Source organism: Bifidobacterium bifidum ATCC 29521 = JCM 1255 = DSM 20456 (assembly GCF_001025135.1).
GTDB lineage: Bacteria > Actinomycetota > Actinomycetes > Actinomycetales > Bifidobacteriaceae > Bifidobacterium > Bifidobacterium bifidum.
On the sequence record NZ_AP012323.1, the window covers coordinates 576,715 to 634,385 of the forward strand.

General features: G+C 63.8%; 39 protein-coding genes and 2 pseudogenes (2 of these 41 only partly in view). 25 read left to right on the top strand and 16 right to left on the bottom strand.

Going from position 1 to position 57,671, the window contains the following annotated elements:
* A protein-coding gene (locus tag BBBF_RS02280; protein WP_033509952.1) for an acyl-CoA dehydratase activase-related protein crosses the window boundary here: on the top strand, positions 1-3,794 show its 3' portion. Its footprint begins 1,231 nt before the window's first position; only the last 3,794 of its 5,025 coding nucleotides appear in the window; its start codon lies off the left edge, out of view; the stop codon is at positions 3,792-3,794.
* 22 nt (positions 3,795-3,816) lie between these two features.
* Here the strand turns inward: BBBF_RS02280 and lnbY are convergent, their stop codons facing one another.
* Positions 3,817-4,704, bottom strand: coding sequence for a lacto-N-biosidase chaperone LnbY (gene lnbY, locus BBBF_RS02285; protein WP_229032483.1), 888 nt, complete (start codon positions 4,702-4,704; stop codon positions 3,817-3,819).
* A gap of 99 nt (positions 4,705-4,803) precedes the next feature.
* Entirely contained in the window at positions 4,804-6,075 is a 1,272-nt protein-coding gene (locus tag BBBF_RS02290) for a glutamate-cysteine ligase family protein (protein WP_021647702.1), read from the bottom strand.
* A gap of 378 nt (positions 6,076-6,453) precedes the next feature.
* On the opposite strand from BBBF_RS02290, the gene BBBF_RS02295 reads away from it, so the two are divergent.
* The 4 genes and pseudogenes from BBBF_RS02295 (at position 6,454) to BBBF_RS02310 (ending at position 16,586) form a co-directional block, all read left to right on the top strand.
* A complete protein-coding gene (locus BBBF_RS02295; protein ID WP_231855234.1) occupies positions 6,454-11,877 on the top strand; it encodes a Rib/alpha-like domain-containing protein in 5,424 nt (1,807 codons plus the stop codon).
* A gap of 284 nt (positions 11,878-12,161) precedes the next feature.
* Positions 12,162-12,695, top strand: coding sequence for a MarR family winged helix-turn-helix transcriptional regulator (locus BBBF_RS02300; RefSeq protein WP_033509485.1), 534 nt, complete (start codon positions 12,162-12,164; stop codon positions 12,693-12,695).
* Complete coding sequence (locus tag BBBF_RS02305; protein WP_021648418.1) at positions 12,692-14,575, top strand: ABC transporter ATP-binding protein; 1,884 nt, start codon at positions 12,692-12,694, stop codon at positions 14,573-14,575. Before BBBF_RS02300 ends, BBBF_RS02305 begins: the two co-directional genes overlap by 4 nt.
* Positions 14,572-16,586, top strand: a pseudogene (locus BBBF_RS02310) (ABC transporter ATP-binding protein). The gene BBBF_RS02305 and the pseudogene BBBF_RS02310 overlap by 4 nt, the downstream one beginning before the upstream one ends.
* Before the next feature lie 236 nt (positions 16,587-16,822).
* Here BBBF_RS02310 and BBBF_RS02315 read toward each other — a convergent pair.
* Together BBBF_RS02315 and murI are read right to left on the bottom strand one after the other, a co-directional pair.
* Entirely contained in the window at positions 16,823-17,809 is a 987-nt protein-coding gene (locus BBBF_RS02315; protein ID WP_021648421.1) for a patatin-like phospholipase family protein, read from the bottom strand.
* A gap of 78 nt (positions 17,810-17,887) precedes the next feature.
* On the bottom strand, positions 17,888-18,697 hold the full coding sequence (gene murI, locus BBBF_RS02320; protein WP_003812126.1) for a glutamate racemase: 810 nt from the start codon (positions 18,695-18,697) through the stop codon (positions 17,888-17,890).
* Between the two features lie 226 nt (positions 18,698-18,923).
* On the opposite strand from murI, the gene dapF reads away from it, so the two are divergent.
* Complete coding sequence (gene dapF, locus BBBF_RS02325) at positions 18,924-19,823, top strand: diaminopimelate epimerase (protein ID WP_021648422.1); 900 nt, start codon at positions 18,924-18,926, stop codon at positions 19,821-19,823.
* A 100-nt stretch (positions 19,824-19,923) separates the two neighbouring features.
* Here dapF and BBBF_RS02330 read toward each other — a convergent pair whose 3' ends face one another.
* On the bottom strand, positions 19,924-20,583 hold the full coding sequence (locus tag BBBF_RS02330; protein WP_003821413.1) for a vitamin K epoxide reductase family protein: 660 nt from the start codon (positions 20,581-20,583) through the stop codon (positions 19,924-19,926).
* Positions 20,584-20,718: 135 nt separating this feature from the next.
* Here BBBF_RS02330 and BBBF_RS02335 point away from each other — a divergent pair, with 135 nt between their 5' ends.
* The gene (locus BBBF_RS02335; RefSeq protein ID WP_003821411.1) at positions 20,719-21,600 is read left to right on the top strand and encodes a PHP domain-containing protein; all 882 of its coding nucleotides are present in this window, start codon (positions 20,719-20,721) and stop codon (positions 21,598-21,600) included.
* Between the two features lie 158 nt (positions 21,601-21,758).
* On the opposite strand, the gene BBBF_RS02340 is transcribed toward BBBF_RS02335, so the two are convergent.
* Complete coding sequence (locus BBBF_RS02340; RefSeq protein ID WP_003821409.1) at positions 21,759-21,983, bottom strand: DUF3107 domain-containing protein; 225 nt, start codon at positions 21,981-21,983, stop codon at positions 21,759-21,761.
* Positions 21,984-22,139: 156 nt separating this feature from the next.
* Complete coding sequence (locus tag BBBF_RS02345) at positions 22,140-23,618, bottom strand: phosphotransferase (protein WP_021648423.1); 1,479 nt, start codon at positions 23,616-23,618, stop codon at positions 22,140-22,142.
* A 143-nt stretch (positions 23,619-23,761) separates the two neighbouring features.
* On the opposite strand from BBBF_RS02345, the gene BBBF_RS02350 reads away from it, so the two are divergent.
* Positions 23,762-25,261, top strand: coding sequence for an ATP-dependent helicase (locus tag BBBF_RS02350; protein WP_080665115.1), 1,500 nt, complete (start codon positions 23,762-23,764; stop codon positions 25,259-25,261).
* Positions 25,262-25,318: 57 nt separating this feature from the next.
* Here BBBF_RS02350 and BBBF_RS02355 read toward each other — a convergent pair whose 3' ends face one another.
* Positions 25,319-26,863, bottom strand: a complete 1,545-nt coding sequence (locus BBBF_RS02355; RefSeq protein WP_021648426.1) for a zinc-dependent metalloprotease — start codon at positions 26,861-26,863, stop codon at positions 25,319-25,321.
* A 61-nt stretch (positions 26,864-26,924) separates the two neighbouring features.
* Here BBBF_RS02355 and BBBF_RS02360 point away from each other — a divergent pair, with 61 nt between their 5' ends.
* Positions 26,925-27,773 carry a YlbL family protein gene (locus BBBF_RS02360; protein WP_080665116.1) on the top strand — a complete coding sequence of 283 codons (849 nt, stop codon included), beginning with the start codon at positions 26,925-26,927 and terminating at the stop codon, positions 27,771-27,773.
* Between the two features lie 204 nt (positions 27,774-27,977).
* Entirely contained in the window at positions 27,978-28,394 is a 417-nt protein-coding gene (locus BBBF_RS02365; protein ID WP_003812151.1) for a DUF3052 domain-containing protein, read from the top strand.
* 183 nt (positions 28,395-28,577) lie between these two features.
* Here BBBF_RS02365 and BBBF_RS02370 read toward each other — a convergent pair whose 3' ends face one another.
* The 3 genes from BBBF_RS02370 to thiD form a co-directional block, all read right to left on the bottom strand.
* On the bottom strand, positions 28,578-29,621 hold the full coding sequence (locus BBBF_RS02370; protein ID WP_021648428.1) for a LacI family DNA-binding transcriptional regulator: 1,044 nt from the start codon (positions 29,619-29,621) through the stop codon (positions 28,578-28,580).
* Between the two features lie 144 nt (positions 29,622-29,765).
* A complete protein-coding gene (locus BBBF_RS02375) occupies positions 29,766-30,140 on the bottom strand; it encodes a thiamine-binding protein (protein ID WP_003812153.1) in 375 nt (124 codons plus the stop codon).
* 103 nt (positions 30,141-30,243) lie between these two features.
* Complete coding sequence (gene thiD / locus BBBF_RS02380) at positions 30,244-31,140, bottom strand: bifunctional hydroxymethylpyrimidine kinase/phosphomethylpyrimidine kinase (RefSeq protein ID WP_021648430.1); 897 nt, start codon at positions 31,138-31,140, stop codon at positions 30,244-30,246.
* 107 nt (positions 31,141-31,247) lie between these two features.
* Here thiD and BBBF_RS02385 point away from each other — a divergent pair, with 107 nt between their 5' ends.
* The gene (locus BBBF_RS02385; protein ID WP_003817324.1) at positions 31,248-32,456 is read left to right on the top strand and encodes an ATP-binding protein; all 1,209 of its coding nucleotides are present in this window, start codon (positions 31,248-31,250) and stop codon (positions 32,454-32,456) included.
* A 589-nt stretch (positions 32,457-33,045) separates the two neighbouring features.
* On the opposite strand, the gene BBBF_RS02390 is transcribed toward BBBF_RS02385, so the two are convergent.
* The 3 genes from BBBF_RS02390 to thiM all read right to left on the bottom strand — a co-directional run bounded on the left by BBBF_RS02390 (position 33,046) and on the right by thiM (position 37,392).
* Entirely contained in the window at positions 33,046-33,519 is a 474-nt protein-coding gene (locus BBBF_RS02390) for a hypothetical protein (protein WP_003812159.1), read from the bottom strand.
* A gap of 122 nt (positions 33,520-33,641) precedes the next feature.
* Positions 33,642-36,398 (bottom strand): phosphomethylpyrimidine synthase ThiC, encoded by a 2,757-nt coding sequence (gene thiC / locus BBBF_RS02395; RefSeq protein ID WP_003812161.1) that lies wholly within the window; start codon positions 36,396-36,398, stop codon positions 33,642-33,644.
* Between the two features lie 94 nt (positions 36,399-36,492).
* Positions 36,493-37,392, bottom strand: coding sequence for a hydroxyethylthiazole kinase (thiM, locus tag BBBF_RS02400; protein ID WP_021648432.1), 900 nt, complete (start codon positions 37,390-37,392; stop codon positions 36,493-36,495).
* Positions 37,393-37,852: 460 nt separating this feature from the next.
* On the opposite strand from thiM, the gene BBBF_RS02405 reads away from it, so the two are divergent.
* From BBBF_RS02405 to BBBF_RS02445, 9 genes are all read left to right on the top strand, one after another.
* A complete protein-coding gene (locus BBBF_RS02405) occupies positions 37,853-43,588 on the top strand; it encodes a discoidin domain-containing protein (RefSeq protein ID WP_231855235.1) in 5,736 nt (1,911 codons plus the stop codon).
* 175 nt (positions 43,589-43,763) lie between these two features.
* Positions 43,764-45,284 carry a glycine--tRNA ligase gene (locus BBBF_RS02410; RefSeq protein WP_013363202.1) on the top strand — a complete coding sequence of 507 codons (1,521 nt, stop codon included), beginning with the start codon at positions 43,764-43,766 and terminating at the stop codon, positions 45,282-45,284.
* Positions 45,285-45,512: 228 nt separating this feature from the next.
* On the top strand, positions 45,513-46,655 hold the full coding sequence (gene dusB, locus BBBF_RS02415) for a tRNA dihydrouridine synthase DusB (protein WP_029414608.1): 1,143 nt from the start codon (positions 45,513-45,515) through the stop codon (positions 46,653-46,655).
* Between the two features lie 151 nt (positions 46,656-46,806).
* On the top strand, positions 46,807-48,084 hold the full coding sequence (gene ftsZ / locus BBBF_RS02420) for a cell division protein FtsZ (RefSeq protein WP_003817337.1): 1,278 nt from the start codon (positions 46,807-46,809) through the stop codon (positions 48,082-48,084).
* 21 nt (positions 48,085-48,105) lie between these two features.
* Positions 48,106-48,576, top strand: coding sequence for a cell division protein SepF (locus BBBF_RS02425; RefSeq protein WP_003812187.1), 471 nt, complete (start codon positions 48,106-48,108; stop codon positions 48,574-48,576).
* A gap of 127 nt (positions 48,577-48,703) precedes the next feature.
* Positions 48,704-48,985: a YggT family protein gene (locus tag BBBF_RS02430; RefSeq protein WP_003812190.1), complete on the top strand. Its 282-nt coding sequence runs from the start codon at positions 48,704-48,706 to the stop codon at positions 48,983-48,985.
* Between the two features lie 109 nt (positions 48,986-49,094).
* A complete protein-coding gene (locus BBBF_RS02435) occupies positions 49,095-50,396 on the top strand; it encodes a DivIVA domain-containing protein (RefSeq protein ID WP_003812192.1) in 1,302 nt (433 codons plus the stop codon).
* Positions 50,397-50,399: 3 nt separating this feature from the next.
* Complete coding sequence (locus BBBF_RS02440; RefSeq protein WP_003812197.1) at positions 50,400-51,077, top strand: signal peptidase II; 678 nt, start codon at positions 50,400-50,402, stop codon at positions 51,075-51,077.
* A complete protein-coding gene (locus BBBF_RS02445) occupies positions 51,074-52,015 on the top strand; it encodes an RluA family pseudouridine synthase (RefSeq protein WP_003812200.1) in 942 nt (313 codons plus the stop codon). Before BBBF_RS02440 ends, BBBF_RS02445 begins: the two co-directional genes overlap by 4 nt.
* Before the next feature lie 117 nt (positions 52,016-52,132).
* On the opposite strand, the gene BBBF_RS02450 is transcribed toward BBBF_RS02445, so the two are convergent.
* Complete coding sequence (locus BBBF_RS02450) at positions 52,133-52,456, bottom strand: hypothetical protein (RefSeq protein WP_013363204.1); 324 nt, start codon at positions 52,454-52,456, stop codon at positions 52,133-52,135.
* A gap of 280 nt (positions 52,457-52,736) precedes the next feature.
* Between BBBF_RS02450 and BBBF_RS02455 the strand changes: the two genes are divergently transcribed.
* Complete coding sequence (locus BBBF_RS02455; RefSeq protein ID WP_003812206.1) at positions 52,737-53,081, top strand: DUF6176 family protein; 345 nt, start codon at positions 52,737-52,739, stop codon at positions 53,079-53,081.
* A 369-nt stretch (positions 53,082-53,450) separates the two neighbouring features.
* Here BBBF_RS02455 and dapD read toward each other — a convergent pair whose 3' ends face one another.
* Positions 53,451-54,470: a 2,3,4,5-tetrahydropyridine-2,6-dicarboxylate N-succinyltransferase gene (dapD, locus tag BBBF_RS02460; RefSeq protein ID WP_003812208.1), complete on the bottom strand. Its 1,020-nt coding sequence runs from the start codon at positions 54,468-54,470 to the stop codon at positions 53,451-53,453.
* A 138-nt stretch (positions 54,471-54,608) separates the two neighbouring features.
* Between dapD and BBBF_RS10505 the strand changes: the two genes are divergently transcribed.
* From BBBF_RS10505 to ftsX, 4 genes and pseudogenes are all read left to right on the top strand, one after another.
* Positions 54,609-54,740 carry a hypothetical protein gene (locus BBBF_RS10505; protein WP_003812210.1) on the top strand — a complete coding sequence of 44 codons (132 nt, stop codon included), beginning with the start codon at positions 54,609-54,611 and terminating at the stop codon, positions 54,738-54,740.
* A gap of 112 nt (positions 54,741-54,852) precedes the next feature.
* Entirely contained in the window at positions 54,853-55,980 is a 1,128-nt protein-coding gene (prfB, locus tag BBBF_RS02465; RefSeq protein WP_003812212.1) for a peptide chain release factor 2, read from the top strand.
* Between the two features lie 44 nt (positions 55,981-56,024).
* Positions 56,025-57,011 (top strand): annotated as a pseudogene (gene ftsE / locus BBBF_RS02470) (cell division ATP-binding protein FtsE); the annotation flags it as partial.
* Between the two features lie 434 nt (positions 57,012-57,445).
* Positions 57,446-57,671 carry the start of a permease-like cell division protein FtsX gene (gene ftsX / locus BBBF_RS02475; RefSeq protein ID WP_003812215.1) on the top strand. Its footprint extends 698 nt past the window's final position, so 226 of the gene's 924 nt are visible here — the first part of the coding sequence; the start codon lies at positions 57,446-57,448; its stop codon lies off the right edge, out of view.

Below are 57,671 nucleotides of genomic sequence, written 5' to 3' on the forward strand. Positions count from 1 at the left end.
GCTACGGCGAGGGACTGATCACCACCGGCTTGCACCTGGACGAGGGCGTGGTCGAGACCATGGCGCACTACCGCGGCGCCGAAATGGTCAGCCCCGGTGTCACCGCTGTCATCGACATCGGTGGCCAGGACATGAAATACCTGGCCATCACCGACGGCGTCATCGACTCGATCGCCGTCAACGAGGCGTGCTCGTCCGGTTGCGGCTCGTTCCTGCAGACCTTCGCGCAGTCGATGGGTCTGACCATCCAGGAGTTCACCCAGGCGGCCCTCAACTCCGACCATCCGGTTGACCTCGGCTCGCGCTGCACGGTGTTCATGAACTCGTCCGTCAAGCAGGCACAGAAGGAAGGCGCGTCGATGGAGAACATCGCCGCCGGCCTGTGCTATTCGGTCGTGCGCAACGCGCTGTACAAGGTCATCAAGCTGCGTGACTCCGGTGAGCTCGGCGACACCGTCGTCGTGCAGGGCGGCACGTTCCTCAATGACGCCGTGCTGCGCGCCTTCGAGCTGCTCACCGAGCGCGAGGTGACCCGCCCGAACATCGCCGGCTTGATGGGTGCATTCGGCGCCGCCCTGACCGCGCGCATGCATTACGAGGACGTGGCCGACGACGCGCACGACCACGATGCCGAAGTCTCCGCGGGCCAGTCCGCCGATATGGCCGGCAGCGACGATGTCAGCGCGGAGCAAGACCACGAGGTCGTCATCGACGGCGTGCACCACACGGCGTCCAACATCCTGTCCGGCGACGACCTCGACAACATGTCGATGACCTCCGAGCGCGACGTGTGCAAGCTGTGCCAGAACCACTGCAAGCTCACCATCACCACGTTCGCCGACGGCTCGCGCTACGTTACCGGCAACCGCTGCGAGCGCGGCGGCGACGCGAAGAAGAAGCGCTCCGACAGGCCGAACCTGTACGACTACAAGTACAAGCGCTGCTTCGCCTACCGCAGGCTCACCGACAAGAAGGCCACCCGCGGCGAGATCGGCATCCCTCGCGTGCTCAACATGTACGAGAACTACCCGTTCTGGTTCACGCTGCTCACCTCGCTCGGCTTCAAGGTGATGATCTCCGGCCGCAGCTCGCACGAGCTGTTCGAGACCGGCATCGAATCGATCGCCTCCGAGAACATCTGCTACCCGGCCAAGCTGGTGCACGGCCACATCAAGTGGCTGCTGGGCAAGGGCGTCAAGAACATCTTCTACCCGCGCGTGAGCTACGAGGACAACCTCGTGCCCAATACGGACAACCACTACAACTGCCCGGTCGTGGCCAACTACCCGGTGGTGATCGGCGCGAACATGCCCGAACTGCGCGAGGACGGCATCCGCTACATGCACCCGTACTTCAACCTCGCCAACCACGAGCTCATGGTCGACCGCATCGTCGAGGAGTTCGCGTGGGCGAACGTGAGCCGCGAGGAGGCCGAGACCGCGGTCAAGGCCGCGTACGCCGAGGACAAGATCTTCAAGAACGACGTGCAGGAGGAAGGTTTCAAGGCGCTCGCCTACATGAAGGAGCACAACTGCCGGGGCATCGTGCTCGCCGGGCGCCCGTACCACATCGACCCCGAGGTCAACCACGGCATCCCTGAGACGATCTGCGCGCTCGGCATGGTCGTGCTCTCGGAGGATTCGATCTGCGAACTGCAGCCGGGGGAGAACCTGCATCTGAGCGACTACCTGTCGGAAGGCGAGGAGGACCCGCGCAAGAAGAACGCGAACGGCTTCCGCCACGTCGGCGACCGCAAGGTGACCGTCTCCCGCATGCCGCTGCGCGTCACCAACCAGTGGGCCTACCATTCGCGGCTCTACGCGGCGGCGCATTTCGTGGCGTCCTACCCGGGTCTCGAACTCGTGCAGCTCAACTCCTTCGGCTGCGGCTTGGACGCCATCACCACCGATCAGGTGGCCGAGATCCTCGCCGACAAGGCCGACGTGTACACGCTGCTCAAGATCGATGAGGTGAGCAACCTCGGAGCGGCGAAGATCCGCCTGCGTTCGCTCAAGGCCGCCGTCGAGGAGCGCGAGGCCAACAAGCGGCGTCTGGCCGCACAGGCCCAGTCCCAATCCCGCCAGCAGGTGCTGCCGAACAAGCAGGACCAACCGGTCGGCCCCAGTGCGGCCGAGCTTGCGGCGCAGCGTCAGGCCAAGGAGGAGCTCGCGGCCGCCGAGGTGCAGCTCAAGGCCGCCCAGGACCAGCTCGCCGCCGCGCAGGCCGCCGTCGAGGCCGCGGAGAAGCAGAAGAACGCCGCCGAGCAGCCGGCCCCGCATTCTACGGGCTTCCGCAAGACCGGATCCGAGGCGCCCACGCCCGGCCGTCAGGTCATGCTCGACACGGTGATGAAGAGCAACCCGCAGCTCACCAAGGCCGTCAAGGACGCCTCCCGCCGCGCGGCGCAGGCCGAGTCGCGGCTCGCCGCCACCTCGCCGAACGGCAAGTCCGCGAGGAAGACCGCCAAGAAATCCGGCCACAACACCGCGACCATGTCGAAGTACGCCAACAAGGTGCCGTTCGGCAAGTCAATGAAGAAGGACTACACGATCGTCGGCCCCCAGATGAGCCCGATCCACATGTCGCTGGTCGAGTCGGTCATCCGCTCCGGCGGATACAAGTTCGACATCCTCAAGACCGCGAGCCGCGAGGACGTCGAACTCGGCCTCAAGTACGTCAACAATGACGCCTGCTACCCGGCGATCATGGTCATCGGCCAGCTCGTCGACGCCATCGTCAAGGGTAAGTACGATCCCGACCATGTGGCGCTCGCCATCACGCAGACCGGCGGCATGTGCCGCGCGACGAACTACTTCGGCCTGATCCGCAAGGCGCTGATCGACGCCGGCTACCCGCAGGTGCCGGTCATCGCGCTGTCCACGCAGGGCTTCGAGGACAACCCGGGCTTCAAGGCCACGCCCACGCTGCTGCACCGCGCCATCAAGGCGCTGGTCGTCGGCGACCTGCTGCTCAAATGCCTGATGCGCGTGCGCCCGTACGAGGTCGAGAAGGGCAGCGCCGACAAGCTGTACCAGATGTGGGACACCATCGTGCGCGAGACCATCGAGCACCACGGCTTCTCCGATACCGCGAAGAAGAAGATCGGCAAGCATTACCTGCCGTACCAGACGCTGCTCAAGGAGATCGTCAAATCGTTCGACGCACTGCCGCTGCGCGACATCCCGCGCAAGGTGCGCGTCGGCGTCGTCGGCGAGATCCTCGTCAAGTACCATCCCGACGCGAACAACCACGTGGTCGACGTCATCGAATCGCAGGATTGCGAGGCCGTGGTCCCCGGCATCATGGAGTTCATGACCACGCGTCCGTACATCACCGACTGGAACGAGAAGAACCTCGGCATGGGCGGCAACAAGAAGCTGTACTCGCTCATGCGCTGGGGTCTCGACCGTTACCTCAACCCGGTGCGCGCGGCCATCGATCTGGCGCATGGCAAGTTCAGCCAGGACCTGCCGATGCCCGAGCTGGTCAAGAAGGCCTCCGAGGTGACCTCGGTGGGCGTGCAGGCCGGCGAGGGGTGGCTGCTGACCGCCGAGATCCTGGAGCTCATCGAGTCTGGCTGCCCGAATGTGATCTGCGCCCAGCCGTTCGCCTGCCTGCCCAACCATGTGACCGGCCGCGGCATGTTCGGCAAGATTCGCCGTCTGCACCCGGACGCGAACATCGTCTCCATCGACTATGATCCCGGCGCCTCACAGGCCAATCAGCTCAACCGCATCAAGCTGATGATCGCCGCGGCGAAGAAGAATCACCAGAAGCTGGCCGCGGCCGACTGACGGATCAGCCTCGGCCCGGCGATCAGCCGACCAGGGTCGCCGCGTAGGCGTACAGCCTCTTCCATGGCAGGGTCGACACGTCTATCTTGTCGGCCTTGCTCTGAACCCTCTCGCGGTAGCGTTCCGTGCGCAGCGCCGTCTTCACATTGGCTTTCACATCGGCGAGCGGCGCCTTGCCCTCGACCCCGTCCACGGTCCAGTCGTGCGCGTCGTAATACTCCTGCACCTCGGTCTCGCTCGGGTTCATGCCCGGTTTCGTGGCGTCGTCGACGTAGTCGTTCTTCAGCGCGGTCATCTCGTAGTCGATGTATGAGGCGATGTCGTATTCGCTGCGTCCGTAGATGACCTGCCCCGCTTCACGTTTCTGCCGGTTGTTCGCGTTGAGGGTTTCCATGCGCTTGACGATGCCGGTGTACGAGTCGTCGTCGACCAGCCCGTACGAGACTGCGATCAGGTACGCCGCGTGACGGAAGCGCAGCGTGTCGATAGTCTGTTTCGTCAGCCATTCGACCGGCTTCTCTCCGCCGTATGAGGCGGTCCAGTCGGCGTCCCGGGCGTTGAGGTTGACGTCGTGCTTCTGCTTGAAATAGCTGACGGCGGCGGTGCGCTGCGACGACCACGCCTGGGTGAATTCGGCCTGCGTGATGGTGGTGTCGCCGAAGGAGAATTTCGGGAAGGCCTGCGTCGCGTTGGCTTGCGCATCGTCCGTCTTTGACGAGTCGGGGCTCGCCGTGAGCGAACGGACGAGAAAGACGGTGCCGACGATGGCCGCAATCAGCAGGACGGCCGCGACGACGATGATCGCGCGGGTTCTCGTATTGGTTTTCGTCCCCATCTTCGCGGCGTCACGGCCGCTCCCGTCCGTTGCCTTGCTGGGAGAGCCTGATCCGCATTTTCGTGACTGCTTCATGCCGTCATGATACGCGACGGACATGATTGCGGGGTGTCGCCCGCATTGCGCAGGAACGCCCCCACAATCATGTCCGTCGGTCGTCGCCTTGGATTCCGGTTATTCCTGGAATACGTCCGGATGCTTCGGATCGCCGGGCTCGTCGGCCAACAGGCCCTCCAATCCCAGGAACTCCTTCCAGAATTCGAGCGGCTGGCCATACGGCGCCGATTGCGCGCCGCGCGCCTGCAGGTTCGCCTTCGCCTCGAACACGTCCTCTTCGCGGATATCCTCGAAGTAGCTTTCCAACCGCTCCCTGTTCTCCGGCACGTAGAACAGGGATGCGATGATCTCCGTCAGCCGCTCGGCGCGCTCGATCGGCAGCGAATCCCAATGCCGCAGCTCGATGAAGTTCTTCATACGCACGTCGTTGAAATGCGTGGAGATGATGTGGTTGATCTCGTACGGGTTGAGCTCGCGGTCGGGATACACCTCTCCGGCGTTCTCATAGAACGCCGGGTGATGCAGCTCCTTGCCGCTCAGGCTCTTGGCCTCCGGCGTATGCGTCAGATCGGCGAACATCAGCGGCGTGGACAGCACGTCGATGGCGTACTCCTCCCAGCCGAACCGCTTGTCGAACAGTCCGGGAATCACGTTCGTGCGCTGGGGGTCGAGATAGTCCCACATGCGCTGGCGCAGCAGGGGCCACGGGTTCGGCGCGCCCTCGAAATACGGCGTATTGCGGAAGTACCAGGCGAGGATCGGCCCGATGATGGTGCCCAGACGCAGCTTGTCGATGGAATCCTGCTCGTCGACGTAGTCGATGCTCACCTGCGTGGAGGCCGAGCACCGCATCATGCACGGGCCGAACTGGCCTACCCGCCCCAGGTAGCGGGTCATGGCGTCGTAACGGTCCTTCGGGTTGACCTTGACGTCGGCGAAGCCCGACTTGGGCTGGTAGCCGTAATTGACCAGACGGAAGCCCAGCTCGTCCAGCACGGGATCGATGTCACGCCGGAAGGAACGATACAGCGTCAGCAGTTCCTGCGGCGTCTTGAGGATGCCCAGCGAGCACTCCACCTGACCGCCGGGCTCCAGCGACACGGCGATGCCTTCGCGCCCGAGTCCGACCAGATGGCCGTTCTCCCAGTACTCCTTTTCCTTGTCATAGTACGGCGCAATGCGCTTGAGCAGCGTTTCGACGCCGTTCTCCTCGTAGTAGCTGACGGCGGTGTCGTCGCCGTTGTGCACCGGAAGATGTTCGATCTCCACGCCGAAACCGCCCGTGCCGCGTTTGGAACGGCCTTCCTCGAAGAATCGCAGCAGACTGTCGATGTGCTTGGGATTCGGCTTGGCGAGCAGATGCGCGTAACTGATTCTCGGTGTCGTCATGGGGCATATCGTACCTGTAGATTCCATCGGCCACGGCGGTGCCGTTATACAAAGAATCGATAGCTGGTTTGCGTCCGAATGCTGGACATTGCGACTGATTTCCCGGGTTCCGTTCAGGGGGTACAAGGGTGACGTTATGACAGTTAACGAAATGCCGAATACGCCATACCCCATTGCCGTAGCCTATGGGTACCGCTATACTTTTGAACTTGTAAAGTCTCTTTACATATTGGTGGTGTGGCGAGTCCGTGAATGACCCCGGAAGGGGGCATCGTCATGGATGACCGGATCGCCGACATGTCCCCCCGCAACGAGGAGGGGAACGGAGACTCTCCAATAACAGTAAGGACAACGATGAAACCTCATGTAGGATCACGGATGATCGCAGCATCGGTCGCTTTGGGGACGGCGTTCGCGTTGATCGCGCCGTCTTCGGCGCTCGCGGGCGATGCGACGCCAGCGGCGGCGTCGACCGGAACGACATATTACGTGTCATCGACGCATGGCGATGACGGCAACGCCGGCACCGATCAGAACCATCCCTGGAAGACGCTGGACAAGGTCAACGCCATCGCGACCGACCTTAAGCCGGGCGACTCCGTGCTGCTGGAGCGTGGCTCCACGTTCCAGGACCAGTATCTGCACATCAAGGACACGTCGGGAACCGCCGACGCGCCCATCACCATCGCCGATTACGGCGACGCCTCCGCCAAGCCGGTCATCGCGGCGAACGGCGTCAAGGGCAGCCGGTGGTACCAGAACTACCGTGCGTCGGTCGGCAACCACCAGAACAAGGGCACCGTCTCCTCGGCCATCCTGCTCAAGGACGTGTCGTACATCACGGTGAAGAACCTGGAGATCACCAATGACGACCCCGACGTCTACGACCCGATCGACACGTGGAAGTGGACCGACACGGCCGATTCGGATGGCACCAAGCTCGACCGCTCGGCCGACCGCATGGACCGCACCGGCGTGGCCGGCATCGCGGAGAACGGCACAACGATGAGCCATGTCACGCTTGAGGGCCTGAACATCCACGACGTGGACGGCAACATCTACAACAAGCACATGGCCAACGGCGGCATCTACTTCATGGCTCACTACGCCCGCGAGAACAAGAACGCCGCGGACAACACGTGGCTGCAGAACCACATCTCGCGCTTCGACCACATCACCATCAAGAACAACATCGTCAAGGACGTGGACCGCTGGGGCATCGCCGTGGGCTACACCGCGTACCTCAACTTCATCGACGCGGCGTGGGGCGACGGCAGCATCGACGACGACCTGATCGCCAAGTACGGCCAGACCAACGTGACCATCGAGAACAACTACGTCAAGGGTGCGGGCGGCGACGCCATCACCCTCATGTACTGCGACCGTCCGGTCATCCAGTACAACGTGGGCGACAGCGTCTCGAAGCACATGAACGACGTCGACTACCCGCATGACCGCGAGCACGGCGGCAGGTACGGCGGCTGGGTCGCGGCGGGCATCTGGCCCTGGCGCTGCAAGGACCCGATCTTCCAGTACAACGAGATGTACAACAACCTCAACTCCGAGCACGGCAACGGCGACGGCCAGGCGTGGGACGCCGATTACGGCGACGGCACGCTGTACCAGTACAACTACTCGTACGGCAACTCGTTCGCCTCGCTGATGATCTGCAACCAGTACGCCATCAACACGACGTTCCGCTACAACATCTCGCAGAACGACCGCCGCGGCGTGTTCGACCTGCCGAGCAACGGTCCGGGCAACCACATCTACAACAACACCGTCTACATCGGTAAGGACAGCGCGGTGCTGACCGGCCGATCCAACAGCCAGGCGAAGTTCGAGAACAACATCTTCATCAACGCGACCGACACCAAGAAGACCGAGACGTGGAACCGCGGCAACCAGCACGGCGGCCAGACGTACGACAACAACATGTACGTCAATTACGCGAACAAGCCCGCCTCCGATTCCAACGCCGTCGAGGTCGCCGATGTGAAGACCGTGCTGGCCAATGCCGGACACGCGCCGAGCGCGCCGAAGGCCGACGGTTCGGTCTATGGCCGTTCCGGCAGCGAGTTCGACGGATACAAGCCCGTTGACGGCTCCCCGGCCATCAATGCCGGCAAGGTCATCTCCGACATGAACGACTACGCGGTCACGAACGACTTCTTCGGCAACACCATCAAGGGAACCCCGGACCTGGGTGCCGTCGAAAGCAACGTGCTCTCCGTCTCCGGCAAGGTCAACGCGTACGAGACCGCCACGGTCGGCGGCTCCAAGGTCGTCTACGTGCCGTTCACCGCGAAGAACCCGACCACAGTCAAGCAGCTTCGCGCGGGCCTGACGGTCGGTGACGGATCAGTCGCCAACGTGTACCGCGGCGGCAACAAGCTGGCGGCCGACGCGGCGATCCAGTCCGACGACGTGCTGCGCTTCGAGGTCGAAGGCACTTCAAACACGCCGATCGAATACACCATCGCTCAGAAGAACGCCTGGAACTGGGTCGACGACTTCAAGACCGACTCTCAGGGCCCGATCTGGACGTCGCAGCGTCAGGTGTCCGGCGAATGGCAGACGATTACCGATTTCGGTTCCGATGTGTACCCGCAGACGTACTACGACAAGTACTACGGCGTCGGTGTGGACTATCAGAACAAGAGCCTTCCGGCCGACCGCAGCGCCATCCACGGCCTGATCGCCGACAATCCGGGTGATTCCGCGGCGACGGCGATGGCCTGGACCGCGCCGAAGGCCGGTTCCGTGAAGGTCACGCTGGACGAGGTGACCGGAGCGCACGTCGAGCCGTACATCCGTCAGTCGAACAGCAATGGCAAGGATGTGGTCCTGAAGCTGCTGAAGAACGACGAGGTGATCTGCTCCGCGACGATGACCGATTCCTTCGCGACGGCGACCGGGTTCAACGAATGCCTGGCGTCCGCCAAGGGCACGGTCAAGGTCGCGGTCGGCGATGTGCTGCGCTTCTCGGTGGATGCCGCGACCGGCGCCTCCAAGTCGTCGATCCACATCAGCCCGGTCATCACCTATCAGGATGTGGCACCCGTCGAGTCCCAGACGGCGCAGTACGCTGCCTCCTACGACGCGGTGAGCGCCAAGGTCGGCGCCAAGGCCACCGCTACGGTGAAGTTCACGAAGGGCGGTGCCGCCGCCACCCCGACCGGCGTCAAGTCCTACGCGCTGAAGACCGCGGTCGACGGTGTGGCCGTGGACGCCGCGACCGGCGCGGTCACCTACACGCCCGGCGCCGATGCGTACGGCACCACCAAGACCGCGACCGTGGTCGTCACCTACTCGGATGACACCACCGACGAGGCGACCGTCACCTTCAACGTCGAGAAGTCCAACGCGCAGAAGTACAACGTGCTGTACCCGGCCGTGTCCGGCGGCGCGGGCGTCGCGCTCAAGCGCACGCCCAAGTTCACGCTCAAGGCGGACAGCGCCGCGGCGTCCATCCCCGCCGGCACCAAGTTCGCGCTCGGCGCGGGCGCCCCGGCCGGCGCGTCCGTGAACGCCGCCACCGGTGAGGTCACGCTGACCAGCACCCGGGCCGGCGCCATCACCGTGCCGGTGACGGTCACCTTCTCCGACACCAACGAGTCCATCGAGGCGACGGCCACGTTCACCGTGACCGCTCCGGCGGCGCTCGGCACCTCCAAGCTGGAGACCGGCACCGCGAACGGCGCGAACGTCATCTATGTGCCGTTCACCTCGAAGACCCCGACCACCGTCGCCGATCTGCTGGCCCTGGTGACCGCCGAGCCGAATTCGGCCCTCAAGGCCGTGTACCGTGACGGCACCAAGCTGGAGGACGCCGCGGCAGTAAAGGCCGGCGACGTGCTGCGCTTCTACGCCGACGGCTCCACCTTCACCGCCGACTACACGGTCGTGCAGAAGAACGCCTGGAACTGGGTCGACGACTTCAAGACCGACTCTCAGGGCCCGATCTGGACGTCGCAGCGTCAGGTGTCCGGCAAATGGCAGACGATTACCGATTTCGGTTCCGATGTGTACCCGCAGACGTACTACGACAAGTACTACGGCGTCGGTGTGGACTATCAGAACAAGAGCCTTCCGGCCGACCGCAGCGCCATCCACGGCCTGATCGCCGACAATCCGGGTGATTCCGCGGCGACGGCGATGGCCTGGACCGCGCCGAAGGCCGGTTCCGTGAAGGTCACGCTGGACAAGGTGACCGGAGCGCACGTCGAGCCGTACATCCGTCAGTCGAACAGCAATGGCAAGGATGTGGTCCTGAAGCTGCTGAAGAACGACGAGGTGATCTGCTCCGCGACGATGACCGATTCCTTCGCGACGGCGACCGGGTTCAACGAATGCCTGGCGTCCGCCAAGGGCACGGTCAAGGTCGCGGTCGGCGATGTGCTGCGCTTCTCGGTGGATGCCGCGGCCGGCGCCTCCAAGTCGTCGATCCACATCAGCCCGGTCATCACCTACACGGATGCCGATGAGCCTTCGCCCGAGCCTGGCCTGTCGGAGCAGTATGCTGCGGCGTATCCGGCTTCGGTTGCGGCGAAGGTGGGCGAGAAGGCCACCGCCGCGGTGTCGTTCACGAAGGGCGGCGCCGCCGCGGATGCCCCGGCGGGCACGACGTTCGCGGTCGCGGGTGACGGGTTCACGGTCGCCGCGGACGGTACGGTGTCGTTCACGCCGACGGACGCGCAGGCGGGCAAGACGGTGACGGCCACGGTGACGGTGACGTATTCGGACAAGTCGACGGATACGGCGACGGTGACGTTCAAGGTCGCCGCCAAGACCGAGCCTTCGCCCGAGCCTGGCCTGTCGGAGCAGTATGCTGCGGCGTATCCGGCTTCGGTTGCGGCGAAGGTGGGCGAGAAGGCCACCGCCGCGGTGTCGTTCACGAAGGGCGGCGCCGCCGCGGATGCCCCGGCGGGCACGACGTTCGCGGTCGCGGGTGACGGGTTCACGGTCGCCGCGGACGGTACGGTGTCGTTCACGCCGACGGACGCGCAGGCGGGCAAGACGGTGACGGCCACGGTGACGGTGACGTATTCGGACAAGTCGACGGATACGGCGACGGTGACGTTCAAGGTCGCCGCCAAGACCGAGCCTGAGCCCAAGCCTGGCCTGTCGGAGCAGTATGCTGCGGCGTATCCGGCTTCGGTTGCGGCGAAGGTGGGCGAGAAGGCCACCGCCGCGGTGTCGTTCACGAAGGGCGGCGCCGCCGCGGATGCCCCGGCGGGCACGACGTTCGCGGTCGCGGGTGACGGGTTCACGGTCGCCGCGGACGGTACGGTGTCGTTCACGCCGACGGACGCGCAGGCGGGCAAGACGGTGACGGCCACGGTGACGGTGACGTATTCGGACAAGTCGACGGATACGGCGACGGTGACGTTCAAGGTCGCCGCCAAGGATCCGGAGCCCGAACCGACCGATCCGAAGGCCGACCTGCGCAAGGAGGTCGAATCCGCGTCGAAGCTTGACGAGAAGGACTACACCGCCGACTCGTGGAAGGTGTTCGCCGCGGCGCTCGATAACGCCAAGGCCGTGCTGGAGGACAAGGACGCCACCGAGGCGCAGATCTCCGGCGCGCTCACGACGCTGAAGTCCGCCACTGCCGCGCTGGCCAAGGCCGGCGACACCGGCAAGCCCGACGATGGCGACAAGCCTTCCGCGGGCAAGCCCAACGACAAGGGCAACGGTCTGTCCAAGACCGGCGCCAGCGTCGCCGTCATCGGCGTTGCCATGCTGCTGCTCGCAGCTGCCGGCTTCGTCACGGTGAACGTCGTTCGCCGCCGCCGGTAACGGCATGACGGGCACCCGCCCGTAACAAGCAATCAGGGGTCTCATGGTCAGCCATGAGACCCCTTTGCTATGCCTGTTAGCCGCTCTCTCGCTGTCGATTACCCTATATTCCCGCGAAAGTCCCATTTGCGGACGCTGGAATCGGACTATCGACGGGTGGGAGAAATTGTTCAACACGCCGATTGTTGTATATGCAACTGTTGTATATGGTATGCATTATCATGTTGTGTTGCCTGAATGATCGGAATGCGATTTTCGCATCGACAGACATGGTATGGAGGGGTATGGAGCAACGTATTCTCAGCATTGAAATACGGGCGGTGAGTAAGGCCGTCGACCGTTATTTGGGCGAAAGCATGCCGCTCTCCGCCAAGGAGACCACCGGCGGCAACGCGCATATCATCATGTTCCTGGCGCGCAATCGGGATCGGGAGATCTATCAGCACACCATCGAGCAGAAATTCTGCATCACCCGTTCCACGGCATCCCGCGTGCTGGCGCTGATGGAGAAGAAAGGGCTGATTGCCCGTGAATCCGTGGCGCACGACGCACGATGTAAGCGCATTGTGCTGACGGATAAAGCCGACGCCATCGTCGCCGATCTCAAAGCGAACGGGGAGCGTGTGGAGCGTCTTCTGGTCGACGGTTTCACGCAAACGGAGCAAGATGCGCTGCATGACTACGTGGAGCGCATGCGTGCCAACATCGAGCGCGCACAACATGAATTTGAACATCAGACATCCTCCCAGACGCCGTCAATGGCGGCTCCCGAATACTCGGAAGCGGAGGTCATCAACACGAAGGAGGAGAACAAGTGAGCAGCACCGAAGAAGCGATTGCGCAAGCGCGCAAAGCCGTGGAACCGGACAAGCCGAAACATGTCCTGCGCACGCTGGGCAAGTCGATCCGCGAGTACAAGAAGGCCAGTCTGCTGGCCCCGGTGCTCGTGGCGGTCGAAGGCATCCTGGAAATCCTGATCCCGACGATCATGGCCTCGCTGATCGACGAGGGCATCACCGGCGGCAGCATGCCGTCCACCATCAAGTTCGGAGTGATCCTGCTGATCTGTGCGATGGTCTCGCTGGGTGCCGGCTTCCTGTCCGGCAAGTTCGCGGCCATCGCGGGCGCGGGCTTCGCCAAGAACCTGCGCCAGGACCAGTTCAAGAAGGTTCAGGGCTTCAGCTTCACCAATATCGACCGGTTCTCCACCGGCTCGATCGTGACCCGACTGACCACCGACGTGACGAACCTGCAGAACGCCTACATGATGATTATCCGTCTGGGCGTGCGTGCCCCGATCATGGTGATTGTGGCCTGGATCTTCTCGTTCCGCATCTCCCCGTCCATCTCGCTGGTGTTCCTGGCCTGCATCCCGATCCTGGCGATCGGCCTGTGCGGTCTGGCCGTGCTCGTGCACCCCGTGTTCGAGCGCGTGTTCCACACTTACGACGCGCTCAACAACGTGGTCGACGAGAACCTGCAGGGCATCCGCGTGGTGAAATCCTACAACCGCGAATCCTTCGAGGTGGGCAAGTTCGGCCGCATCTCCCAGCGCATCTTCAAGGACTTCACCAAGGCCGAGCGCATCATGAGCTTCAACAGCCCGCTGATGATGGTGTGCGTCTACGCCTCGATGATCCTCATCGCATGGATGGGCGCGCAGCAGATCGTCGCCTCCGGCAACAACGCCGCCGTGGGCCTGACCACCGGCGACCTGACCGCACTGGTCACCTATGCCATGCAGATCCTCATGGCCATGATGATGCTGTCGATGATCTTCATCATGGTCATTATCTCCCAGGCCTCCGCCGAGCGTATCTGTCAGGTGCTGCAGGAGGAAAGCACCGTGACTGATCCGGCCAGTCCGGTGACTGACATGGCCGATGGGTCCATCGAATTCGACCACGTCACCTTCCGCTACTCCGACAGTTCCGAAAAGCCCGTACTCGACGACATCAACCTGAAGATCCGCTCCGGCATGACCATCGGCATCGTCGGCGGCACCGGTTCCGCCAAGTCGAGCCTCGTGCAGCTCGTGCCGCGACTGTACGACGTGAGCTCCGGCTCGCTCAAGGTCGGCGGCGTGGACGTGCGCGACTACGATCTGGAAGCCCTGCGCGACCAGGTGTCCATGGTACTGCAGAAGAACGTGCTGTTCTCCGGCACCATCGCCGAGAATCTCAGGTGGGGCAACCCGAACGCCACCGACGAGGAGGTCCGCCACGCCGCGCAGCTTGCGCAGGCTGACGGATTCGTGCAGGAATTCCCCGACAAGTACGACACCTACATCGAGCAGGGAGGCACCAACGTCTCCGGCGGCCAGCGCCAGCGCCTGTGCATCGCCCGCGCGCTGCTGAAGAAGCCGAAGATCCTCATCCTCGACGATTCGACCAGCGCCGTCGACACCAAGACCGACAAGCTGATCCGCAACGCGTTCCACAACGAGATCCCCGACACCACGAAGATCATCATCGCCCAGCGTGTCGCCTCCGTCGAGGAATCCGACATGATCCTCGTCATGGACAACGGCCGCATCATGGCGTCCGGCACGCACGACGAGCTGCTCGCCACCTGCGACGAATACCGGTCCATCTACGAGTCCCAGACCAAGAACCAGGCCCGACCCGAGGAGCTGGTCGCCGCGGAGCCGGCCGGGGCGCAATCTGAGACCGAGACCAAGGAAGGAGAGACGCGATGAGCAACGACCAGAGCTTCAAGAACCGCAAACCCGGCATGGGCAAAGCCGAACCTGGCACCATCAAGCGCATCTTCAGCTACATCTTCCAATACAAGTGGCGCGTCGTCGCCATCGTGATCTGCATCCTGATCGGCGCCGCCGCGCAGGCCGGATCCGCGCTGTTCCTCCAGTCCCTCATCGACACGTACATCCTGCCGATGGTGGGGGAGACAAATCCCGACTGGGCGCCGCTGCTGCGCGCCATCTCGCTTATGGGCTGCCTGTACCTGGCCGGTATCGTGGCGTCCTGGGCCTGGCAGTGGCTGATCGTCACCGTCGAACAGGGCACGCTCAAGAAGATCCGCGACGACATGTTCGCCCACCAGCAGAAGCTGCCGATCCGCTACTTCGACAGCCATGAGCACGGCGACATCATGAGCCACTACACCAACGACACCGATACGCTGCGTCAGGCGATCTCGCAGTCGTTCCCGCAGATGTTCTCCTCGATCATCTCCGCGCTGGTGGCGCTGCTGTCCATGCTGTGGCTCTCGATCCCGTTCACCGCGTTCGTGATCGTGTTCACCGTGCTGCTCTACTTCATCGTGCGCAAGATCGTGAGCCGTTCCGGCCGCTACTTCGTCAAGCAGCAGGTGTGGATCGGCGACGTGAACGCCTTCGTGGAGGAGTCCGTCAACGGCCAGAAGGTCATCAAGGTCTTCAACCACGAGGACGCCACGCAGAAGACCTTCGACGAGAAGAACGAGGAGCTGTTCGAGGCGTCCGCCGAAGCGAACACCTGGGGCAACGTCACCATGCCGGTGGTCGGCAACATGGGATACCTGCTCTACATCCTGCTCGCCATCATCGGCGCAGCCGTTTCGCTGGCCGGCGTCAACGATCTCGGCCTGACCGGCGTCAAGCCGCTCACCCTCGGCACCCTCGTCTCGCTGCTCACCCTCTCCCGTTCGTTCATCAACCCGATCGGCCAGGTCTCCCAGCAGCTGACCATGGTGATGATGGCGCTCGCCGGCGCCTCCCGAATCTTCAAGCTGATGGACGAGCCCGTGGAGTCCGACAACGGCACCGTCACGCTCGTCAACGTCGAGCTCGGCGAGGACGGCCGTACCATGCGGGAGGTCGACCACGAGACCGGCCACTGGGCGTGGAAGCGCGAGGAAGGCGACGACGGCACGAGGTCGCTCAAGGCCGCCGAGAAACTGCACGGATCCGCGCGCGAAGTGGCCGTCAAGGCCAAGGAGCAGGCGATTACCTCGCCGGACGGCCGCTACACGTTGCTGCGCGGCGATGTGCGCTTCACCGACGTGACTTTCGGCTACAATCCCGACAAGCCGGTGTTGCACGACATCACCTGGTTCGCCAAGCCCGGTCAGAAGATCGCGCTCGTCGGTGCCACCGGTGCCGGCAAGACCACGGTGACCAACCTCATCAACCGGTTCTACGACATCCAGCAGGGCCAGATCCTCTACGACGGTATCTCCGTGGCCGGCATCAAGAAGCCGGATCTGCGCCGCTCGCTGGGCATCGTGCTGAGGACGTGAACCTGTTCACCGGCACCGTGATGGACAACATCCGCTACGGCCGACTGAACGCCACCGATGAGGAATGCATCGAGGCCGCGCGACTGGTGAACGCGGACGGCTTCATCCGCATGCTGCCCAAGGGCTACCAGACGGTGCTCGAAGGCGACGGCTCCGGCCTGTCCCAGGGCCAGCGCCAGCTAATCTCCATCGCCCGCGCCGCCGTGGCCGATCCGCCCGCGCTGATCCTCGACGAGGCCACGTCGTCGATCGACACCCGCACCGAGGAGGTCGTGCAGGCCGGCATGGACAACCTGATGAAGGGCCGCACGGTCTTCGTCATTGCCCACCGCCTGTCCACCGTGCGCAACTCCGATGTGATCATGGTGCTTGACCACGGCAACATCATCGAACGCGGCTCGCACGACGACCTCATCGCGCAACGTGGGGAGTACTACCAGCTCTATACCGGCGCGGTGGAACTGGAGTAGCCAAGGACTGCCTTCGGCAGACCGTCATGTTTCCTCGGCACTGTCGTGCCTCGGCGTCGCCTATGGGAAGTCCACCGGGCTTCCCGCTTAACGGCTCCGCAGCTAGTGGCTGATATTCCAGTCGCTGGCATTATCCGCGAAAGTCCCATCCGAACATGTCGGAATGGGACTTTCGTCGGGTGGGGGAGGAGTGGCCTTCCCTACCCGGCACGATAATTGGGGGTGTGCGCCACGCCTCAGTTTGCCAGGTAGTTGGCGATCGCGCCGGCGGCGGCGTAGCCTTTGCGGTACATGAGCTCCAGTCCCTCGAAGGACTTGCTCAGCGTCGAAAGCCCGCACAGGTCATCGGGCGCGAGGATGAGCACGCGGCCGTCGCGCTCGTACTCCTTGGCCAAGGCAACCTCGTCGTTGTAGGTGGCGTATCGGTTCAGCAGTCGCTCAGCGGCGGCCGGATAGGAATGCCGGAGGATTCGCGCCGGCGCGATGTCGCGCTTCTGCTCGCGCAGCACGTCCTTCGGCCTTGTCAGCACCAGCACGATGCGGTCATATCCGTCGTCAATGGCCTTCTGCACGGGGACCGGATCGACGATGCCACCGTCGAAATACGGGACGCCGTCGATCACATACGGCTCGCAGGCCACGGGCACGGCCGACGAAGCCTTCATGATGTTGAAATCATCGTAATGCACGTCGGACTTGTCGAAATACTTCGCGGAACCGTCCAACGCATTGCACGCGATCACCGTGAACCCGGTGGGGTTCGCCGCGAACGCCTCATAATCCACCGGATATTCGCCGTCGTGATTGCTCAGCGTGCCGTATACGTAATCCAGATTCGCGAAATTGTGGTGCTTGACATAGCTGTCGAAGCTGGCGTATTCCTTGCGGAAGGCGTATTCGGTGTAGAACTTGTGGTTGCGGCCGTGCTGGCCGGCGAGGAACGACACCATGTTGGCGCTGCCTGCGGAGACGCCATAGCAGTGGTCGAACGTGATGCCTTCCTCCTGGCAGCGGTCCATCACGCCGGCTCCGAATATCGCGCGGAAGCCTCCGCCGACATCGATCAGCGCCGTCCTGTACGAGGGTTTCGATTGTGCGGATACATCACTGCGCTGTGTGTCGGTGCGTTGCGATTCGACCGTCTCGGCTGCACCCGCGTCCCGTGCGCCCGTATCCGCGTGGGCCGTGGCCTTGTGACCGTTGTCCGTCGCCTTCACCGTCATCGTCGTCCCCTTTCGTAGTGTCGTCCAAGTGTACGCCCGTTATGCGGACAATCACGGTGTCTGCCAGGGGCGCCCGATCTAGCTGTGCAGCAGTTCTCGTGACAGCGCGGCGATGCGTTCGCCGCTATCGGAATTCGCGATCTCGACGCCGCCGTCCATCTCCTCGGGAGCAAGCTTCCCCAACGATTCCAGAACCATGCCCAGATGCCGGACCGTTCCGCGATTGCCGTCGATAATCGCGGTCGTCGACGGCAGCAGCTCACGGAAGTAGTCGCGGTAGAACACGAAATGCGTGCAGCCGAGCACCACCGAGTCGATGGACGGAAGGTCATAGCCGTCAAAATACCGGTGCAGGGTGCGCATCACCAGGTCATGGTCGCAAAGCCTTCCGCTTTCGACGATTTCCACCAGATCGGGGCATGGCTGGGGCGAAATCATGTTGTTCGCCTTGAAACGGTCCATCAGTGCGGCGAACTTGTGCTCGCGCAGCGTCAGCGGCGTGGCCGCGACGATGACGTGCTGCGGCATGTGTCGTGCAGGTGCGGGCCCGTCTCCCGCGGCGGTGTCGCCCCGATCGCAGGCGACCTTCAGCGCAGGCTCCATGCCGATGATCGGAATGTCGTAATGGTCGCGCAACGCGTTCACCGCCGCGGATGTGGCGGTGTTGCAGGCGATGACCACCGCCTTGACCCCCTGACTCATGAACCTCTCCATGATGTCGAAGCTCAGCCGACGCACCTCCTGCGGGGTCTTCGTGCCGTATGGCGCGTTCGCGGAATCCCCGAAATACAGGACCCGCTCGTGAGGCATGTCCTGCACGATCTGTCGCACCACCGAAATACCGCCCAAGCCGGAATCGAATACGCCGATCGGTGCCGTCGAAGTCATGTCCCATCGCCTTTCCAACGTCTAGCGGCCAAGCCTTCCTGCCGGGAGGCCGTGTCATCGAACGCCCCCATACTATCGCACACTGTTATCCGGCGCATGCGTTGCGGCCGCAGCGCACGATGTCGTCGCACGGCCGCAAGCGCAGCAGTCGTGCAGCCATGCATCGGCTGTGCAGCCATGCATCGGACGGCCAGCCCATTCGCGGGCTGGGAGTACTCTGGCAGTCATGAGTATCCCGAAAAGCGTCACCAAGGCGCATGCGACCGGCAATGATTTCATCGCGTATCTGGATTCCGACGGCCGTTTCGAGCCGACCGCCGATGAGGTGCGGCAATTGTGCGACAGGCATTTCGGCATCGGCGCCGACGGCCTGCTCAGGCTCACGAAACCGCGGTACGTCGCCGATCTGAGCGAGGCGCAGGTCGCGGCGTGCGATGACGGAGACGCCGAGTGGTTCATGGACTATCGCAACGCCGACGGATCGCTCGCAGAGATGTGCGGCAACGGCACGAGGGCGATCACGCTGTTCGCCCAGCGGTGCGGCGTGGCGTCGACGCAGGTGAGGGAGCCGTTCCGCCTGGGAACTCGCGCCGGCGTCAAGACGCTGCGCCCGCTCGGCGACGTGGCGCCATACGGCAGGGATGTGTTCCGCGTGGACATGGGCTCATGGCGGCGCGGCGACCTTGACGCCTTCACGGTGACCATTCCCGGCACGCCGGGAGCCGCCCGCGGCACGTTCGTGGACATGGGCAATCCGCATGTGGTCTGCGTGATCGAAGACGCGATGTCCACGCTGCCAAGGGTCGAGGATCTGGATCTTGTGACCAAGCCGGAGGTCTCACCGGTGCTGGAATCCGACCAGAACGCGGAGTTCGTGCGCGTCGACGAGATCGACGCTGCCGCAGGGACGGGAGAGGCGACCATGCGCGTCAATGAGCGCGGTTGCGGCGAGACGCTGTCCTGCGGCACCGGTCTGTGCGCCACCGCGATCACGCTGCGCGCCAAAACCGGCGTAGATCACTGGGACATCACCGTGCGGGGAGGCACGGTGCGGGTGGACGTCACCGATGAGACCGTCGCGCTCACCGGTTCGGCCACTCTGGTCGCGGACGTGACGTTGATCTGATCGATCGAGGCTCTCAAAACTCGAAGATACAAAAAAGGAACCGCCATTTTCCAACAATGGCGGTTCCCTATCTTCGAGTTTTGAGAGCCTCGTTTTCGTATCAGGCGAAAATCGCCGGCCCATCCACGACGATAATCAGCACGATCAGCGCAATGATCCAGACCACGTCCACCATCAGATCGAAATTCAGCCGGTAGTACTTGCGCAGGCCGTTGGATTTCGCCGGCATCCGCTGCACGCTCACCGTAGCGTGCGACAGCGCCATGAACTGGATCGTCGTGGCGAACATCAGGCCCAGGCACCACGGGCACAGGGCGCGGATCACGAACATCGATTGGATGAACAGCCAGTAGGCGTACGCCAAGGCCGCGAGCCCGCCCAGCCATGTGCAAAGCGCGAACCAGCGCGGCACGACGACCTTGGACAGGCCTATCACCGCAATCGTGACGAACACGGATTCGGCGGCGATGCCGAAGAAGGCGTTCGGGAAGCTCAATCCGGCGAATTTGATGAACTCCGCCTGCCATGATTCCGCCACGGTCGAGCAGGAGACCACGGCATTCACGTCGCAGCCGAGCTTGACGCCGGGATTGCGAGCGAGCTGCAGCGTCTCCGCCGACAGCATGAGGGAGACGAACAATGCCGCCGCGGAGGCGGCCAACATGACCAGATACGTCCAGACCGCGCCATGACGCCAGCCGGTGAGCCCGGCGTCGACGCTGATGTCAGCCTGTTTGACTGCATCGCTGTTGTGAGTCATACATCATCCTTACGTTCGAGGAGACCGTGATGAGGGTGGCTGACAACGCGGCGATATCACGGTGGTTCTTGATTTTTCGCGGGGTTATGACGCGCCTTGTGCAATAACCGACAGCACACAGCTTACGATGGATACATGACTCGTTTAGCACTTGCCGCCGCGCCGCCGAAGTCGGGCTGGGACATCCACTGCCATACGGTGTATTCGGACGGGACGCAGACCCCGGCGTCCCTGGTCGAACTGAGCCGCCATATCGGCCTGCACGGGGCCTCGATCAGCGACCATGACACGACCAGCGGATGGGCGGATGCCGAGGCCGCGGCGCGCGAGGAGGGCATGCGCCTGCTGCGCGGCACGGAGATCACGGCGTGCGATGGGCCGGTGTCGGTGCACATGCTCGCGTATCAGTACAATCCCAACGACCGTCATACGTCGGACCTGTTCGCGCGCACACGTCAGGCGAGGCTGAAGCGAACCAAGGCCATGGTGGCGCGACTGGGCGAGGATTATCCGATCAGCTGGCAGTCCGTGCTGGAGCAGGTGCACGAGGGGGAGCGGACCACGATCGGACGTCCGCACATCGCCGATGCGCTGGTCGCCGCGGGCGTGTACCGCACGCGGTCCGAGGCGTTCGCCGACGCGGTGAGCGCCACATCGAAGTATTACATCCCCACGCCCTCCCCGACCACGCACGAGGTGCTCGCCGCCGTGGCCGCAGCCGGCGGCGTGGTGATCATCGCGCATCCGGGCGCGGTGAATCGCAACGTGACACTGCTGTCCGACAGCCAGATCGAGACGCTGATCGAAGAGGGGCTTGACGGGCTGGAGGTATGGCATCGGGACAATCCGCCGCAGCAGCGGGAACGGCTGTATGCCATCGCGCAGGCGCATCAGCTGCTGGTCACCGGCGGATCGGACTGGCATGGCGCCGGCAAGCCGAACCATCTGGGCGAGAACCTGACTGATGACGAGACCGTGGCCGAGATCGTGCGGCGAGGGGCGATTTCGCTGGTCTGACACCGACCATCGACCCCGGCTGTAGAGAAAACACAAAACCGGGAGCGGCCGCAGGGCGTTCAAACCCTCCGGTCGCTCCCGGTCGTCACTGTATATCCGGCCGACTCCCGCCTACGCACAAAGGCGGGAGAGGGGAGCCATCTGAGCCCGGCGTTCGGTCAGAGCGCCCCGAAGCCCACGGCGTGCTTGGTCTCGGAGCCGATGAGCGCGTATCCGAGCGCGTTCGCCGGCACGATGATGCGACGGCCCTTGTCGTCCGTCAGCTTGATCGGGGTTCCGGCCGACAGCGCCGATTCGATGGCCTCGGTGACGCTGGCCGCGTCCTCCTCGGTGCTGAAGGTGACGGGTCGCGCCACATTGGCGATGCCCAATTCGATGTCCATGTTTGCTCCTCTCGGGATGATGCGCTGTTGAAGGCGCTGGGTGGATGATGTGTCCGACGCCCGTTTGCGCCACGGGCTTTCAGTCGCATGCACGCGTGCCGATGAAAGCCATTGTGCATTGCTCCCATCGACGTGCGTGACGGTTTTCGCTGTAGGCTACTTGCCTTGCGATGACTGCAGCTCGGACTGGGCGTCGCGCATGGCGCGTTCCTCACGTTCGAGCAGCGGGATGACGATGGTCGGGGTGTCGCGCGCCGCCGACGCGCCGTCCTGTCGGTCCGGCGTTGCTTGGGACGGGGCGTCTTCGATATGGGCGGCCGGCGTCGCGTTCGGCGTGCGGTCGTCTGTATCGTCCGTGGCGCCTGTTGCGTCTGCATCGCCCGTGTCGTCGCTGTCCCCGCGGCTCAGCGTCATCGTTTCCGATGTCGTGCCCGCCGTTGCCGTGACATGTTCCGTCTCAGCGCTGTACCGAATTCCCATGGTCTGCGGATCGAACTCCCCGGCCGCCTTGATGTCCGCGGAACCGGTGCGGTCGGTCTCGTCGGTGTTGTCGTTCGGGTCGGCGATGTCGTCGGGCACACGCGCTCCGGCCTGTGTCGCGGCCGCGGCCTTGCGCCGGTCGGCGTCATTGAGCAGCGTGCCGACGGTGATGGTCGATGGCGGCTTGGACGACTGGGCACCCGACGTCGTCGCGGGCGCGGTCTTACGCGTGAATGCGCCGAGCTGGTGGGCCAGCCGCTCCACCTGCGCCTTGAACTGGATGATTTTCTGACTATCGGCCCGGTTCAACGCATCGATGAACTCGCCGACCTGCTCCATTTGCAGCCACAGGTTCGCGCGCAGCATGATCAGATCGTCCAGACGAGAACCCATCATGCGGCCATACGCCGCAAGCACCGCATTGCGGTGATCTTCGTCAAGCTTGCCGAAAATCCACGCGAGATCGCGTGCCGGATCGTTGACCTGCATGTTCTGCCAGTTCGTCACCGCGGTGATGGTCGCGCCGGAAAACAGCACGTCGCCATCCGAGAACCCGCCATGCACCGGGCAGGTGACGAACGACCACAGGCCCTCCGTCTCGATGATCCGGCCCCAGCTCGACGTGATTTCCGGCGGCACATGGCCCGCCTGCCGCAGCCGCTTGATCCAGGCGGTCAGCTGGGCGCGAATCTGCCCGGTGGAGAATACCGGATACGATTCGGCCTGCAGGAAATTCGGCCGCAGCCGGTGAATGGCGCCGATGGCCGTGCCCATCGCCGCGCAATCATCCAAAGTAAGCAGATCGAGGGGTCTTGCGACGCCATCGTTGTGCGCCGCCACCATCACGGTCGCGCCGCCGGTGAGCGTGCTTTTCTCCTTGCCGTCAACGAATGCAAGCACCGTATCCAGGGCGAATCCGAGACCGCCCGGATCCTTGGCGCGCTCCAGCGTCCTGGCGGCCTGCACGCGCCCGGTCAGGCGCTTACGGCCGTCTTCGGTGTCGCATGCGTATATGTCATACATCCTGCCTGCGGCATCCTGCAGCACGGCCTGATCGATGCCCGCGGCGTCGTCGGTGTCGTTGGCCCGTTCGCTGTCTCGCACGCCGGCCATGACGATGCTGGGCATCGCCGCCGAGGCGAGTGCCGCCAACATAAGCTTGCTTCGTTGAGTCACACTCCCACACTAATACAATGTCGCGCCTCGCGGGAGGCAATTGGCCGTATGACTCGCGGAAAAACACGGTTTGCCCACTATGCTGGCAGCGCATCGGCCGGGCATGCGCCACAATGGAGGATATGAGTGCATCGAGCGAGACGATTCTTGAGGGGCTGGACGATGCGCAGATGTCGGCCGTTACCGCGTTGGACGGCCCGGTGCGCATCATCGCGGGGGCCGGAGCGGGCAAGACCCGCACGGTGACCCGTCGCATCGCCTATGCGTGCGCGCGGGGGGATTGGAATGCCCGCAAGGTGCTCGCCGTGACGTTCTCGGTGAAGGCGGCCGCGGAGATGCGCGCGCGGCTGCAGACGCTGGGGGTCGGCGACGACGTGACCGCTGCGACGTTCCATTCTGCGGCATTGCAGCAGCTGAGGCGTGTGTGGGACGACATCTTCGAGACGCCGCTGCCGCACGTGACCTCCGACCAGCGCGAGAACGTGGAGAGGGCGATCAGACGGGTCACCAATGCCGCGGACATCGATGCGCAGCAGGTGCGTGACGTCAGGGCGGAGATCAACTGGACGAAGGTGTCGCTGGTGGCGCCCGACGACTATCCGCGCGTGTGCTCGGCGACGCACCGTCAGCCGCCGGCGGAGCTCGATCCACAGCGTTTCGCCGACGTCATCACGGCGTACGAGGGGGAGAAGACGGTCCGCGGACAGATCGATTTCGATGACATTCTGCTGCTCGTGTGCCATGTCATGGATGATTACGAAGAGTTGGCCGCCTCGATCCGCTCGTCGATTGGCTGGCTGACGGTCGACGAGTATCAGGACGTGTCGCCGTTGCAGCATCGGCTGATGACGCTGTGGCTCGGAAACAACCGCAACGTGTGCGTGGTCGGCGATCCGGCGCAGACGATCTACTCGTTCGCCGGGGCGAGCAGCTATGACCTGCTGCATTTCGCGGACGAGTTCCGCCCGCTGACCGCCGACGTCACTCTGAACACGGATTACCGCTCGACGCCGCAGGTGGTGCGGTATGCGAACCGGGTGCTGGCCGCCGCGCCAGAACGGGAACAGTATCTGGTGCTGCGTTCGGCGCGTTCGGGCGGGCCACGCGTGGGCCACACATGCTATGACACCGATGAGGAGGAGGCGCGGGGCATCGCCGCGCGGATAGCGCGTCTGGTCGCCGGCGGTGTGGATCCCGGCGATTGCGCGGTGCTGACGCGCATCAACGCGCAGCAGCCCGCGATCTGCGCCGCGCTTCGGGCCGAGGGATTGCGATACCGGGTGAGGCGTGACTCCGGATGGCAGAACTCGGCGCTCGCGGATGATGCGCAGAGCCGTCTGGCCCTGCTGGAGGCCAAGGGATTGAGTGCTGCAGCCTCATCGGTGACCGTTTCGACGATTCACGCGTCCAAGGGTCTGGAGTTCCCGTACGTGTTCATCGTCGGTTGCTCGGAGGGGCTGATTCCCTACGGCGCATCGATTGCGGGCGAGGCTTTGGAGGAGGAGCGGAGGCTGCTGTATGTCGGCGTCACCCGCGCCGAGGACGGATTGCACATGTCGTACGCGCGGGCCAAGGACGAGGGCTCCCGTCCCAATCGCCTCCCCAGCCGCTTCCTCAGCTGACCCAAGGCACATGTCGCGTGCCCCCGCTGGCGGGGGCACGCGACATGTGTGGTGACGTTACTTGGCGGAATCGTTTTCGTCGTTTTCGCCGCCGTCCTCGCCGAGCAGTTTGCTCAGTTCGGCGTCCCAGTCGATGGCGCCGCCATCGTTCTGCGCCTCGGCTCCGTTCGCGGCGTCCTTTGTGCCGTCCTTCGCGTCACCTGCGACGGAAGCTCCGTCATCCGTTCCGGCCCTCGTAACGCCTGAGGCCGTGTCCCCCGCGGCTCCGGCGTCAACGGTCTTGGCCTCCTCGGGCAGTGCGGGCAGCAGATCGGGGTGGGACCAGGCGCCGTCGCGCCCTTCGACACCACGCTCCGCGGTGATCTGCTCCCAGAGGGCCGCCGCCTCGCGCATGCGCTTGGGGCGCAGCTGCATGCCCAGCAGCGACTCGAAGGTGCGTTCCGCCGGGCCGCCCACCGCGCGCTTGCGCCTCATCATCTCACGAAGCTGCTCGATATGCGGAATGTGCGCCATGCCGGCGCGCCACGTCACGCAATCCACCCAGCCCTCGACAAGCGCCATCAGCGTCTCCAGCGAGACCAGCGCCTCACGCTGCTCGGGCGTATCGGGGATGCCCACCTTGGTCAGGTTCACCGCGCCGGAGATCGACTCCGGATCCATCGCGCCCGCATCGCGAAGCTGCTCCTCCATCGCGTCGAGATCGATGGTGATGCCACGCGCGTATTTGCCGATCAACGCCTCGAACCGCGGCATCAGCCACGGCACTCCTGCGAACAGACGGGCGTGCGCGACTTCGCGCAGCGCCAGGAACGCCGTCACCTCCGCGACGGGGATGTCGAGCGACGTCGCGTATTCCTCGATGTTCTGCATGATCAGTCCGCCCGCGGGGTTCTTGAGCAGCGCGATGCCCTGGTCGAAGCTGCCGTTGACCTCGTGCGACAGGTCTCCCGCGGCGTGCCCCAGCTGCATGGCGAATGACGTGTTGCCCAGCAGCTTGATGAGCTGCCCGGGATCCTTCATGCCATCGGGGACGGGAATCGGCACCGGTCCGGCAAACATGCCCGCGATCTCGCCGTTGAACGAGTTGCCGAGACGCTCGGAGATCACCGAGGCGAGCGCGTCGTTCATCGACTGCGCGACCGGCCCGGCGAATTTCGCCCACGATTCCAGCGTGTCCTCGACCCAGCCGGCCCGTGTGAGCATCTGCGTCTCTCCTGAGGTCGGGTCGAATGTGCAGGCCGTGTCCAGCCACAGGTTGGCCTCGCTGAGCGCCCGCCGCGCGATGTCGGCCGACTGCGCGCTCACCGTTCCCTGCGAGCCGTCGGCGTTCGCCTTCTGCAATGCGATGGACTTGGCGAGTTTCACGTTGATCGGCCCGGATTCCACGGTCTGCTTCATATCTCCGAACGTGTTCAGTCCGCCGGCGGTGAACGCCTGCATGAGCGATTGCACTTCCTCGGGCTTGGGGAGCTTGCCGATATCCTGGCTCATCAGCTGCTCGCGGATCTCGTCGGGCAGCTGCGAAAGCTGGTTCCATGCCATTTCGCCCTGCACCGGTCCGAAGCAATCGATGAACCATTGCCGCATCGCGTTCTCATCCATGGTGTTTCCCGCCTTATGTGTTAACGTCAGTTGATTCCATATTATGGGAGGTATGGCGAATATGCATGAAAACAACCAACTTCACGCGCACAGCGCACTTTCGCGCATCCGCAACTACCTCGGCTCGCACTCGCTCAGGTATTTCGCCGGCGCCATCGCCGTGATACTGGCAGTGGTGACGATGATGCTGCCGTCCGCGTATACGGTAGAGGGCCCGGGGCCGACGCAGGATGTGCTCGGCTCGTCGTCAGGCTCCGATGTGATCAGCATCTCCGGCGCTGAAACCCACAAGGATTCCGGCAAGCTGCTGCTCGTCACCGTCAACGCCGCCGGCGTGCCCGGGTATCCCGTCACCAACGCTCAGGCGTTGGTCGCATGGCTTGATCCGAAGCAGACCGTGATGCCGCAGGAGGTCGTGTTCCCGGTCGGGCAGACCAGCGAGGAGTACGCCGAGGAATCCTCCCATGAGATGGACTCATCCCAGTCGTCGGCGACCAATGCCGCGCTCTCGTATCTTAAGGGCAAGGGCATGGACGTCTCCGGCGTGAAGGTGTCGATGCATGTCGACGACATCGGCGGCCCGTCCGCAGGCATGATGTATGCGCTGGGCATCATCGACAAGCTCACCGAAGCCGATGAGACCGGCGGCAAGACCATCGCTGGCACCGGCACGATCGACGCGAAGGGCAAGATCGGGGCCATCGGCGGCATTCGGCTCAAGATGCTGGGCGCCCTGCGTGACGGCGCGACATGGTTCCTCGCTCCCGAGTCGAACTGCAATGAGGTGGTAGGGCACGTGCCGCAGGGCCTGCATGTCGTCAAGGTGTCAACGCTCGATGAGGCGTATCAGGCTCTGGTGGCGATCGGGCAGGGGCACACCGACGGATTGGCCGGTTGCACCGCATCGTGAGTCGCCCATCCCGGCCCGCCGGAACACGTCCGGACGAAGCATGGAACCGGCCTGTCCGCGTGGCAGCGGGACGGCCGGGAATCGGCCATGAGACGGACGCGTCCATCGGCATGTCCCGTATCAATTGCGAGAAAAACCCAAAAAACATCCGGTTTTTCGGAGTGTTAACGTCGCTGTTCCCAGCGTTTTGGTAATGTGTTCACCGTGAATGAAACGGCATCACAGAACGGTGAAGAATTTGGTTTCCAGTCCGGCGACATCGTGCAGGAATGGTTGTGGGATGACGACGTCGATGACTCGGTGCGCGCCAAGATTGAGGATCTGACCGGCGAGGATCTGGTCGACGAGGACTATGATTCCGCAGTCGACGGAGCCATTGTCTGGTGGCGGGACGGTGATGACGAGGACGAGCTGTCCGACACCATCGTGGACGCCTATTCGGTCGTCGGCGATGATGGCCCTTTCTGGGTGCTGACCCCCAAGCCCGGCAGGACCGGCGCGGCGAGTTCCAGCACGGTCCAGTCCGCCGCCAAGACCGCCGGCATGAACGCGGCCACACCGCTCACCGTAAGCCCCGACTGGAACGGCATCCGGCTTCGGGCGTTCGGCAAGGGACGCTGATCCGGCCTGTCCGCCGGCACGATACCAGCGGACGATATCGACGGCGGCATCATGCATGCCGCCGCATCTGACGTACGGCATCAGAGGCATCATGCATGCCGCCGCCGTCACAGCCAACATGCCCGGGGCGCGAACCGCCGCACATGGAATGAGCCGTGCACGCCGTGAAGCGGGCCCCGCGAATCAGCGCTGCGCCACGGATTGCTTGTCAATCAGCGTGCAATGAATCTTCGCCGGTATTGAGGCGTCCAACGGCGGCAGGGGAGCGGTCGTCTCCGGTTCGTCATCGTCCGGCTCCCGACCCTCGATCAGCGATACCAATTTGCGCGTCGCCCAATACCCCATCTCATAATGCGGCAGCTCCACGGTCGTCAGCTGCGGCTCCAGCGTCTCGGCGAACACCCGGTGGTTGTCCACACCGACCACGGACACGTCCCGGCCGACGACCAGGCCACGTCTCGCCGCGTTCTCGTACACGTACCATGCGCGGGCGTCATTGAAGCAGAAGTACCCGTCGGGCCGCCTCCGCTCGAACAGGTCGGTCACGGTCTGCAACGCAGGCCCGTTGTTCGGCACGGCGACCACCAGCGACTCGTCGAACGGCATGCCCGCCTCCAACAGTGCACGGCGATACCCCTCCAGCCGTCCCTGCTGCGCGAGCATCGGCTCCGAGCAGCCGATATAGGCGATGCTCGCGCAGCAGGCGTCGATCAGCCGCTTGGTCGCGTCGTAGCCGATGAGCGTTTCATCCGGTTCGATGCTGGCATACCGGCCGGTGCGATCCGTGGCGTCGACGAGCACCAGCGGATAATCGTGCAACGGTTTCGGCACGTCGGTGAAACGGTTCGACATCTTCGCGTAAAGGAACCCGTCCACCCCATAGCGTTTCAGCGTGGCGATCTCCCTCGCCTCGTCGCTGTTGCCGTCGGTGTTCACGGTCAGCAGCATATACCCCAACTTGCTGGCCGCGTCCTGCGCGCCGAGGATGATTCCGCCCGCATAGGGCGTGGCGGCGATCCCCTCGCTGATGAAACCCAGGATGCGCGTCTTGCTGGTGCGCAGCGAGCGTGCAAGCGGATTAGGCCGGTAGCCGAGCCGCTTGGCGGTGGCGCGCACCTGTTCGGCGATGGCGGGTTTGACCCGGCCCTCGTCGCGATCGTTCAATACCAAGGAAACGGTAGAGACCGACACCCCCGTTCTCTCGGCGACCTCCTTCATCGTCGTCATAGGAAGAACGGTACACGCAATCTGCGGGTTTCGCAGGATTGTTCACGCTATTGACATCCGCCTGCCGGTGCCATGCAATCGCTCGGTGGCGGTCATCTGGTGGCGGTCGCGGGCACAGGCAGGGCGGCGGTTATTCGTCGCCGGTCACTCGCTTTTGCCGGAGAGGATGGCGTCGACGATCTTCGGCTTCTCGGTGAGCTGACCGGTGAATCCAGGGCGGATGTCCATGTGTAGCACGAGGCTCGTGCGGTAGCCCTGCTCGGCGAGCTTCTTGGCGGCCTCGCCGGCCACTTTGAGCACCTCGTCCAGGTCGCCTTCCACGTTGGTGAACAGCGCATTGGTCTCCTGCGGCAGGCCGGATTCGCGAATCACCTCGACGGCCTGCGCCACATATGGCGACACCTCGGAGCCGACGCCGTTCGCGGAGACCTGTATAGCCGCCACGGTGTTGAGATACGGCTTGCCGGTTTCCGGGTCGATCGGCACTTCCTGCGTGACGGCGTTGCGGTCGATGGTCATATGAATGCCCCCTGATTGGTTGGTTGTTGCTGTGTTGGATGGTCTGTATATACGGTATGTTCCGGCCGGCGTCGCCATAAGGGATCCGCCTGCCGCGTGCAGGTCAGCGCCAGTGCCATGCGTGGTCCATCGGCCTGGAACCGTGGCCGAGGTTCAGCTGCGCGCCGAGCGCTCCGGTCAGATAGTCCTTGGCATGGCGGATCGCGTCGGGCAGTGCCTCGCCTTTGGCCAGATTCGAGGCGATCGCCGACGACAGCGTGCATCCTGTGCCATGCGTGTTCGGATTGTCCACGCGCACGCCGTGAATCCATGTCGCGACGCCATCGGCATACAGCAGGTCGCTCGCGTCGGCCACGCCATGCCCGCCCTTGACGAGCACCGCGCAGCCGTAATGCTCCGACACGGTGCGGCCGGCGTCCTCCATCGCCGTATCGCTCACGGTACGCGTGCTCTCACGGTCGGTGTCCTCAGCCCATTTCGCAGGGTCCAGCGAGGCTCCCCGGTGGGCGATCAGGTCAAGCAGCACCTCGGTTTCGGGGATGTTCGGCGTGATCACCTCGGCCAGGGGGAACAGGCGCTCGGTGAGTGCAGTGATGGCGTCGTCATCAATGAGCTTGGCGCCGGACGTGGCGACCATCACCGGATCGAGCACGATATGACGTGCGTGATGGGCCTCCAGCCGGTCCGCTATCGTGCAGATGAGTTCCGCCGACGATACCATGCCGATCTTGACCGCGGCCGGTGGAATGTCCGTGTACACCGCGTCGATCTGTGCGGCGACCATGTCCGGTGTGATATTCTGCACACCCGTCACGCCCATCGTGTTCTGTGCGGTGATCGCGGTAATCGCGCTCATGCCGAACACCCCGTTGGCGAGCATGGTCTTCAGATCGGCCTGAATGCCTGCGCCGCCGGACGAATCACTGCCGGCGATGGTCAGCACCGGAGGCAGCGTGGATTGCGCCGCCGTTGTGTCAAGTTGCTCTGTCATGCCGTTCATTGTAGCCGGATGGTCTTGAAATTGCGCTGTTTCTATGGTGAGATGGAGTCGTTTTGCAATCGCCGACCATGGATCGGCGACCACGGATAAAGGAGAGCTGCGGCGAGATGGCGAATGACGATATCCTTCGGCGTGATGGTGTTCTGGCGCGTATCACCGGCTTCGATGAAGGACGCACCGCATATTATGCGGTGATGCCGAACGGCCACAGCACGCAGCTGACGTTCCCCAGCCAGGAGATCTTCGACATCGGCGACGTGCTGCTGGTCGGCAAGGACTTCTATACGAAGGTGCCGCCCTCGGTGTGGCCGGTCAAGCCGCGTGTCGGCGTAATCCGCCGTGCGCTGGAGGACTGCGTGGTCATCGAGACCTCGGATGGTCTGGAATTGCTGGAAGGTGAATATCCGGTCGACATCGCGCCCGGAAACACGGTGGAGTTCACCGATCTGTTCGGCATCGAACGGGTGCTGTGGCCGACCGCGATCCGGCCGGGGGAGTCCGACCATGATGACGACATCAAGCAGTACCGCCTCACGCCGAGTGCCGATCCGTCGCTCACGTTCGCGGCGTTCGGTGGGTATGAGCGGGTGATCGCCCGCGCGAAGGAGCTGATCGAGACGCAGCTGGGCAACAGCGCCCAGATGCGGGCGATCGGCGCGAAGCCCATCAAGGGCGTGATCTTCACCGGCGCGCCGGGTACCGGCAAGACGCACCTGGCCCGCATCATCGCGAACGTGGCTGACGCCCAGTTCTACCTTGTCTCCGGTCCGACGATCGTCAGCAAGTACGTCGGCGACAGTGAGGAGACGCTGCGCATGATCTTCGCCGCGGCGCAGTCCGACAAGCGCGCGATCATCTTCTTCGACGAGATCGATTCGATCGCCTCCTCGCGCGAGACCGACACGAACGGCGTCGGCAAGCGCCTGGTGGCGCAGCTGCTCACGTTGATGGACGGTTTCGAGTCCAAGGGCAATGTGGTGGTGGTCGCCGCGACGAACCGCATAGAGGACGTGGATCCGGCCCTGCTGCGCCCGGGGCGTTTCGATTGGCAGATTCCGTTCCCGATGCCGAGCGAGCATGACCGTCTGCGTATCCTGCAGGTGCAGGCCGCATCGCTGTCATGCGAGGGCGAGCTGCCGTTGACCGACGTCGCCGAGCGCACCGAGGGCTGGAGCGGCGCCGAAGTGTGCGCCATCTGGACCGAGGCCGCACTGGTGGCCGCCAAGGACAAGCGTGCCGCGATCCGCGCCGGTGACCTCATGACCGCATTCGAGCGCGTCGAGCATCGGCCCGAGTTCCGCGCACGCCGGCACTAGGTGCGAGCTCGATTCTCGGCTCCTGCTTGCGGTAAGGGTTGGTTCTTGCCCTCGCTGGCGGCCGCAGGCCGTCCTTGATTGCAGGGCCCGGAGGGCTCCCGCGTAGCGGGCGATGGTGTGGTCTTGTGTTTCGTCGGTTTTGCATCCGTTCTGCCGTTTGTCCACCCTCCGGTGCTGCGTGCCACCTCCCGCCAGCGGGAGGGGATGGGTCTTGTCTGCTGGTCTGATTGGGATGTGGAGTCTTTTGTTCCAAAGTGTGAGACAAGTCGAGGATTTTGTGCCACACCACGTCGAAAACGCCGGTTTTGCGCGTGGTGTGGCACAGGACCTTGCTGCGGAATCGGTTTTAACCGGTTACATGCGCTGCCGTGGTACAAGAGGAATATCGGCAATCCTTGAAAAATGGCCGATTCCGCTGTCCGGTGCGAATCCTCCCGTATCGGGCGTGTACCACACCACGGTCAAAAACGTGTTTTTCGTCCTGGTGTGGCAGCGACTTCGCCGTCATGGCTGCACCCGCACAGCCTCATCCGCACAGCCGCACCCGCATAACCGTCACCGACCGGCGGGAGAGCGACGACCTGATGCGCTACCGATGCGCCCGCAGGAAGTGCTTGATGAGTCGCACCAAGGCGAATCCCACGAATGAGAATACGGTGAATACCAGCATGAAGTATCCGATTTGCTCCATGCAGCCCCATGAAAGCTGCCATCCGCCAATCGAGGTGCAGACGTCGGCCTTCGCGCAAGGACCGCCTTCGAACCCGTGGATCAGAGCGAACAGCAGCGGGAGTGAGACCGCTACGCATCCGAGAGGGAATTTCCAAGTGCTTTTCCTGAAGCAGGCAGCCGCGATATTGATGATAAGCAATACTGGAGGAACAAGGAAGTTGATCATCAGTGCAGCGGCCATGAAGCCCTCATAATCGGGCTGAACTATACAGGCCAGAAGCAGGCCGTAAAGGACGGCTACGATCAGCATGCAGGCGAATCGTCCGGGATTGCCGCGTATCCACGAACCGGATTTCGACAGTATGGAAAGGCTGTTGTTCGTCGTACTCATGGAATCCCTTTCTCGACATTGAGCAACGTATATCCATGATACGGGATGGCGCCCGTCAGAGGAAGAGCCGCAAATACGAATGCCCCCCGCTAGCGGGGGGCATTACCGATGAAGGCTGGAGCTTACTCGCTGGCCTTGGAGTAGAGCTTGCCGCCCTGGGCGCGGTACTTTTCACCCATGGCGTCCATACCGGCAAGGATCTCCTCGGGGCTTAGGACGTTGGCGGACACGACGGTGTCGTCGGTGACCGGGTTCGCCGGGGTCTCGACGCCCTCCGGGATCTTGCCGGTGACGGCGTCCGCGACAATCTGCTGCTGGGCGGCCTCGCCGCCGAACGCCTTGCGGATGTTCTGCGAGATGGCCATCGAGCAGAACTTCGGGCCGCACATCGAGCAGAAGTGCGCCATCTTGGCCGGCTCGGCGGGCAGCGTGTCGTCGTGGAAGGCGATGGCGGTATCCGGATCGTAGCTCAGGTTGAACTGGTCGAGCCAGCGGAACTCGAAGCGGGCCTTCGAGATCGCGTTGTCGCGGTCCATTGCGTGCGGGTGGTGCTTGGCGATGTCGGCGGCGTGGCAGGCGATCTTGTAGGCGATCACGCCCTGCTTGACGTCATCCTTGTTCGGCAGGCCCAGGTGCTCCTTGGGCGTCACGTAGCACAGCATGGCGGTGCCGTAACGGCCGATTTCGGTGGCACCGATGGCGGAGGTGATGTGGTCGTAGCCCGGCGCGGTGTCGGTCGTCAGCGGTCCCAGCGTGTAGAACGGGGCGCCGTGGCACACGGCCTTCTCCAGCTCGATGTTCATGCGCACCGTGTCGAAGGGCACGTGGCCCGGTCCCTCGATCATGACCTGCACGTCCTTGGCCCACGCGCGCTCGGTGAGCTCGCCCAGGGTCATCAGCTCGCTCAGCTGGGCCGCGTCGTTCGCGTCGGCCAGCGAGCCGGGGCGCAGACCATCGCCGAGCGAGAACGCCACGTCGTACTTGGCGAAGATGTCGCACAGTTCGTCGAAGTGCGTGTACAGGAAGCTCTCCTGATGGTGACGTAGGCACCAGTCGGCCATGATGGAACCACCACGGGAGACGATGCCGGTGACGCGGTTGGCGGTCAGCGGCACGTAGCGCAGCAGCACGCCGGCGTGGATGGTCATGTAGTCCACGCCCTGCTCGCACTGCTCGATCACGGTGTCGCGGAACAGCTCCCAAGACAGCTTGGAAGCGTCATCCTCGACCTTTTCGAGCGCCTGGTACATCGGCACGGTGCCGATCGGCACGGGGGAGTTGCGCAGGATCCACTCGCGGGTGGTGTGGATGTCGTTGCCGGTCGACAGATCCATCACGGTGTCGGCGCCCCACTTGGTGGCCCAGGTGAGCTTCTCCACTTCTTCATCGATGGAGGAGGTGACGGCCGAATTGCCCATGTTGGCGTTGAGCTTGGTGAGGAAGGCGGATCCGATGATCATCGGCTCGGCTTCGGGGTGGTTGATGTTGCAGGGCATCACGGCGCGGCCGGCGGCCAGCTCGGAGCGCACGAGCTCCACGTCGCAGTTCTCGCGGGTGGCGACGTACTGCATCTCCGGGGTGATGATGCCGTGACGGGCGTACCACATCTGGGTCACCGGGTGGTCCTTGGCGCGCATCGGCTGGTGCGTGCGTCCACGCCATTCCTTGGTGGCGCGGCCGCGCTTGATGGCGCGCTTGCCGTCGTCCTGCAGGTTGCGGCGGCGGCCCTCGTAGTCCTCGATGTCGCCGCGGTCGCGGATCCAGTCGAGGCGCAGGGGCTTCAGGCCCTCCTTCGGGTCGCACTTGGGGCCTTCGGTGTTGTAGTCGTGGAACGGGGCGTTCGGGCCCACTCCGGGGGTGTCGGAGAGCTTGATCTCGGTGTAGGGTACCTCAAGGTCGTAGGAGCCGTACTCGTAGGAGAACGGCACAGACTTGGTCTTGCGGATGTGCGCCTTGTCGCGCTGCTTGGACCCACGGGCGGCGATGTCGACGCGCTGCTGCTTGGCGAGCTTCTGCGCGTCCTTGGCGTCCTTGGCGTTGGTGAACTTCTTTTCGGTGGCCTCGGCTCCGGCGGCGGCGCTGCCTTCCTGCGCGGCCTGCGTGTCGGTGGCGGGGGTGTGGGTCACGATGCGCGGGGCGTATCCGTGGCGCTCGTCTGCGCGCACGGCCTTCCAGCCGGAGACCATCTCGCGGGTGGCGGCCTCGGGGTCTTCGGCGCCCGCGATGGCGGAGACCGCGAACCAGCCGGCGGCCTTCGTGCCGGCCAGCATGGCCATGTCAGCCGCGGTCACGCCGCCACCGACGACGACCGGGAACTCGCTGGCGGAGCAGATCGTGTTGATCTGCGCGGCATCCAGGGTCTTGCCGGAGCCGTCGTTGCCGCCCACCGAGGCTTCCGGCTTGGTGGAGGAGACGTGCAGAGGTCCGGCGCCGATGTAGTCGATGCAGCCGTCGGGCAGCTCATTGATGAGTCGGACCAGGGACTCGGTCTCAGCCGACAGTCCCACGATCGCTTCGTCGCCCAGCAGGGCGCGGGCCTCGCGCGGCTCCATATCGCTCTGGCCGATGTGCACGCCGTCGACCTTGATGCCCTTGCGGCGGGCCTGCCACACCACGTCGGCGCGGTCGTCGATCACGAAGGCCACGGAGTCGGACTTCTCGTTGTCCTCGATGATCTGCGCGATGTCGCGGGCCATCTCGGTCAGCTCAGAGGCGTCGGCGCCCTTGGCTCGCAATTGAATGAAGGTGGCGCCGCCATGCAAGGCCTGATCGATCACCTCGGTCAGCGGCCGGTCCTTGCAGTCCTGGGGGCCGACCACGAAGTACGCGCTCAGGTCGAACGAATCGCGCATGGACGCGAATGGGTATTCATTGCTCATCTGTTGTTCCTTTAATTGTGTTATTGGAAGAATATGATGCCTATTGGAAGAATATGATGCCGGCGCCACTCATCGGGAGCACCGGGAGGGGCGGCTATCGCATGTCGATCGCGCGGTCTGCCACCTCCTCGGCGGTAACGTTCCACAGCGCGTCCAGCAGCGCCACCTGGAACGAACCGGGGCCGTTGCTTCGTTTCTCGGCTATCTCGCCGGCCGTGTTGTACAGCGATGTGGCGGCGATCGCGGCGATCAGCGGCTGCGCGACGGCGAGATACACGGCGGTGACGCCGCCGAGCGAGCATCCGGCGCCGGTGATTTTCGTCATCATGGCGCTGCCACCCGCCAGCCGGTACACGTGTTCGCCGTCGGTCACCATGTCCGTCGCACCGGAGACGGCCACCGCCGCCGTGCCGTTGGCGCCGTGCCTCGCCATGAACCATGCGAGCCGCTGCGCCGGTGCGATGGCGGATTCCACGTCGTCGACGGATTCCACGCCGGCGGGCTTGGATGCGGTAGCGGTCGCGGATTCCTCGTTCAGCCCCCACATGGCGTCGAGCGCGATGATCTCCGAGGCGTTGCCTCGGATCACGGTCGGCGGATAGCGCTTGAATGACTGCAATATGGCGGTTCTGGTCTCTCCAATGCCGGCGGCGACGGGGTCGAGCACCCAGGGATGGCCGGTGTTGTGGAACGCCCTCGCCACTTGCGGCAGCGCGTCCTTGTAGAACGGCAGCAGGGTGCCGACGTTGATGTAGTCGGCGCCGCTGATCGTGGCGGTGTCGATGATGTCGTCCGGCAGGAAGCTCATGGCCGCCGCGCCTCCGGCGGCGAGCTGCGCGTTGGCGACAAGGTTGATGGTGACGAAATTGGTGAAGGACTGCGCCAGCGGCGTAGTCTCGCGTACCGTGCGCACCGCGTCCGCTATCTGCTCGCGCAGTGATGGCTGTGTTTGCGGCGATATCCGCGTGTTCGGCGATTCCTCGCTCATAATCATTGCTCCCTACGATGATCTTGACCAACAGGTTCAAAGGGTCAGGCGTGTGGCCTTTCTCAACTCGCGTACTGCTGCGGGTTCCCCTGCATTGTGCCCTTCAACGCTATGGCCCAATATGGACATTGTGTCTTGCGTTTCTTGAAGGTACGTGGTAATGGCGCCGTTTCGTTGCCGGCATGCGTTGCGTTGCGATTTTTCCGGCCCTGTATGGGGGGGCACAAGATTGGCGATGGCGACACGCCGTTTTTGTTAATGGCATTTACATGAAATACAGGTAATGAGATATCATTCTCATGATCACCGTGTGGATATCGCATTGGTGCGTATACACTAACAGCAACAGAGCGGCGCGGCAGGCGCTCGTGGATTCAATGAAGAAGGAACGTTTATGGCAGTTCGCAGACTTGGTGGCCGCATCGTGGCTTTCGCCGCCACAGTGGCCTTGTCAATACCGTTAGGGTTGTTAACAAATTCAGCGTGGGCGGTCGAGGACGCCACCCGATCCGACTCCACCACGCAGATGAGCTCCACGCCGGAGGTGGTCTACTCCAGCGCCGTGGATTCCAAGCAGGATCGCACCTCGGATTTCGACGCCAACTGGAAGTTCATGCTGTCCGATTCCGTGCAGGCGCAGGACCCGACGTTCGACGATTCGGCCTGGCAGCAGGTCGACCTGCCGCATGACTACAGCATCACGCAGAAGTACTCGCAGAGTAATGAGGCCGAAAGCGCGTACCTCCCCGGCGGCACCGGCTGGTACCGCAAGTCCTTCACCATCGACCGGGACCTCGCCGGCAAGCGCATCGCCATCAACTTCGACGGCGTGTACATGAACGCCACCGTCTGGTTCAACGGCGTCAAGCTCGGTACCCATCCGTACGGCTACTCGCCATTCTCCTTCGACCTGACCGGCAACGCCAAGTTCGGTGGGGAGAACACCATCGTCGTCAAGGTCGAGAACAGGCTGCCGTCCAGCCGCTGGTACTCCGGTTCCGGCATCTACCGCGACGTCACCCTCACCGTCACCGACGGCGTGCACGTCGGCAATAACGGCGTGGCCATCAAGACCCCGAGCCTCGCCACCCAAAACGGCGGCAACGTGACGATGAACCTCACCACCAAGGTCGCCAACGACACCAAGGCCGCGGCGAACATCACCCTCAAGCAGACCGTGTTCCCCAAGGGAGGCAAGACCGACGCCGCCATCGGCACCGTCACCACCGCATCCAAGTCCATCGCGGCCGGTGCCAGCGCGGACGTGACCTCCACGATCACCGCCGCCTCGCCCAAGCTGTGGAGCATCAAGAACCCGAACCTGTACACCGTGCGCACCGAAGTGCTCAACGGCGGCAAGGTGCTCGACACTTACGACACCGAATACGGCTTCCGCTGGACCGGCTTCGATGCGACCAGCGGTTTCTCGCTTAACGGCGAGAAAGTCAAGCTCAAGGGCGTCTCAATGCATCATGACCAGGGATCGCTCGGTGCGGTCGCCAACCGCCGCGCCATCGAGCGCCAGGTCGAGATTCTCCAGAAGATGGGCGTCAACTCGATCCGCACCACGCACAACCCCGCAGCCAAGGCGCTGATTGACGTCTGCAACGAGAAGGGCGTCCTCGTGGTCGAAGAGGTCTTCGACATGTGGAACCGGTCGAAGAACGGCAACACCGAGGATTACGGCAAGTGGTTCGGCCAGGCCATCGCCGGTGACAACGCCGTCCTGGGTGGCGACAAGGACGAGACCTGGGCCAAGTTCGACCTGACCAGCACCATCAACCGTGACAGGAACGCCCCGTCCGTCATCATGTGGTCGCTCGGCAACGAGATGATGGAAGGCATCAGCGGCAGCGTCTCGGGCTTCCCGGCTACCTCCGCCAAGCTGGTCGCATGGACGAAGGCCGCGGACAGCACCCGCCCGATGACCTACGGCGACAACAAGATCAAGGCCAACTGGAACGAGTCGAACACCATGGGCGACAACCTGACCGCCAACGGCGGCGTGGTCGGCACCAACTACTCCGACGGCGCGAACTACGACAAGATCCGCACGACCCACCCCTCATGGGCCATCTACGGTTCCGAGACGGCGTCCGCCATCAACAGCCGAGGCATCTACAACCGCACCACCGGCGGCGCCCAGTCAAGCGACAAGCAGCTGACCAGCTATGACAATTCCGCAGTCGGCTGGGGTGCCGTCGCCAGCTCCGCCTGGTACGACGTGGTCCAGCGCGATTTCGTCGCCGGCACATACGTGTGGACCGGCTTCGACTATCTCGGCGAACCCACCCCGTGGAACGGCACCGGCTCCGGCGCCGTGGGCTCCTGGCCGTCGCCGAAGAACTCGTACTTCGGCATCGTCGACACCGCAGGATTCCCGAAGGACACCTATTACTTCTATCAGAGCCAGTGGAACGACGACGTGCACACGCTGCACATCCTCCCCGCATGGAACGAGAACGTCGTCGCCAAGGGCTCCGGCAACAACGTGCCGGTCGTCGTCTACACCGACGCGGCCAAGGTCAAGCTGTACTTCACACCGAAGGGCAGCACCGAAAAGCGACTGATCGGAGAGAAGTCCTTCACCAAGAAGACCACCGCGGCCGGATACACCTATCAGGTCTACGAGGGCACCGACAAGGACTCCACCGCCCACAAGAACATGTACCTGACCTGGAACGTGCCGTGGGCCGAGGGCACCATCTCCGCCGAAGCATACGACGAGAACAACAGGCTGATCCCCGAGGGGTCCACCGAGGGCAACGCGTCGGTGACCACCACCGGCAAGGCCGCGAAGCTTAAAGCCGATGCCGACCGCAAGACGATCACCGCGGACGGCAAGGACCTGTCGTACATCGAGGTCGACGTGACCGACGCCAACGGCCATATCGTCCCCGATGCCGCCAACCGCGTCACCTTCGACGTCAAGGGCGCCGGCAAACTGGTCGGCGTCGACAACGGCAGCTCGCCGGATCACGACTCCTATCAGGCCGACAACCGCAGGGCGTTCAGCGGCAAGGTGCTCGCCATCGTCCAGTCCACCAAGGAGGCGGGCGAGATCACCGTCACCGCCAAGGCCGACGGTCTGCAATCATCCACAGTGAAGATCGCCACCACCGCCGTCCCCGGCACCAGCACCGAGAAGACGGTCCGCAGCTTCTACTACTCGCGCAACTACTACGTCAAGACCGGCAACAAGCCGAATCTGCCGAGTGATGTCGAGGTGCGCTACTCCGACGGCACGTCGGACCGTCAGAACGTCACATGGGACGCAGTCAGCGACGACCAGATCGCCAAGGCCGGTTCGTTCAGCGTGGCCGGCACGGTCGCCGGGCAGAAGATCTCCGTGCGTGTGACGATGATCGACGAGATCGGTGCGCTGCTCAACTATTCGGCCAGCACACCGGTCGGCACGCCCGCCGTGCTGCCTGGCTCGCGTCCGGCCGTGCTGCCCGACGGCACCGTGACCAGCGCGAACTTCGCCGTCCACTGGACCAAGCCCGCCGACACCGTGTACAACACGGCCGGCACCGTCAAGGTCCCCGGCACCGCCACCGTCTTCGGCAAGGAGTTCAAGGTCACCGCGACGATTCGCGTGCAGCGGTCGCAGGTCACCATCGGCAGCAGCGTCTCCGGCAATGCACTGCGCCTGACTCAGAACATCCCCGCCGACAAGCAGTCCGACACGCTGAACGCCATCAAGGACGGCTCCACGACCGTCGACGCCAATACCGGCGGCGGCGCGAACCCGTCAGCATGGACCAACTGGGCGTACTCGAAGGCCGGCCACAACACCGCCGAGATCACCTTCGAGTACGCGACCGAGCAGCAGCTCGGCCAGATTGTCATGTACTTCTTCCGCGACAGCAACGCGGTGAGGTTCCCCGACGCCGGCAAGACGAAGATCCAGATCTCCGCGGACGGCAAGAACTGGACGGATCTCGCTGCCACGGAGACCATCGCGACCCAGGAGTCGTCCGACCGAGTCAAGCCGTACACCTATGACTTCGCTCCGGTGGGAGCCACGTTCGTCAAGGTCACGGTCACCAACGCCGACACCACAACCCCCAGCGGCGTGGTCTGCGCCGGCCTGACCGAGATCGAGCTGAAGACCGCGACCAGCAAGTTCGTCACGAACACGTCCGCCGCGCTCTCGTCGCTGACAGTGAACGGCACGAAGGTCTCCGACTCCGTGCTCGCCGCCGGCTCCTACAACACGCCCGCGATCATCGCGGACGTCAAAGCCGAGGGCGAAGGCAACGCCAGCGTCACCGTGCTGCCCGCGCACGACAACGTGATCCGCGTGATCACCGAGTCCGAGGACCACGTCACGCGCAAGACCTTCACCATCAACCTGGGCACGGAGCAGGAATTCCCCGCAGACTCCGATGAGCGCGACTACCCGGCCGCCGACATGACGGTCACCGCGGGCAGCGAGCAGACGTCCGGCACCGCGACCGAAGGCCCGAAGAAATTCGCGGTCGACGGCAACACCAGCACGTACTGGCATTCCAACTGGACGCCCACCACCGTGAACGACCTGTGGATCGCCTTCGAGCTCCAGAAACCCACCAAGCTCGACGCGCTGCGCTACCTGCCGCGCCCCGCGGGCAGCAAGAACGGCTCCGTCACCGAATACAAGGTTCAGGTCAGCGATGACGGCACCAACTGGACCGACGCGGGCTCCGGCACATGGACCACCGATTACGGCTGGAAGCTCGCCGAGTTCAATCAGCCGGTGACCACCAAGCACGTGCGGCTCAAGGCCGTCCACACCTATGCGGATTCCGGCAACGACAAGTTCATGTCCGCCTCCGAAATCCGCCTGCGCAAGGCCGTCGACACCACCGACATCAGCGGCGCGACCGTGACCGTGCCCGCCAAGCTGACCGTCGACCAGGTGGACGCCGACCATCCCGCCACCTTCGCCACGAAGGACGTGACGGTGACGTTGGGCGACGCCACGCTGCGCTACGGCGTGGACTACCTGCTCGACTACGCGGGCAACACCGCCGTCGGCACGGCCACGGTGACCGTGCGCGGCATCGACAAGTACTCCGGCACCGTCGCCAAGACGTTCACCATCGAACTGAAGAACGCCCCGGCGCCGAAACCGACGCTGACCTCGGTGAGCGTCAAGACCAAGCCTTCCAAGCTGACCTATGTGGTCGGCGACGCGTTCGACCCGGCAGGACTGGTGCTGCAGCTCAACTATGACGACGACAGCACCGGCACCGTGACCTGGAACACGCAGACGGCCGGCGGCTTCACGTTCAAGCCTGCGCTCGACGCGAAGCTCAAGGTCACCGACAAGACCGTCACCGTCACCTACCAGGGCAAGTCCGCGGTCATCGACATCACCGTCTCGCAGCCCGCCCCGACCGTCAGCAAGACGGATCTGGACAAGGCCATCAAGGCGATCGAGGCCAAGAACCCGGATTCGTCCAAGTACACGGCCGACTCGTGGAAGACCTTCGCGGACGCCATGGCGCATGCCAAGGCCGTCATCGCGGATGATTCCGCCACCCAGCAGGACGTCGATAACGCGCTCAAGGCGCTGACCGACGCCTACGCCGGGCTGACCGAGAAGACGCCCGAACCCGCCCCCGTCAGCAAGTCCGAGCTGGACAAGAAGATCAAGGCGATCGAGGCCGAGAAGCTGGACGGGTCGAAGTACACGGCCGAGTCGTGGAAGGCGTTCGAGACCGCCCTGGCGCATGCCAAGGCCGTCATCGCCAGCGATTCCGCCACCCAGCAGGATGTGGACGCGGCCCTTGGCGCCCTGACCTCCGCTCGCGACGGACTGACCGAGAAGGGCGAGGTCAAGCCCGACCCGAAGCCCGAACCGGGCACCGTCGACAAGGCGGCGCTGGATAAGGCGGTCAAGAAGGTCGAGGCCGAGAAGCTGGACGGGTCGAAGTACACGGCCGAGTCGTGGAAGGCGTTCGAGACCGCCCTGGCGCATGCCAAGGCCGTCATCGGCAACGCCAACTCCACGCAGTTCGACATCGACAACGCGCTGTCGATGCTCAACGACGCCCGCGCCGCGCTCAAGGAGAAGCCCGGCCGCATCATCGCCATCATCGATGGCGGCGCACTGAGCAAGACCGGCGCATCCGTCGCCATCATCGCCTCCGTCGCGGCCGCGATGCTGGCGGTCGGTGCCGGCATCATGGCGTTGCGCCGCAAGCGCTCCTGACCCACACGAGACTCTCGCGAGTCTCCCCGGGTGCCCCGTCGACGATCATGCCGGCGGGGCACCCGCATATCCGCAGGTTGGATGCTGCCGAACAAGGCGGCATGCTGTCACCGTCTGCCGTTAGACTCGTGCGAGCATACTAAGTCCCCAAACCGTTCAAACCAGAAGGTGCATTGTGGCTGTTTCTAAACTCGATGAAGTCGTATCCCTCGCCAAGCGGCGCGGATTCGTGTTCCCCGCCGGCGAAATCTATGGCGGCACCCGTTCCGCATGGGATTACGGCCCCCTCGGCGTCGCCCTGAAAGACAATATCAAGCGTGAATGGTGGCGCTCCATGGTCGTCACCCGCGGCGACGTGGTGGGCGTGGACACATCCATCATCCTGCCGCCGGCCGTATGGGTCGCTTCGGGTCACGTCTCAGTGTTCAACGATCCGCTGATCGAATGCCTCAAGTGCCACAAGCGCCAGCGTTCCGACAAGCTGGAGGAGTCCTACGCCGAAAAGCACGGCGACAAGCTGCCCGAGAACGGTCTCAAGGACATCGTCTGCCCCGAGTGCGGCACCCGCGGCGAGTGGACCGAACCGCGTGACTTCAACATGATGCTGCGCACCCACCTCGGGCCGGTCGAGGACGAGAACAGCCTGCACTACCTGCGCCCCGAGACCGCGCAGGGCATCTTCGTCGACTTCAAGAACGTGATGACCTCCTCGCGTTCCAAGCCGCCGTTCGGCATCGCCAACATGGGCAAGTCCTTCCGCAACGAGATCACGCCCGGCAACTTCATCTTCCGCACCCGTGAGTTCGAGCAGATGGAGATGGAGTTCTTCGTGGTGCCCGGCACCGACGAGGAATGGCACCAGTACTGGATCGACACCCGCACCCGCTGGTACACCGACCTGGGCATCAACCCCGAGAACCTGCGTCACTACGAGCACCCGAAGGAGAAGCTCTCCCACTACTCGAAGCGCACGGTCGACATCGAATACAAGTTCGGTTTCCAGGGCTCCGACTGGGGTGAGCTCGAAGGCATCGCCAACCGCACCGACTACGACCTGAGCGCGCATTCCAAGCACTCCGGCGAGGATCTGAGCTACTTCAACCAGGCCGCCGGCGAGAAGTTCGTGCCGTACGTCATCGAGCCGGCCGCCGGCCTGACCCGTTCCCTGATGGCGTTCCTCGTTGACGCCTACGACGTCGACGAGGCGCCGAACACCAAGGGCGGCGTCGACAAGCGCACCGTGCTGCGTCTCGACCCGCGTCTTGCTCCGGTCAAGGCCGCCGTGCTGCCGCTGAGCAAGAAGCCCGAGCTGCAGTCCATCGCCCACGATCTGGCCGCCGACCTGCGTCAGCACGAGTGGATGATCGACTACGACGAGGCCGGTGCCATCGGCCGCCGTTACCGTCGTGAGGACGAGATCGGAACGCCGCTGTGCATCACCGTCGATTTCGACACGATCGACGACCAGGCCGTCACCATCCGCGAACGTGACACGATGCAGCAGGAGCGCGTCGCGCTCGACAAGGTCGCCGACTACGTGGCCGCCCGCGTGTCCGAGAAGCGCGTGCGCTACCCCGAGGGCCCCGTCAGCATCACCGGCACCAAGGCCGCCGACGGCGGCACCGACGTCGCCAAGGAGACCGGCGTGGACGAGTCCGCCCCGGTCAAGGTCGCCGAGGCCGGTGGCCTGTACTGATCGATACCCGGCTCGACTACACCGGGCCGGGTGCTGAACATCATTCGGACAGCCCCCTTTTCACCAAGGGGGCTCTTGTACATTCAAGACATGTATGGCATGAGCCGTGCCGATTCGTGGGGGAGAGCCGTGACAGACACCGTTGAACAGATCATCGCCGTCGACGCGCATGAGACCGACGTGCTCGACCCGCGCACCGACGCACCGGCCGGGAAGGAACCGGTCACGATGGCACCAGTCGATCTCGGGCCGATCCACGTGCCGACGCCGGTGGTGCTCTCCCCGATGGCGGGCGTCACGAACTGGCCGTTCCGCGTGCTGTGTGAGGAATACGGCCCGGACGGCCTGTACGTGGCCGAGATGATTACGGCGCGCGCGTTGGTCGCCCGCAATCCGAAGGCGCTGCGCCTGTGCCGGTTCGCGCCGAGCGAGCGCATCCGGTCGCTGCAGCTGTATGGCGTGAACCCGGCCATCGTCGAGCAGGCCGCGCGCATCGTCGTCGATGAGGACATGGCCGACCATGTGGACCTGAACTTCGGCTGCCCGGTTCCCAAGGTCACCCGTCGTGGCGGCGGGTCCGCGCTGCCGTGGAAGACCGACCTGTTCCGCGAGATCATTCAGCGCGTGGTGAAGGTGTGCTCGGCGGCGAACATCCCCGTTACCGCCAAGATCCGCGTCGGCATCGATCACAGCCATGAGACGTTCATGGAAGCCGGCCACATCGCGCAGGAGGAGGGGTGCGCGGCCGTCACGCTGCACGCCCGCACCACGGCGGAATACTATGGCGGCCATTCGGACTGGAGCCGCATAGGCGAACTGGTCGGCGCGCTGGACATCCCGGTGTTCGGCAACGGCGACATCTGGGGCGCCGACGATGCCCTGGAGATGGTCCGCGAGACGGGATGCGCCGGGGTCGCCATCGGGCGCGGATGCCAGGGCCGGCCGTGGCTGTTCGCCGATATCAGGAACGCCTTCGCGGGCAGCGACGAGCGCGTCAACCCTACGCTGGGGGCCGTATGCGACGTGATCATGCGCCACGCCCGGCTGCTCGTCGAGTTCTATGACGGTGACGAGCGCATGGCCGTGCACGACCTGCGCAAGCACATCGCCTGGTATCTCAAGGGATTCCCCGTCGGAGGGACGACGCGCAGGGCGTTCATGGAGTGCGAGAACCTCGCCGACGTGGAGCGCGAGACCTCGCGTCTCGATCCCGCCATCACCTTCCCCGAACGGGTGAAGGACAAGCCGCGCGGCCGTGTTCGCTTTGCAAAAAAAGTGCATCTGCCGTACGGTTGGCTCGACTCTCGGGTCACCACGCACGAGGAGCGCGAGACGCTGTTCGGCGACGATCCGATGGACGCCGGATACTGAGACGGCATCCGGGTCATGGGCCGAATGCGGCCATGGTGTGTCGTTTTGTGCAAATGAGATGGAAAAACGTTGATACACGCCGAGAAAATAGCTTTATAATCAATGGTTCTGCGATAGAGTTATGCGTAACCGTGAGTGACAGGAGACAATGGTGAGCGAGATTGCCCAGACTGACAATTTCAACGACAGGACCAACATCAAAGTCGTCGGTGTCGGTGGAGCCGGCGGTAATGCCGTCAACCGCATGATCGCCGAAGGCCTGCAGAACGTGCAGTTCGTGGCCATCAACACCGATGCCAAGGATTTGCTGCGCTCCGACGCCGATGTGAAGATCTCGTTGAATGACGCTTCAAGCCGTGGATTGGGTGCCGGCGCCGATCCCGAGCGGGGCAGCAAGGCCGCGCAGGATCACCAGTCCGACATCGAGGAGGCGCTCAAGGGTGCCGACATGGTCTTCGTGACCTGTGGCGAGGGCGGCGGCACCGGCACCGGCGCGAGCCCCATCGTCGCCCGCGCGGCGCATCAGCAGGGGGCGCTGACCATCGCCGTGGTCACCCGGCCGTTCACGTTCGAGGGACCGCAGCGTTCCGCCTCCGCCGATCTGGGCATCGAGAACCTGCGCAAGGAGGTCGACGCCCTGATCGTCATCCCCAACGACCGGCTGCTTGAGCTGTCCGACCGCACGATCGGCATCGTCGACGCCTTCAAGACCGCCGATTCGGCGCTGCTCGCCGGTGTGCAGGGCATCACCGACCTGATCACGATGAACTCGTACATCCATGTCGACTTCTCCGACGTCACCGCCATCCTTCGCGGCGCCGGCACCGCGCTGTTCGGCATCGGCTCCGCGCGGGGCGAGGACCGCGCCACGCAGGCCGCCGAGATCGCCATCAGCTCGCCGCTGCTGGAATCCAGCGTCGAAGGGGCTCACGGAGCCCTCATCAACATCGCCGGCCCGACCGACCTCAAGCTGCAGGAGGCCTCTGCGGCCACCGAGCTGGTGCGCAAGGCCATCCACCCCGAAGCCCAGATCATCTGGGGTCTCGCGCTCGACGACGCCTACGGCGACGAGGTCCGCGTCACGGTCATCGCGGCCGGTTTCGACGCCGATTCCAAGAACACCAACGTACCCTCGATGAAGGGCGCCACGACCGCCGCATCCATCCCGGCTTCCCACACCACGGACCCCGTCACGCCGACGCATGCGCACGACCAGCAGCAGCCGGTCGCGCCGAGCATCCCCGTGCGCACGCAGCCGTCCGCGAACACGCCTATGACCACCACCAATCCGGCGGCGCGTCAGGTGCCGGATTTCGCGCTGCGCAAGGGCGGCCCCGCGTCGATGCCGATCGATGACGAGACCTCCGAGCACGATATCGTCTCCTCCGGTGACCTGGGCGACCTCGATATCCCTGATTTTCTGCGCTGAGCCGAAAGGAACTGAACAGTCATGGCTGGGTTTATGAAGAACGCGATGCAGTATCTGGGCATGGCGGATGTTGCCGAAGACGACGAGCCGATGGACATCCAGGATGAGGATCCCGGATTCGACGACGATCATTCGGTCACTCCGGTGTCCCAGGCTGCGCCATCGTCGCCGACATCCGCGCCCAGTCGTGAGTCGAATCCGTTCCAGGGTCGCGTGAGCCGCATCACCACGATTCATCCGAAGTCCTACGAGGACGCGCAGCTGGTGGGGCGTGCTATCCGCGACGGCGTGCCCGTCGTGCTCAACCTGACCGGTGTCTCCGAGGCCGTGGCGTACCGCATCGTGGACTTTTCCGCGGGCGTCGTCTTCGGCGTGCGCGGGTCCATCGAGCGTGTCACTCCGCGCGTGTTCCTGCTCAGCCCGGCCCAGGTGAACATCAAGGTGGAGGAGCCGCAGGCGCCGTCCTCGGCGCACGACCTGTTCGCCGACTGATCTGCCGGCGGTCGGCCGGATTGGCGGCTGTAGACGATTCGTCGTCATGACAGCGGCGGCGGTAATGCCCAGTTGACGTTCAGCTGACGGCAATGAAGCTGTATGCCGTTTTGATAGGCTGGAAGGCATGGTGTTCACAATAGTGCGTCTGGTGATTGACTGGATTATCGACGCTTATATCACGGTGCTGTTCGTCCGTATGATCCTGGATTGGGTGTCGGTGCTTGCGCCGCGTTGGTATCCCAAGGGCGTCGTCGCATCGCTGATCAATGTCGTCTACCAGCTCACCGAGCCGCCGTTGCGCTGGCTGCGACGCTACATCCGGCCCATACCGATGGGGCCTATAGCGATGGACGTCAGCTTCATCGTGCTGTACACCGCACTTGTCGCCTTGAGAATATTGGTGTAAATCGCGCCGTAATCACGCATACGGCGAGAGTTCTTTCAGGGTTCGTGCTAGCATCGGAAAGTGATACCAACACAGCGAGGCATCGTGCCCAAAGCGAGGTGTAAGTTTTATGGCTCTTTTGACGCCTAAAGATATACGGGAGCATACCTTCCAGACCGTGCGTTTCAAGGAAGGCTATGATGTCGACGAGGTTGACGATTTTCTCGATCAGGTGACGGAAACCGTCGAGGCGCTTGGCAAGCAGGCCGTTGCAAGTGGCCAGGCGACGCAGTCCCTTCCTCCCGACGTCGCCAAGCTCAACTCCAAGATTTCCGAGTTGACTGCGCAGGTACAGTCACTGCAGAGCGAAAACGAGCAGCTCAAGTCCGCGGCGCCCGTCGCCAGCAAGGACGATCAGGCGGCTCAGGTGGCTGCGGCGAAACTCACCGAAGCCGAGGAGAGCAACCGCGCGCTGTCCCAGCAGAACGAGCAGCTCAAGGATCAGGTGGATCGCCTCAGCGGCCAGATCGACCAGCTGACCGCGCAGGCCGCCCAGGCCTCCGGCAAGGCCGATGTCGCCGCGCAGCTCGCCGCGGTGCAGAACGAGCGCGACCAGTACCGCGTCAGCGCCAGGGACATGAGCGGACGTCTGCAGGAAGCGCAGCAGCAGGCCGCCTCCTACCAGCAGCAGCTCAACGATGCCAAGAAGCACCTCGATGCGTTGCAGCAGCAGGCCGCGCAGGCCTCCGATCTGGCTCGTCAGCTGGAGGAGTCCAAGCAGCGCGAGAACCAGCTGCGCGAGCAGGTCGCCAAGGTCGAGCCGAGCACGGAGACCGGCAGCCTGCAGAAGATCGCTGGTGCCGCCGCCGCTGCCAGCAGCGAGCCCGAGCGCGCCACCGCCATGCTGACGCTGGCCATGCAGCTGCACGACCAGTACGTCGACAAGGGCAAGGCCAAGGCGAAGGAAATCACCGAGGCCAGCCAGAACAAGTACAACGAGCTGGTCACCAAGGCCAACGACTACTCGTCCCGCACCCGTACCGAGGCCGATGAGTACAACAAGCAGGTTCACTCCGATGCCGACGCATACTCGGAGCGCACTCGTTCCGACGCCGACGCCTACTCGGTGAAGACCCGTCAGGATGCCGACACGTACCGCGAGAACACGCAGCAGCAGGCCGACAACTATGAGGACGAGGTGCGTCGTCGCGCCGGCGAGTACGACAGCAAGACCCGCTCCAACGCCGATGAGTATGCGCAGCAGGTGCGTGACAAGCTCACCACCCAGTCCAAGGTCATCGAGGGCAACATTCAGGGCCTCAAGCAGTTCGAAGCCGAATACCGTGCGCGTCTGACCGAGTTCCTCGGCCAGCTGTCTCGTCAGGTGTCCGATACGAACAACTACAGCCAGATCGGCAAGCAGGCGGAATAGTCGATGAAGGATATCCAAGGACGGCTGCGTGTTCGCGTAGCCGTCTTTGCATGTGTGGCGGCCGTGGCGCTGGGCATCGATCAGCTCACCAAGATGTGGGCGCAGCAGGCGTTGGGCGACGGGCGTACAGTGCCGCTGATCCCGGGCCTGCTTTCGTTGACGCTGGTTCATAATCCGGGTGCATCGCTCGGTCTCGGATCGGGAAGCACATGGCTGATTTCGCTGCTCGCCGTGGTGGCGTGCGTGGTGATGGCGGTGCTGGCGGCACGCACGATATCGATGCGCTGGACGGTGATGTTCGCGTTCGCGTTCGCCGGAGCGTTCGGCAATCTGATCGATCGCGTGGCCTATGCGGACGGGTTCCTCAATGGCAAGGTCGTTGATTTCCTGAATTATGGTTGGTCCGTGGGCAATGTCGCCGATATCTATCTGGTGATGGCCGGCATCGGCGTCGTGGTGCTGATTGTGCTGGATGTGCCGTTCAGTCGCAAGGACCTCGATCGGATTGAGCATCTGGGGGAGGATGCCGGTGACGTGGCGCGTGACGGGGAGTCAGACGGCACGGCGGACGAATCGCAGGACTCGTCAGCGATGGTGCAGGATGCATCGTCCGGCTCATCCCGGACGGAGGTGACCGTTTCGAGCCGTCAGCCTGATGACTCGGAGAGGAGCGCTTCATGAGCCGTCTCGTTCCGGCGCCCGACGCATTGGTGGGGTCACGATTCGACGTGGCGGTTTCCAAGATGCTGGGCATCTCGCGTGCCAAGGCGGCGGATCTTATCGAATCCGGCCAAGCCCGCGTGCTGGATCGTGCGATCGCCAAGTCGGGCACGCTGCTGTATGGGGAGACCGTCGAATTCGACATCGCCGAAGAACGGCATGAGCCGGAACCGGTGTGTCTCGACATGGCCATCGCGTATGAGGATGACGATGTCGTCGTGGTCGACAAGCCCGTGGGCGTCGCTGCACATGCTTCAGCCGGATGGACAGGCCCCACCGTATTGGGCAGCCTGCTCAAACGCGGCGTGCGCATCACCTCATACGGAGCTCCCGGGCGGCAGGGCATCGTGTCGCGGTTGGATGTGGGCACGTCCGGCCTGATGCTGGTGTGCAAGTCAGAGCTGGCGTACAAGGAGATGCGGCGGCAGTTCTCCGAGCATGAGGTGGTCAAGACCTATCATGCGATGGTCCAGGGCAACCTCAAGGAGGACAAGGCCACCATCGAAGCGCCCATCGGCCGTGCCAAGGTGTCGGACTTCCGCTTCTGCGTCACGCCGTCGGGCAAGCCGGCGGTCACGCATTGGGACGTGCTGGACCGATTCGGCGAGGCGACGCTGGTTTCGGTGAATCTCGAAACCGGACGCACGCATCAGATTCGCGTGCATTTCTCTTCGATCGGGCATCCTCTGGTCGGAGACCCGATGTATGGGGCCAATCCGGTGCTGGCCGGGGAGCTCGGCCTGGACCGTCAGTGGTTGCATGCGATGAAGCTGGAGTTTCGCCACCCCCGCACCCATCTCTGGACGTCGGTCGAATCCCACTACCCGGCCGATCTTGCCCATGCACTGGAACTTATGCGCGCCAGGCATGCCTCAACTGGTCTGGAAGCCGCCGACTAGCGTACCCAATCGGCCTGTCGCGTAGCGCTGTCATCCTACTGTCGCCCCCGCTGGCGGGGGGTGGCTGTCGCGTAGCGACTGGGGGTGGTCCAACGCCAATTCGCGCCCCCGCTGTTCTTACTTATCGCGTTTCTTCCATGCAACGACGGAAGTGACCACGCCGGCCGCCAGCAGCGGTACGCAGGCCAACGCCGCGACGCCTTCAACCAGCAGCAGGATGGCGTCTGCGGGATTGTAGACGCCGCGATTGAGATACATATAACATGCGATTGCGGCCAGTGCCGATACTGTGCCGGCCGCCAGCAGCGCAAAGCCGAGCGTGCGCAAGGCATTATGCGATGAGGAGCAATATTGGGCCGATGCCGCAGTCGGCATGGTCGGCGCGGACTGCACGGTGACCGGCGGCGAATCCTCATAGTGTGGCTGATTTGCGGACGTCATTGTTCCTCCTGGTGGTTCGTTGCCGCGAATTGTCTGGCGACGGCGGATCATCCTTGATGGCAATCTATGCGACGGAGACACTCTTTGTCCAGCGGAACGGACAATGTGGTCGAAGGCTGCCGAGTTATCCACATTTTGGGCGTGTCGCGCCGGATTCGATTCAGCTTTCGCGAGTTACATGTGGCATTTTCGCAGTGTTTACTGATGGTCGTCATTCGCTGCCATACATGTCCCTCCTGTACAATGACCGTGTCATGCATGATGAGACAAGGGGATGAGTATGTATACCTCGTTGGACAGGTTCCGCATCAAGCCGGGCAAAGAGGATTTGGCCCGCGAATGGTTCCGATATCTGAACGATCACTTGGCCGAAGCGAATGCGACGATGCCGGCTGAGGGCGCGCATATCGAGTCATGGTTCCTGCACGAGGAATCGGACGGACTGTACGGATACGTGTACGTGATCTACGACGACAATGATAAGGCTGTCGAAGTGTTCAAGGAGAGTGAGAATCCGTTGGACATCAAGCACAACGAGTACATGAACGCCTGCATCGACTACCACGACTACGCCGAGATGAAGCCTGCCGTGGCGCTGGGCGACTACTCCGTATTCCGGAGATGATTGGTCGACGGTTCGTCGACGCCGTTGTGTTTGCAGACTCGTTTGTACAACTTATGCATTTCGGTCAAATGCATAAGTTGTACAAACGATTTCCCTGGAGACCCTACTTGCCTTGCTGCGTTTCGTTGGAATTCCAGCGTTTTCGGGAATACCCGTGGCTCGCGGCAACGGGTGTGTGCGCTGTTTCCCGCGATTATGCGGGACAACGTCCGCATTATGGCATTTCGCGGGCGTTGTACACACGGCATTGCATTCGGGTCGGAAACGCATGGAGCAAGTTCTTCCGCCTCGCCGCCGGGGCGGAAGAACCATATGCACTGAGACATGTCGCCCGAGGAATAATGCAGAGGACGCTCCGCCAGCGCACAATCAGTTCTTGTGCAGTTTGGCGTTGAGCTCAATCCCCGTCTTCCGGTAGCGGGCCTCAATGCGGCCGTTGACGGAGTTGCGGATGAAGAGGATGTTGTCTTTGCCGCTCAGATCGGCGCCCTTGACGACGTCCAGCGGTTCGCCGGCGGCGGCTTTGGCCTTGTCCCAGACGGTGATCTTGGTACCGGCGGTGACGTACAGGCCTGCTTCGACGACGCAGTTGTCGCCGAGCGAGATGCCGATGCCGGCGTTGGCGCCGAGCAGGGAGTGCTCGCCGATGGAGTTGCGGAGCTTGCCGCCGCCGGACAGGGTGCCCATGATGGAGGCGCCGCCGCCGATGTCGGAGCCGTTGCCGACGACGACGCCTTGCGAGACACGGCCTTCGACCATTGAGACGCCCAAAGTTCCCGCGTTGAAGTTGACGAAGCCGGCGTGCATGACGGTGGTGCCTTCGGACAGGTGGGCACCGAGACGCACGCGGTCGGCGTCGCCGATGCGCACGCCGGAGGGAACCACGTAGTCGATCATGCGCGGGAACTTGTCGATTGACAGCACGTTGACGGTGGCGGCGGGAGCGGCGGCCGGAAGCCCGGCGGAGGCGGCGAAGGAGCGCGCGGCGCTGGTGGCGGCCGATTCGACATCGAGCTTGCGGGCGTTGAAGTCTTCGACCGCGAACGGGCCGTAATTGGTCCAGACCACGTTCGTGAGCTTGGCGAAGATGCCGTCGAGGTTGAGGGTGTTCGGCTGGGCGAGGCGCATGGAGAGCAGGTGCAGGCGCAGGTAGGCGTCGGCCGCATCCGCGATCGGGTCGTCAAGGGAGCTTACGGTGAACACCGGCTCGCGGCGCACGCCACGGGCGTCGGCCTGCGGCTGCGCCAGCGCCCCGAACTCGTGGTTGGGGCGGTTCGCGCCTTCGGGCGCGGCGCCGAGCGTCAGTTGCGGATACCAGACGTCGAGTGTGTTCCCGGCTGCATCGATGCTGGCCAGTCCCCAGCCCCATGCGGTGCGTTCGTTCGTCATGCTTGTCTCCTTGGTGGATGAACGGTAGATGCTTCTATATTATGGGCAGATGGGCACGTATGAGGCTGCCGTTCCGAATCATTGTGGCGCGGTTTCGTCACGGGAGAAAATCTAGCGGGGCGGCTACGATGAAAAGCTATGAGTGACTACAGGACCGAACGGGAGCAGCGTGAGCGCCGCCGCCGCATCATCATGCGTGCGGTGTGCATCGTCATTGCCGTGGCCATGCTCGGCAGCCTGGTCATTCCCGCGGTGTATGCGGGTCTTTGACGCGATCATTGGCGTCCTGCCGTGACGCGAGGTGCTTGAGATTTCGCATATGGTCGGCAGCGTCGTCACACAATCGATTCGTTCACAAGTTCAATGATTATGGTGGTATTCGATGGCAGAATTTGATTTTTCACAGGCAATCGGCGAGGCACGGTCGAAGTATGAGTCCATTGCGAAGGCGTTGGACATCGAACGGCTGAAGTCGCAGATCGCGACGTTGGAGACCGAGGCCGCTAAGCCTGGTCTGTGGGATGATCCTGAGAACGCGCAGAAGGTGACCAGCCGCCTGTCCGCGGCTCAGGCGCAGCTGAAGCGCCTGAACGAGGCGAACCGTCGCATCGAGGATGTCGAGACGCTGGTGGAGCTCGCTCAGGAGGAGGCTGACGCCGATTCTCTGAGCGAGGCTCAGTCCGAGATCGGCTCCATCGCCCAGGAGCTGGATGACATGGAGATCCAGACGCTGCTGGACGGCGAATATGACGAGCGTTCCGCGGTCGTGACGATCCGCTCCGGCGCGGGTGGCGTGGACGCCGCCGATTTCGCCCAGATGCTGTTGCGCATGTACCTGCGCTACTGCGAGCGCAACGGGTTCAAGGCCAAGGTGATGGATACGTCGTACGCCGAGGAAGCGGGCATCAAGTCGGCCACGTTCCAGGTGGATGCGCCGTATGCGTATGGCCGCCTGAGCGTGGAGGGCGGCACGCACCGTCTGGTGCGCATCAGCCCGTTCGACAACCAGGGCCGTCGACAGACGAGTTTCGCCGCCGTCGAGGTGGTGCCGCTCGTCGAGGCGACCGATCACATCGACATTCCGGACACCGATATCCGCGTGGATACGTACTGCTCGTCCGGCCCCGGCGGCCAGGGCGTGAACACCACGTATTCCGCGGTGCGCATCACCCACCTTCCCACCGGCATCGTGGTGACGATGCAGGACGAGCGCTCGCAGATCCAGAACCGCGCCGCCGCGATGGCCGTGCTGCAGTCCCGACTGCTGGTGCTGCGCCACGAGGAGGAAGCGAAGAAGAAGAAGGAGCTCGCGGGCGACATCAAGGCCAGCTGGGGTGACCAGATGCGTTCGTACGTGCTTCACCCGTACCAGATGGTCAAGGATCTGCGCACCGGTTGCGAGACCAGCCAGACCCAGGCCGTGTTCGACGGCGATATCGATGCGTTCATCGAAGCCGGTATCCGCTGGCGTCACGAGCAGCGTCGCCAGGCGGCCGAAGAGGAAGAGTAAACCGTGACTTGGCTCCCGGCTCCGGGGGCGAGTGAGGAGACGATATGGCACTCATCGCATTGGATCATGTGAGCAAGGTGTATCCCAAGGGTACGAGGCCGGCGTTGGATGATGTCAACCTCGACATCGAACGTGGCGATTTCGTGTTTCTGGTCGGTGCTTCCGGTTCCGGCAAGACGACGCTGCTGAGCCTGCTGCTGCGCGAGGAGGAGGCCACGGACGGCGAGATTCGAGTGGCCGGCAATGATCTTCGCCGTCTGACGAACCGTCAGGTGCCGCAGTATCGTCGTTCCATCGGATTCGTGTTCCAGGATTACAAGCTGCTGGCGAACAAGACCGTGTGGCAGAATGTGGCGTTCGCGCTTGAGGTGATCGGCACGCGCCGGTCCGCCATCAAGTCGCTGGTGCCGCAGGTGCTGCAGACCGTGGGATTGACCGGTAAGGAGAACAACTACCCGCATGAGCTGTCCGGCGGTGAGCAGCAGCGTGTGGCCATCGCCCGCGCGTATGTGAACCATCCGCAGATCCTGCTGGCCGATGAGCCCACCGGAAACCTCGATCCGACGACGTCGCTGGGCATCATGGAGGTGCTGGACGCCATCAACCGCACCGGCACGACGATCGTGATGGCCACGCACAACGAGGAGATCGTCAACTCGATGCGCAAGCGCGTCATCGAGCTGCATACCGGCAAGATCGTGCGCGACGAGGCCCAGGGCTCGTATGATTCCGCCGAGTTCTTCCCCGACAGCGATGTCGCGTCCAAGGCGCATGAGGCGATCAGCGGGCAGTCGGATGATTCGCGTTTCCGCCCTGATTCCGGCTCGTTCGACGCACAGGTCACCACTATCGAGGCCCGTGGCGAGGAGGGTGCAGTCGAGGGTATCGAAGTGGTCGCCAAGGCGGTCAGCGGCAATATCCGGAACGAAGGCATCGCCCGGTTGGCGAGCTCCGTGCATTCGGGACGTACCGGCCGCTACGGTGAGGCGTTCCAGTCGGTGGAGGACACGCTGACCTGGGGCAAGGGCCTGTCGCTTGAGCAGATTGCCGCGCAGGAGGAGCAGAAGGCCCGCGCCGAGCAGGGCGGGGATGAACACTCCGATGCCGCGGCTCAGTCGAGCGACCGGGCGACGGCTCGGGATGATGCCCGGTCCGCGCAGCCGGAGGACGCCGCCCAGCCGGAACGGCACGAGCCGCCGGAACCGCCGCATTCGGCGGATGGTGCCGCACCGCATGGTCAGCCGGAGACGGAGCATCCTCAGGATGAATCCACATCCCAAAGCGAACAGGCCGGTTCGGCGGCAGAGCCGGGCTCCTCGTCCGATGAGGGGGGCGAGACGAAGCCGAGGCGCGCGCACAAGCTGCCGCCGGCGCCGCCGGCCCAACCGGGGCATCGCGACAGGCATGCCGGAAAAGCCGGTAGTGCTGATGATGCCGACGGTGCTCGCAACGAGGAGGACAATCGATGAGAATGCGTTTTATCCTGTCTGAAACCTGGACCAGCCTGCGGCGCAACGTGTCCATGATCATCTCGGTCATGCTCGTCACGTTCATCTCCTTCGTGTTCATCGGCGCGTCCGTGCTGATACAGGCGCAGATCACCAAGGCGAAGGGCGACTGGTACGACAAGGTCGAGGTCGTGGTGTGGCTGTGCCCGGACGGCACCAGCCAGTCGGCGTCCTGCTCGACCG

Excerpts from the sequence above, each read along its gene's own strand:
- lnbY (WP_229032483.1), bottom strand. The coding sequence starts at position 4,704 with ATGAAGCAGTCACGAAAATGCGGATCAGGCTCTCCCAGCAAGGCAACG.
- BBBF_RS02290 (WP_021647702.1), bottom strand. The coding sequence starts at position 6,075 with ATGACGACACCGAGAATCAGTTACGCGCATCTGCTCGCCAAGCCGAAT.
- BBBF_RS02295 (WP_231855234.1), top strand. The coding sequence starts at position 6,454 with ATGATCGCAGCATCGGTCGCTTTGGGGACGGCGTTCGCGTTGATCGCG.
- BBBF_RS02300 (WP_033509485.1), top strand. The coding sequence starts at position 12,162 with ATGGAGCAACGTATTCTCAGCATTGAAATACGGGCGGTGAGTAAGGCC.
- BBBF_RS02315 (WP_021648421.1), bottom strand. The coding sequence starts at position 17,809 with ATGACGGTGAAGGCGACGGACAACGGTCACAAGGCCACGGCCCACGCG.
- murI (WP_003812126.1), bottom strand. The coding sequence starts at position 18,697 with ATGACTTCGACGGCACCGATCGGCGTATTCGATTCCGGCTTGGGCGGT.
- dapF (WP_021648422.1), top strand. The coding sequence starts at position 18,924 with ATGAGTATCCCGAAAAGCGTCACCAAGGCGCATGCGACCGGCAATGAT.
- BBBF_RS02330 (WP_003821413.1), bottom strand. The coding sequence starts at position 20,583 with ATGACTCACAACAGCGATGCAGTCAAACAGGCTGACATCAGCGTCGAC.
- BBBF_RS02335 (WP_003821411.1), top strand. The coding sequence starts at position 20,719 with ATGACTCGTTTAGCACTTGCCGCCGCGCCGCCGAAGTCGGGCTGGGAC.
- BBBF_RS02340 (WP_003821409.1), bottom strand. The coding sequence starts at position 21,983 with ATGGACATCGAATTGGGCATCGCCAATGTGGCGCGACCCGTCACCTTC.
- BBBF_RS02345 (WP_021648423.1), bottom strand. The coding sequence starts at position 23,618 with ATGTTGGCGGCACTCGCCTCGGCGGCGATGCCCAGCATCGTCATGGCC.
- BBBF_RS02350 (WP_080665115.1), top strand. The coding sequence starts at position 23,762 with ATGAGTGCATCGAGCGAGACGATTCTTGAGGGGCTGGACGATGCGCAG.
- BBBF_RS02355 (WP_021648426.1), bottom strand. The coding sequence starts at position 26,863 with ATGGATGAGAACGCGATGCGGCAATGGTTCATCGATTGCTTCGGACCG.
- BBBF_RS02360 (WP_080665116.1), top strand. The coding sequence starts at position 26,925 with ATGCATGAAAACAACCAACTTCACGCGCACAGCGCACTTTCGCGCATC.
- BBBF_RS02370 (WP_021648428.1), bottom strand. The coding sequence starts at position 29,621 with ATGACGACGATGAAGGAGGTCGCCGAGAGAACGGGGGTGTCGGTCTCT.
- BBBF_RS02375 (WP_003812153.1), bottom strand. The coding sequence starts at position 30,140 with ATGACCATCGACCGCAACGCCGTCACGCAGGAAGTGCCGATCGACCCG.
- thiD (WP_021648430.1), bottom strand. The coding sequence starts at position 31,140 with ATGAACGGCATGACAGAGCAACTTGACACAACGGCGGCGCAATCCACG.
- BBBF_RS02385 (WP_003817324.1), top strand. The coding sequence starts at position 31,248 with ATGGCGAATGACGATATCCTTCGGCGTGATGGTGTTCTGGCGCGTATC.
- BBBF_RS02390 (WP_003812159.1), bottom strand. The coding sequence starts at position 33,519 with ATGAGTACGACGAACAACAGCCTTTCCATACTGTCGAAATCCGGTTCG.
- thiC (WP_003812161.1), bottom strand. The coding sequence starts at position 36,398 with ATGAGCAATGAATACCCATTCGCGTCCATGCGCGATTCGTTCGACCTG.
- thiM (WP_021648432.1), bottom strand. The coding sequence starts at position 37,392 with ATGATTATGAGCGAGGAATCGCCGAACACGCGGATATCGCCGCAAACA.
- dusB (WP_029414608.1), top strand. The coding sequence starts at position 45,513 with ATGGCACCAGTCGATCTCGGGCCGATCCACGTGCCGACGCCGGTGGTG.
- BBBF_RS02425 (WP_003812187.1), top strand. The coding sequence starts at position 48,106 with ATGGCTGGGTTTATGAAGAACGCGATGCAGTATCTGGGCATGGCGGAT.
- BBBF_RS02430 (WP_003812190.1), top strand. The coding sequence starts at position 48,704 with ATGGTGTTCACAATAGTGCGTCTGGTGATTGACTGGATTATCGACGCT.
- BBBF_RS02435 (WP_003812192.1), top strand. The coding sequence starts at position 49,095 with ATGGCTCTTTTGACGCCTAAAGATATACGGGAGCATACCTTCCAGACC.
- BBBF_RS02440 (WP_003812197.1), top strand. The coding sequence starts at position 50,400 with ATGAAGGATATCCAAGGACGGCTGCGTGTTCGCGTAGCCGTCTTTGCA.
- BBBF_RS02445 (WP_003812200.1), top strand. The coding sequence starts at position 51,074 with ATGAGCCGTCTCGTTCCGGCGCCCGACGCATTGGTGGGGTCACGATTC.
- BBBF_RS02450 (WP_013363204.1), bottom strand. The coding sequence starts at position 52,456 with ATGACGTCCGCAAATCAGCCACACTATGAGGATTCGCCGCCGGTCACC.
- BBBF_RS02455 (WP_003812206.1), top strand. The coding sequence starts at position 52,737 with ATGTATACCTCGTTGGACAGGTTCCGCATCAAGCCGGGCAAAGAGGAT.
- dapD (WP_003812208.1), bottom strand. The coding sequence starts at position 54,470 with ATGACGAACGAACGCACCGCATGGGGCTGGGGACTGGCCAGCATCGAT.
- BBBF_RS10505 (WP_003812210.1), top strand. The coding sequence starts at position 54,609 with ATGAGTGACTACAGGACCGAACGGGAGCAGCGTGAGCGCCGCCGCCGC.
- prfB (WP_003812212.1), top strand. The coding sequence starts at position 54,853 with ATGGCAGAATTTGATTTTTCACAGGCAATCGGCGAGGCACGGTCGAAG.